The following is a 57,671-nucleotide window of genomic DNA, read 5'->3' as shown; positions in this document are numbered from 1 at the left end:
AACGCGTTCACCGTCCTCGGTGATCCGGGCGGGCACGCCAAAATCCTCATCGACCCGGCCAGCCGTGCGGTCACGCCTTAACGGTTTCTCCCTCCTGAAGGCAGGGGATTTCCAGCTCTCGGCCAGCCACGGCATCCCTACATATGCCCGGTCGCACCCATCGACCGGCGCAGCAACCCCGAACTCACCCGGGCAGTAGACCCAGCGTGCCCTCGGCACTGCGGGCTGCGGTGAGGCAGGCCGAGCGGGTGAACTGGTCGGCCAGCGGATGCCGGGCGCGCTCACGCCACGCGTGCACGGCGGCGACCGCCCGCGCGCGCAGCTGGGCGGGGGACGCGTCGGGCGGCAGGCCGAGGCGCAGATGCGCGGCGATTCCCGAGCCGCCTATCAGTCGCTGCAATTCGGCCAGATCCGCTGGCGGAAGGGTCAATTCATCGGTACGCAGCCGACCGAGCAGCCGTAATTCGGCAAAACCGTGCACATCGGCGAGCAGCGTGGCGACCCGAGGACGCAGCCGATCGGCGGCGGTACCCGGATAGGCGGCGAGCACACCGGACAGCGCCGACAGCGCCGAATGCGCCTTGAGCTGGTCGGCGCGCTGACCGAATTGCACGTCGAGGACCGAACGCAATTCGTCGACACCGCTGCGATCGGTCAATTCGGCGGCGAGAGTGGCCGAATCGCGGACACCGAGCCGAATCAGGGTCACCGCCATACGAATTCCGAACAGGCCGAAACGCTCCGCCAGTTGAGCGCGCGATTCCGGCGGAACGGGAAGCGCGATATCGGGACGGGCGAAACGATCCACCGACAGCATCGCCGCGGTGAGTTCGTCGACAGGAACACCCGCGAGGGCCTCGAATGCCGTGAACTCCTGCTGGCGCAGGGTCGCGGCGGCGAAAGCCAGCAGACCGGCGACCGGAATCACGGCCTGGCACAAGCCGGTTCGCTCCAGCTCCCCCGCGAACCGGACCGCCACATCGCGGGCCGAATGCAGGGCGTCGATGCGGCCCGCGCCGATCTCGTCGGCCCGGGAGACGACGCCGACCACACCGAGCGGACCCCCGCGCCCGGCGCGCGCGCCGATCCGTTCGAGAAAGGTGACGTCGGCGGCGTCCAGCCTGCGCAGCAGATAGACGACCGCGTCGGCGCCGGGCAGGGACAATCCGTCGTCGCGTCCGGAACGTTCGGCCTCCGGGGTGAGCAGGCGCGCGGTCCGCAGCGACACCTCTCTCGACAGCGACGAGGTGCCGGGCGTATCGATGATGGTGGTGGCGGCGAGCGTGGCCGAGGGCCACTCGACCTCGAGATGGTCCACCGCGCGTGGACCGGGAGCATTCCAGGTCAGGCGTTCCAGGTCGAAGGTCAGCCCGTGGGCGCCGCCGCCACGGCGTACAACGACATTCGCGGTGGCGCCGTCCGGGGCATACGCCGTGACGCTCGGGGTCGAACCGTGGCGATACCAGGTGACGACACGTGTGCACTCGGTGGCGTCGGTCGGCGCGATATCCTGCCCGACCAGCGCATTGAGCAGGGTCGATTTACCGGCCTTCAGCGAACCCGCCAACGCCACCCGCAACGGCTGGTCGAGCCGCCGCGCGCAGTCGTCCAGCAGCGCGCGCGGGCGCGGCTCGCGCGCGAACTCCCGCCGTGCGGCGCCGACCAGCCGATGCGCCTCGGCGACGACACCCGGCACGATCCTGGTCTCGCTGTTCACGGGGTTACCGTACCGACGCTACCTTCCGATGGTGCGGCAATCCCGGCTTGCATCGCGTCGGCGTATCGGCGCAACTCCGCGACCGCCCGCAACTGCTGTTCGAGAACCCGGCAGCGTTCGGTGCGCCTGGCCGTCTCCATGGTGGCCGCCTCCTGCGCCGCCCGCAGCGAATCATCGATCGAGCGCAGACTCCGCGCCGCCACGCCGCTGTAGTGATCGCGCAGCGCACGGTGGATGCGATGCAGGCGGTCCTTGGACTCCTTGCCTGCCTGGAACGCGACATCGTCGACGAAGCGACGCACCGCGGTCTTGGCCTCAGTACGCCTGCGTGTCAGCCGCGCCTGTTTATCGTCGCGGAATGCCTTACCGCCCACGATGACACCGGCCCCGAGGGATATCGGATTGAGCATGGCGAGTCCGGCGAAAGTCGTCGCGAGGCCGACCATGAGGACACCGCCGTAGGAACCACGCATCCCGACCAGCAGTTTGCTGGCGAAACCGATATCCGGTTCCAGATCACCGAGTGTGCCCGCGCCGACACGGGATTCGCCGCTGTCGTGCCCGGTGCGCACGTCGGGAAGTTCGACGGCGCCGACATCGGTGAAATGTTCGGCGACCCGCTCGGCCAGTAGGACGGCGCGCCGGTGGGTCCAGAGCAGATTGTCGCCGATCGCGGAGTCGACGGTGCCCGTCAACCATTCGGCGATACTGTCCCAGTTGCGGCCGGGATCGTTCTCGTCGATCCACTCCTCCCCGGTACGGGCGATACCGCGTAACCGATCCCGCAGGTCATGATCGACATCGCCCGCCAGATCGGTGATTCCGTCCGCGAGCGTCAATTGCCACGCCGCGGTACGTCGTTGCAGTTCCTCGGCCGAAGCGCGCGCGGCCTGCAATTCGCCGATCGCGGCGGCGCCCTGACGCGGATCGCGCAACGCGACCAGCTCACTGCCGAGCGCCAACGCCAGATGTTCCGCGGCGGAATGGATATCACGCGCGACCACGTTCCTGGTAGCGGCCTGATCGCGGGCGACCACCTGGTCACGCAGGAACTGATACAGCACACCGAATCCCGATTCGAGGCCGAGCTGCGCGTCCTGCAAGCGCAGCGCGTGCGCGCGCAACAGCGCCGACACCGCGATGATCGGCACATCGAGCTCGGCCGCACCCACATGCCGCAGATCCGCCTCGTGCACGCGCCGCCAATGCGGATACAGATCGGTCTTGGTGAGCAGCAACGCGACCGTCGGGCACAGTTCGCGGACCTGCCGTAAGAACGCGAGTTCCGGCTCGGTCAGTTCGGTGGACGCGTCGGAGAGCACGAGCACCGCGTCGGCGCCCTGGACCATGGCGAGTACCCCCGCCGCACCGGAACCTCCGTGCCCGCCGACTCCGGGGGTGTCGACCAGGACGATGCCATCGGACAGCAGTGGATTCGGTAGCTCCACCTCCCATCGCAGTATCCGGCGGCCCCCCGTGAGCGGCGACCGCGCGGTGACAGCGCCCAGTTCCTCGACAGGAACCTCGACGCGCGTCTCCGGCGCGCCCTGCTGCGGCCCCGCCAGCACGAGTTCGGCCCGCGCCCGCGGTCCGGGGCCGAGCAGCATCGGCGCTGTCGTCGTGGTGTCATCGCCCACCGGGCAGATATCGATATTGAGCAGAGCGTTGACGAACCGGCTCTTACCCTGGTGCGCCTGCCCCACGATGACGATGCGACGCCGCGGATCGCGGACCCGGTCCGCCGCCGCTTCCAGGCGGCCGACCAGATCGTCACGACCCGCGGCCCGCGCCGCAGCGATGGTGTCACCGAGCACCGACAGCAGCGGGACCGCGGGTGCGGCGGGCGAAGTGGTAGCGGGTGTCCCCATCGCGGTATCGACCCCTTCAGTGCAGGAAGGCGTCGGCGGACGGGTCGGCGATCACACCGGCGGAATCGACACCGGCATCGATATCACCGAACAATCCGGCGTCACCGCCGACCGAGGTGTCCAGACCCGAACCGAACGCGCCGGAAACATCCAGCGACGACCAGGTATTCGCGGTCGAAGACAACGCGCCCGAGGCCGACGAGCCGACACCGTCGCCGAAATCGGCCGAACCGTGCGCGCCCGACCCGAGCGAGCCGTACGCCTCCGCTCCGGCCGAACCACCCAGCCCGGCATCGGAATCCACCGCCCCGCCGACCTCGGACGTCAGCCCGCCGCTCAGATCGGCTCCGGTGCTGAGGCCACTGTCCACACCACCGGACAGACCGCCGCCGAAGCCGGTCGACAGACCCGTCTCCAACCCGGTGCCGACCTGCCCGGCCGCGCCGAAGGCTCCCCCGAGACCACTCGACACCGCGGCGCCCATGTCGCCCGCGTCGAGACCTCCGGAGAGTCCGGTATCCACACCGGCTCCGGCCTGCCCCGAGCCGCCGATCGCACCTGTCGCACCGCTCTCCAGACCGGCGCCGATGTCCACGCCTGCGCCGAGGCCCGCACCGATACCTGTCGCCACACTCGACTCCAGCCCCGAGGCAATCTGGGTACCCGCGCCAACGGCCCCACCGAGCCCGGCCTCCAGACCGGTGCCCGCCCCCGCGCCGAGCGCGCCGTTCAGTCCCGCACCCGCTCCCGCAGCGGTATCCAACGCGCCGTCGAGACTTCCGCCCAGGTCGGCAGCCGCGCCGATCGTGCCGTCGAAGGCACCGCCGAGACCGACGCCGAGACCCGCCGCCGCGCCAACCACGCTGTTCATGGCACCGTCGAGACCCGCACCCACCTCGGCCGCCGCTCCCACCGCGCCGTCGAGCGCGCCGTTCAGGCCGCCTCCCAGGTCGCCTCCCAGGTCGGCTGCCGCGCCGAGGGCTCCCTCCACCGCGCCGCTCGCACCCGCGCCCACCTCGGCCGCCGCGCTGTCGATGGCACCGCCGAGACCGACGCCGAGATCTGCGACACCGTCGAGTGCACCACCCGACCCGGTGTCGATATCGGCGTCCGCCGAACCACCGATGCCGAGCGCGCCGCCGAGGCTCGCGGACAGATCGGCGAGTGCGTTCAGACCAGCACCGACGCCAGCGCCGATCCCCCCGCCGATCCCCGCGCCGAGGTCGGCGCCGAGGTCGGCGCCAACCTGCAGACCCGCGCCGATGGCGGAATCGAGGCCGAGGCCGAGATCGAGGCCGGTATTTCCGTTCAGACTGATGTCGGCGCCGCTCTGCGCGTCGGCGCCGAGACCGATTCCCGCGTCGGCGGCGGCGACCGCACCGGCCGTCACGGCGGCGGCCGCGGCGGCATTCCCGCCGGCCGCGACGATCGCCGACAGTTGAGATCCGCCCGCGACCAGCGCGGATTCGGCCACCATCGGGGCGACCGCGGCGATATCCTCCGGTGTCACCGCCGTCAGACCCGCGGCGGCCAGGGCCTGTTCGGGGTTGGCGCAGTAGCCGAGCGCGGCCTCACGGTCGCGCAACAGGCCGAGGATGAACTCGAGAATCGCATTGGGTGTCATCGGAATCGTCTCCTGAGATCGGCGGACCTCTGCCATCCGCAGTAGTTGGAATGCATTTCACGCTAAGGACCGAACTCGTTACTGCGAAACGGGGCTCACCCCTATGACTCGTCGCGACAACCCATTAGGGACCGCCCCCGCATTAGGGGAATTTCCCCAAGGTTCCCCCACCATCGGTAACGGTTCCTCGCCAGCAACCGACAGATCTGATGCGTCGGCAAGGGCACTCGGCTTTCGCACCAGGACTGCACAGCAGCGACCATCGGACCCACTGAATTCTTCGAGCGAGGTTCACGAATGACAGAGCGTCTGGCGCTCGGCATCACTGTCGGGGCGTTGAATTCGGTCGCCGTGGCGACTTCGGAACGTATCGATGACGTCGAGGCGGGCCCCGCGTACGGGGGTACCGTCCTGTCCCGTCCGAGCGTGCCGCGCGCGGGCAAGGACGCCGCCGCGGCATTCGGGACGGGCGCGGGCCCGAGCGACGTGGCTTCGGGTGACATCGTGTTCGAGGGATTCCTCGATCGTGTCGGCGATCCGATCGATATGCTGGCCGAAGACGGTTCCACCCGCTCGGCGGCCGATCTGGTGGCGGCGGCCGTCACCTGCCTGGTGGACGAAACGATCTCCGCGACAACACAAACACCGGATGCGGTGATCGCCTGCCATCCGGCGTGGTGGTCACGCCATACCGTGGAGGTGCAGCGCGCCGCGCTCATCGCCGCCGAGCTGCCCGGGGTGACACTGGTCCCCGAGCCGACCGCCGCGATGCGCTGGCTCGAGATCACGCACGGGCGCCTCGATGAGGGCGCGGTCGTCGTCTACGATCTCGGCGCCACCGGCCTCACCATCTCGGTGATGCGCACGGGAGAGCAGTCCGGCCCGCTCGGGCCCCCGCTGCGAAGTACCGACATAGCCGGTGCCGAATTCGATCTGCTGACGATGCGCTACGTTCTGGCTAACGCACGGCGAGGAAATGACTTCGACCCGTTCGACCCGGCGGTCGAACGCGAATTATCTGATTTACGCGCCCGCTGCCGAAATGCGAAAGAAGCGCTTTCCATAAATACCGCGGCGGTTGTTCCCGTACGACTCGATCCCGCCTTTCCCGGCGGTCAGCAGATCCGTCTCGTCCGCGACGAGCTCGAGGAGCTCCTGCGCGGGCCACTTCTGGCCTCGCTCGATCTGATGCGCGACGCGGTGCATCGCGCTGGACTCGATCTCGCCGATATCGGCCGGGTTCTGCTCACCGGAGGCGGCGGCTCCATTCCCCTGGTCGCCGAGTTGATCTCGACGGAATTCGGACTTCCCGTCGTCGCGGCCCCCGAACCGGCGCAGACCAGCGCCCGTGGGGCCGCAGCACTGGCCGCCGACCTGATCGACACCGACCTGATCGACACCGAACTGATCGACACCGACCTGATCGACGCCCACCTGCTCGACACCCACCTGCTCGACACCGAGGTGGCGACCACACCGCGGCTACTCGTCACCGACGAGGCAACCGACGAGTTGCCCCGCACGACGCGACTCGCCCCGCCGGTCACCGATGTGAAGGCCGACGCGCTGCCCGCGTCGAGTCCGGCCGAGCGGATGACCGCGCGCCGCCGCGCCGCCATCGTCGCCGGCGCCGCACTCGTGATCGGTCTGCTCGGCGCGGGCACCGTCGCCATCGGCACCGGCCTCCCGTCAGGACCGAATCCGCCAGCGTCCCCTCAGCAGCCCGCCGCCACCGGTGAGCAGGCGTCCTCGGGGACTCCCTCTTCCCCCGACGGGACCGCGACGGCCCAACCCGCGGCCGATCCGGCCACCGCCGGTCCGCCACAACCGAATACCGCGGCGGGCAGGCCGGGATCTCCCGCGAGCACTGCCCCCGGCAGCAGCGCGGTCGCGGTGGTGAACGGCCAGAACGTCCCCACGCACGCCGTCACGGGCGAACCCGCCCCCGCGGCGTCTCCGGAGAACGGAGCGCCGCAGCAGCAACCGTCGCCACAACCACCAGCGCCACAACCACCAGCGCCGCAACAACAACCACCGCCGCAACCGGCTCCCCAGCCGCAACCGGCGACCCAGACCCCCGCACCGAATCCACAGCCCGCGCCCAAACCCCAGGCTCCGAGCCTGCCGACGGGTGCGCTGTCGGACGCCATCGACGGAGCAGGCGGCGCGGTAGGCACCATCCTGCAAGCGCCCGGCGAGATCCTCGGAGGCAACGGTGGCTGACATCGCGTTCGACACCATGCCCGATGCGCGAGATATCTTCCGCGAGCTGGATTCGGCGGTGCCGGAAACCGCCGCGGTGCTGATCCGCGGCCGTTCCGGCACCGGAAAGTCGACCCTGCTGTCGGCGGTCCGCGCCCGTTTGCGCGCCAGGGGTATCCCGCTGCGTGACACTATCGGCGCACCGATCCCGCCGCATCTCCCGGTCAGCGCGAGCACGAACGGCAGCGGCCCGCATCCGCACCAGCAGAACGGTTCTCGCCCGCGCCCCGCTCTCATCATCGACGATGCGCATACCCTGAGCCGGGCTGATCTCGAATCCCTGTGCGCGAATATCGAATCCGGCTCCTGCACGGTGGTGGTCGCGGCCCAGCCGCGCCCGCACGACGCCCGCCTACGCGCCCTCGCCGACGCCGTCGCGCGCCGTGGCCGCGTCGTCGATCTGCGCCCGCTGGGGGTTTCGGATATCACCCCCTTCGCCAGGGAACTGGGCATGGCGGTGCCGCGCGCGGTAGCCCAACACATCCATCAGCAGACCGGCGGTATCCGCGGCGGCGTTGTCGCGGCATTGACGGCGGCCTGCTCCGCCCGCCTCGACGCCGGGATACGCACCGTCGACGACGCCGTCTCCCAGTGGGCGCGTTCACTTCTGGACAATCTGGAACCGGATCTACTGGAGACGCTCGCCGTCGCCACCACCGGAACCGGGCTCGACTCGAGCGAACTCACCGAAGTACTCGGCGTCGATCCGCCTGCGGCCAAGCGACTCATCGACCGGGCGCGGGCTACCGCACTGGTCACCGACGCCGACCTGCTGCTCGCCCCCGCCGTCCCCGCGCTGCGCACCATCCTCGGCGATCGCCGATACCTCGCCGTCCAGCGCAAATTACTCGCCGCCCGACTGGACGCGGGACTGCTGCGCGACCAGACCGCGCTCGCGCTCGCCGAATCCGGCGTCCGCGACGAACGCCTGGCCGAATTCCTCTGCGCCGCGGCCGAGAACGCGGGAGCCGACGCCGTCCGCTGCTACGCGGCGGCCGTCGCCTCCGGCGCCGACCCGGACCGGATCGCACTGCGCTGGGCCGAAGCCGCGGCCCGCATCGGCGACGGCGAGACCGCCATGCGGCTGGCCGAGCCGGTGCTCGCCCGCTCCGAGGCGACCGGCGCGGAACTGGCCGCGGCGGTGCGAATCTGCGCCGGGGTGCTGACCCGGCGGGGTCTGGCCGGACGTGCGGCCCAACTGTATGCCTGGCTCGGCGCGCATCGCGTCGGACCCGATTGGGCGATCGGCGCGACCGTGCTCTATCTGACGGGCAATATCCGCGATGCCGAGGACTTGTCCGGATCGGCGGCGCAGTGGCCGCCGACCGAGGCGAATACGCAGGCCAGGTTGATCGCGAAGGCCCTCGGCGAAACCCTCACCAGTCCTGGCGGCGATTCCGCCGCCGCCGTGTCGACGCTGTTGCAGGCCGCCCACCTGGATGTTGTGGGCGCGGATCGATTCCTGCCGTGCACCGCGGTGTCGATCGCGACGCTGCTGTGCTTGAGCACCGGCGAACCCCGCCGGGCCGGCGAATCGCTGCTGCGCGCGACCGATAACGGGCTGCACAGCGAGCAACTCCGTGTACTGGCGGCCTGGGTGGCCATGCTCGGCGGTGACGAACAGAGCGCCGCGACCACCGTCGCCGCGCTGGACTGGGATTCGCTGGATATCCGCGACCGCCTGCTCGCCCACGGCGTCGCGGTCGGGCTGGCCCGCCGCAGCGGCGACCATCTCGCGCTCACCAGGGCGTGGCAGGCGGCTTTCCCACTCTTCGACGACGTGGACGCGGACCTGCTGACCCTGCTGCCCGTCGGCGAACTCTGGCTGGCCGGTATCCGGTTGCGCGACGAGCGGCGGATCGCGCCCATGGTCGACGCGTCGCTGTCACTGCTTCGGTCCGTGGACCAACCGCCGACCTGGGCCAACGCGTTCCACTGGTACGGCGTCCAAGCCGCGATCGCGCACAAGAGCCCTGACGAACTGCTGCCGCACGCCCACCTGCTCAAGGCGGCGGCGCAGGCGGGCGATCGGCACGCGGCGGTGCTGGCCGACGCGGGACGCACCTGGGTTTTCGTCCTGCGTGGCGAAGTCTCGGCCGCGCAGGTGGACACCGCCGTCACCGGATTGCGCGCGATCGGGCTGACCTGGGATGCCGCCCGCCTGGCCAGCGAGGCCGCGCTCGCCGCCGACGACGCGGCGACGGCCACCGCGCTGCTCAAACTCGCGCGCGCGATCCGCGCCGAATCCCGTCCGCAGGAATATTCGCCGCCGCCGCTCGCACCGAACGCGCGTGGACGCGCCGCCGGGAGCTCCGATCCGGCCGCCGACGGCGCCGCCATCCTCAGTGAACGTGAACGGGAGGTAGCCGAGTTGGTCCTGCTCGGGCTGACCTACCGTGAAATCGGAGCCCGCCTGTACATTTCCGCGAAAACCGTGGAACATCACGTCGCCCGCATACGGCGCCGAATCGGTGCCGGGTCACGTTCGGAGTTATTGTCGATGCTCCGCGCCATGGGACACGGATCGCTGCTCGTGTGATCACCGGCGCTGCCGGACGACGTCGAAGCGAGGAATTTGGGATGGCCACTGGGGTGGGCCTGCGGATCGCCGAGGACGAGTGCACGGCGGCGATCGTCACCGACGCCGGTGAGCTGAAGTACGTCGTCCGTACGTCGATCCTGCACATGGCCGATGACGGGGATACCGTCCTCGGCGGTGACGCGCCGCCCGGTTCTCATTCGATCACCGGATTCGTCGCCGCGGTGGGCAACCCCGCCGGACTCTCGGTCGACGACGGCGAGGCGTACCGCGCCGAGGATCTCTTCGCCACCGCGCTGTTCTGCCTCATCAACCAGACCACCGAATTCCTGAGCGGCCCCGCCGAGTTCTACGCGACGCATCCCGGGGCATGGTCCCCGGCCATTGTGCAGTCCTCGCGCGAGGCGCTGGACTATCTCGGTCTGCGTTCGGTGGTGCTGGTCAGCGAGGCCGACTTGCCCGCGATCGACACCGCCGAGCCCGGCAAATCCTTCGCCTACGACGCCGCCCGCGCGGCGCTGGCCGCCGTGCTGGCCACCCCGGCGGGCGCGACGCCGCCCGATCCGGGCAATTCCGAGAACTCGACGGTGAAGACCGACGTGATTCCGGCGGTCGCCACGGCGGGCGCGCAACTGCAGGCCTACTCCCAGGCCATACCGGCCGCCGCGCCGCCTGCCACCGAGGTGCTCACCGGTACCGCGCTCACCGATACCACGCCGCCCGCGGCGCCCCCCGCCCCCGCCACGCCGAATCAACGGCGCACGCCGCTGCTGATCGCGGTGGCCGTGCTGTTCGGCCTGGCACTGGGCGGGCTCGGGGTCGCTGTCCTCTTACGCGGTGAAGCCACGACCGAACCGCCCCCGGTGCGCGACCAGTCCGACCAGTCGACGACCGCCCCGCCGCCTCCTGCGCCGCAATCGGTCGCGCAGTTGCCGCCCGCCGAGCCGTCGATCGTCATCACCAGCTCCCTCGAACCCGAACCGCAGTCGACCCCACCACCGCCGGAACCGACGACGACCACGCCCGAACCGACGACGACCCCATCGAGCACCACCCCCAGTCGCACGACGGCCAGGCGTACGACGACACGCCCGTGGTTCCCGACTCCGCCCGCGTGGATGCCGACCGACTCGGATTGGACGCCACCCACGTTCACCGCAGAGATCCCACCTATCCGTTGATTTAGTGACGCCTGCCAACGGTTTGTGCCCTAAAGTGGTGCGCTGACCGGTGTTGCCGCGACTGCGCGCAACACCGGTGCGATGCTGGACGAGGACTGTGCGCCAACGGAATCTGCCCTGGCCCATAGATTTAGCTGGCACATCAGTGCCGACGAAGGGACTTCATGCGCAAGTTGGTGGCGCGTCGCGCCGCAGTCAAGGCAGCCTCGATCGGAGTCGCCACGACTGTTCTCCTCGCACCCTTGCTCGGTATCGGTACCGCTTCGGCGGAAGCACCGGAACAACTGCCCGCCGACTCATTGCCCGCCGAACTCGTCCAGGCGATCTCGCGCGACCTGAATCTCACGCCCCAGGAATATCTGGATCGTGCCGCCCGGGCGCAGGAGCTCGGACGCTACGCGCGCGATTTCCGTTCCCAGCGACCCGACACGTTCGCGGGCGCGTGGATCGGCGCCGACGGCAAACCCGTCGTCGCGGTCACCTCTCCCGACGCCGCGCGGATCGCCACGGCGGACGGCTACCAGACCAGGCTCGCCGCGGTGTCGGCGAACAACCTGGAACATTCGCTGACCCAGGTGAACCAGTGGATCGCGACGCTGCCGCGCGATCTGTCCGAGGCCATCAACTCGGTGGCCATCGACATCCTCAACAGCCAGCTCGTGCTCAGCATCGCCAACACCCCGGCGGGCCACGTGCTGAATCTGCCGACCCTGATCGCCAATGTGAAGGTCATCCTGTCGCCGGGCGGCGGCGGGCCGGTCGAGCGGCGTCCGATGGGCGGCGACACCTACATCAGCGCGCCGACGTCGCTGCACGACACCTCGCTCAGGGGCGTCGATGTCTGCTCGTTCGGCTTCAACAGCGTCGACGCGTCCGGTAACGCGCTGAATATCAGTGCCGGGCACTGCGATCCGAATCTGAGCAAGGGCAACCAGCGGGCCGCGGTGTACCTGCCGAATGTCAAGGACATTCCGAACAGCCCCGAGGTGGGCACCTTCGTCGCGGCGGAACTGGGCGGCCAGTCCGGGCTGGACTACTCGGTGATCCGGCTGAACGACCGCGCCGTCGGCGCGGGCATGGACCAGCCCTCGGTGCGCGGCGCCAACGGCACCACGCTCGCCATCACCGGCACCGCCGAACCGGTGACCGGCGCGCCCATCTGCAAGTCCGGGCAGTCGTCCACCTTCACCTGTGGTTTCGTGGTGGCGGATCGGGTCGAGACCCAGCTGTACACGTCCGAGGGTGAGAGCAAGACGGTGCGCGGATTCGCCAGCTCCGCCTGCACGCTCGGCGGCGACAGCGGCGGCGCGATCGTCACGGGCACGCTGGCGCTCGGCATCACCAGCGGTTCCAACGCGGCCGACGCCCCCAACTGCACCGAGGCGAACACCCAGCTCGCCCCCTACGGCGGCACCGCCTCGCTCGGCATCCCGATCCGCGCCATTCTCGCCGATATCGACGCGAATGCCGGTGGCGGAGTCGGGAGCGGAATCACCGTACGCACCAAACCGAACAACGAGTGACACAGAACACATGACGATCGCCGGGCCCGGGGTCGACCGAGTCCGTGTCCGGCATAACCGCACCTTGGGATGAGTAGTGATACCAGTCGCGAACCCATATAGTCTGGGCATGCTCTTGCTGCCACGTTTAGGCCAGTTCCGATCTGCTGTGCGACGGACCAGCGTCAAGAAGACAGTCGTCGCGGCCTCCGCGGCGATCATGCTGTTCGGACCGACAGCGGCAGTGGTGAACGCCGAACCGTCCGAAGCGCCGGGTCTGCCCGCGGAGTTGGTCGCTGCGGTCACGCGCGATCTGAAGATCTCCCCCGACGAGTACATGCGCCGCGCCGACCTGGCGCAGCAGATCGCCACCTTCGCCACCACCGCACAGCGTCAGTACCCGCAGGTTTTCGCGGGATCGTGGCTCGATGATTCGGGCAAGGCGATCGTGGCCGTTGCCCAGGGTCCCGGCGCCGACGAAGCCCACAAGGCCGCGCAATCGGCAGGTTTCGAGGTGCGCAACGTGGCCAAGAGCGAGGCCACGCTGCGCGGCGAGAAGACCGCGTTCGAGCGCTGGCTCGACGGCCAGCCCGAGGCGATTTCGACCCTGGTGCGCGGCGCCGTGGTCGACACCGTCAACAACAGCATCGCGGTCAGGGTCGACCAGGCGGGGCTGCCGCTGCCCGGCTTCATCGATCCGGCCCGGGTCATCGTGATGGCCCCTCCGATCGCGGGCGAGGAGCTCCCGCAGGCGAGTGAGATCGCGGGCGAGGTCAACAACGGCGCGCTCGCCGGTGGCGACGGCTTCGCCTCGGTGGCCGGTCGCAGCTCGCTGCGCTGCTCGTTGGGCTTCAACGGCACCGATCGCTCGGGCAATGTCGTCAACATCACCGCGGGCCATTGCAACCCCGATCTCGCCTCCGCGGGCACCGATCACGCCTCGGCCGTGCACGAACTGGTGAACGGCGAACGGATCGGCGGCCAGCTGGGCGTCTTCCAGAAGTCGGTGCTCGGGTCGCAGGACTACTCGATCGTGCGCATCAACGATCAGGTCAAGGATCGCTTCGCCAATAACGGCGTCCGGGTGAGCGGCGCTGCCCCGATCCTGATCGAGGGTGTCGCCACCCCCGTGGTCGGCGCTCCGGTGTGCAAATCGGGTACGCGAACCGGATTCAGCTGCGGTGTGATCAACGCCGTCGACCAGACCGTGCTCGTCGGCGACCGGGAACTCACCCAGAGCTTCTCCGCCAATATCTGCGCTCTGCCGGGTGACAGCGGCGGCGCGGTCGTGACCGGCCGGCTCGCCGTCGGCATCGCCAGCGCCTCGTCGGTGGCCGATTACCCGGTCTGCGCGATCCCGAATCTGATCGGAGCCCTCACCGGCGATGTGCCGCAGCTGTTCGCACAGCCGGTCAGCGTGGTGCTCTCGGACAATCCGGGGCTGCGAATCCGCACCAACTGACCCGTAGACGACAAAGGCCGGTAGCCGCGCTACCGGCCTTTTCGCTGTTCCACGGCAGGATTCCACTGCCCTTACGCGGCCCGAACGGCATGCGATCCGGTGCCGACCCGGCAACGGTGGGGCATTCTGGATCGCATGTGTTTGGTGTTGATCGGTTGGCGTGCGCACCCGGAGTACCGGCTGATCGTCGCGGCCAATCGGGACGAGTACTACACCCGGCCGACCGAGTCCATGCAGCGCTGGACCGAGGTGCCCGGCCTGCTGGCCGGTCGCGATATCGGCGCGCGCGGCAGATCCGAGGGGGACCCGCCCGGCACCTGGCTCGGTCTGAACGAGCGGGACGGCCGGTTCGCCGCGGTCACCAATGTGCGCAATCCGAACGACGAACGCGCCGACGCCCGCTCCCGGGGCGAGCTGCTCATGAACTTTCTGCGCGGCGCCGCCGATCGGAACCTCCCCGGCCCCGAAAAGTACGTTGTCGACGTCGCTGCGGGCCCGGACGACTACAACGGATACAACGTGGTGGTCTCTGATCTGGAACAGCTGTGGTGGCATTCCAACCGCAGCGCGGCCCCGCCCCGCGAACTGACGCCCGGCTTCCACGGCCTGTGCAACGGAACCTTCGCCACCTCGGCCCGCCCCGGCCCCGCGTCCGAACCGGAGGCGCCGCAGGCCATATGGCCGAAAGTGCGCCACGGCCTGGCCGGTCTGCGCAAGGTCGTCGAATCCGCACCGGATTCACTGGACGATTATTTCGACGTGCTGTCCGATCCGGTCCAGGCGCCCGACGAGTTGTTACCGCACACCGGGGTTCCGCTGGAGAACGAACGCGCGCTTTCGGCCAGATTCGTCGCGCATCCGGTGCACGGAACCAGGGCGAGCACGGTGCTACTCGTGCGCGAGAACGGGACATTCGAAATAGCGGAACGCTCCTTCGGCAGATTCGGCAATCCGCAAGGAGAGTCCGCGTTCCGCGGCACCGTGTCGTTCGATTAGCCGGCCATCGACAGACGGCCGGGCACAAATGCCGATCGGCCCGTCCCCAAGGGGGAACGGGCCGATCGGGCGGAGAGTGTTCGAGATTACTTGGGAGCCTCGACCGGAGCGGCAGGCTGAGCAGCAGGCTTCTTGTCGGACCACTGCGTGGTGTCCGCCTCGGCCTGCATGACGTTGATGAGCTCGACGCCCGCGGCGACCAGGGTCGGTCCGCCGATGGCGATGGTGCCGAGGATGCCGCCGACGCCGGCGCCGGTCACCAGACCCGGCACACAGCCCGCGACGATGGTGACGACGCAGCCGATGATCGCGCCGACAGCCGTACCGACGAAGCCGCCGATGGCGGTGCCGATGCCGAACTTGCTGGCGAAGTCGTTCTGCGCGCGCTGGTTCTCGGTGGCCGAGGCGATCGGCTGGGCGGAAACCGGCTTGGCGGCGACCGGAGTGTCGAGCCGCAGACCAGCGGGCTTCTCCGGGGTGACCTCGAGGACGGTGCCGTCCTTCTTGAGTTCCGACTTGACCGGAATCTCGGTACCCGCCGCGTCGAACTCCATCGGCAGGGTGATGACGACGTTGCCCTTGTCGTCCTTGACGTCGACGACGCTGACCTTCGGCGCCTCGGGTGTCGCGCCGTCCTTCTGGGTCAGCGCGAAAGTTCCCCCACGAAGTGTCGCGACGACGGTCTTGTCCACCAACTTGACGGAGTAGTTGATGCCTTGTTCAGCGGCGGGCGCCGGGGCGGGGTCGGCGTGCGATGTGCCGATACCCACGGTCATCGCGCCGATGACCAGCGTGGCCGCCGCGGTGGTCCTGCGGAGGTTCATTCGGTTTTCCAATCCATCATCAGAGTTGTCGCCACTCGTTTCCGCCACGCGAGAGCTCATTCAATCCGACAGGTGGTCGGCCCTATCGAATTCTCCCCGAGCAGTGTGAAAACGAGCACAGCAAACAGAACGAGCTGAGCCTAGTCGAATACGTCCCGAGATGCGAGATCCGTTACCCGCCAGTGATAGTAAGTGTGCCCTTACCGATCGAGGACATGCCCCCACACTTCACGGCGTCACTCCCCTGCGCGCACGCAGCATCCACGCGGCTTCCTGTGAGATTCCACACAGGTAAATTCCGGGTCAAGCCCCAGCGTACGGGGATAACGACTAAATTCCGATCGTACGATAGACCATGTTAGTTACTGGTGAGTAACTTACTGGCGGTTACGATACGACGCAACCGAGTCGGCGACCTCGCCGACCTCGACCACTCGTGTTGCCTCTAGAGAAAGGTCGCGACATGAATGCCCTGACACTGACGCTGGGCACGATTGGGGCGGCGCTCAGCCTCCTGTGTTGGGCGTCGTTCTTCGGCGGCGTCCGCAACATCGCGCGCACCATCATGGTCGGACAGTCGGCGCCGGATCGTTGGCGGCCGTTCTTCCCGCGCCTCAAGCAGATGTTGATCGAGTTCCTCGCCCACACTCGAATGAACAAATTCCGGACCGTCGGCTGGGCGCACTGGCTCGTGATGATCGGCTTCCTCGGCGGCTTCATCCTGTTCTTCGAGGCATACGGCCAGACTTTCGATCCCGAATTCCATTGGCCGATCTTCGGCGACTGGGCGATCTACCACCTGTGGGACGAGATCCTCGGCATCGGAACCGTGGTCGGCATCGTGACGCTGATCGTCATTCGCCAGTTGAACCACCCGCGGGTGCCCGAGCGTCTTTCGCGTTTCAGCGGTTCCAAGTTCGGTCCCGCGTACGTGATCGAGTCGATCGTCCTCATCGAGGGCCTCGGCATGATCCTGGTGAAGGCCGGCAAGATCGCCACCTACCACCACTCGAACGCGGCCACCGACTTCTTCACCATGCAGGTCGCGAAGATCCTGCCGGAGAGTGCGGTACTCGTCGCGGTCTTCGCCTTCGTCAAGCTGATGTCGGGCAGCCTGTTCCTGCTGCTGGTCGGCCGCAACCTCACGTGGGGTGTGGCATGGCACCGGTTCGCGGCGTTCCCGAACATCTACTTCAAGCGCGAGGACACCGGCGGTGTCGCGCTCGGCACCGCCAAGCCGATGATGTCGAACGGCAAGGCGCTCGACATGGAGAATGTCGACCCCGATACCGACACCCTCGGCGCGGGCAAGTTCGAGGATTTCTCCTGGAAGGGCATCCTCGACTTCACCACCTGTACCGAATGCGGTCGCTGCCAGTCGCAGTGCCCGGCCTGGAATACCGGCAAACCGCTTTCGCCGAAACTGCTGATCATGTCGCTGCGCGACCACGGTTACGCCAAGGCCCCGTATCTGCTCGCGGGCGGGCGCAAGGACGCGGGCGGCGACGAGATCGGTCTGGTGGACGCCGAAGGCAAACCCGACGAGGCGAAACTGGCCAAGATCTCCGAGGCCGCCCGCGCCGAGGCCGAGCGCCCGCTGGTCGGCGGCGAGGATATCGGCGGCATCATCGATCCCGAAGTGCTGTGGTCCTGCACCACCTGCGGCGCGTGCGTCGAGCAGTGCCCGGTCGATATCGAACATGTCGACCACATCATCGATATGCGCCGCTACCAGGTGCTGATCGAATCGGAGTTCCCGTCCGAGCTCGCCGGTCTGTTCAAGAACCTGGAGAACAAGGGCAATCCGTGGGGACAGAACTCCAAGGACCGGCTCAACTGGATCAACGAGATGGATTTCCAGATCCCGGTCTTCGGCAAGGACGCTGATTCCTTCGACGGGTACGAGTACCTGTTCTGGGTCGGTTGTGCGGGCGCGTACGAGGACCGGGCCAAGAAGACCACCAAAGCGGTCGCCGAACTCCTCGCCACCGCGGGCACCAAGTTCATGGTGCTCGGCGCGGAGGAGACCTGCACAGGCGACTCCGCGCGCCGCGCCGGTAACGAATTCCTGTTCCAGCAGCTCGCCGCGCAGAACATCGAGGTGCTGAATTCGGTTTTCGAGGGCGTCGAGCAGAGCAGGAAGAAGATCGTCGTCACCTGCGCACACTGCTTCAACGCGCTGAACAACGAATATCCGCAGGTGGGCGGCACCTACGAGGTGGTGCATCACACGCAGCTGCTCAACCGCCTGGTGCGGCAGAAGAAGCTGATTCCGGTCGCCTCGGTCACCCAGAACGTGACCTATCACGACCCGTGCTATCTCGGCCGTCACAACAAGGTCTACAACGCGCCGCGTGAACTGATGGCCGCGTCGGGCTCCACCCTGGTGGAGATGCCGCGCCACGGCGAACGCTCGATGTGCTGTGGTGCGGGCGGCGCGCGCATGTGGATGGAAGAACAACTCGGCAAACGCATCAATATCGACCGCGTCGACGAGGCACTGTCCACCTCGCCCCAGAAGATCGCCACCGGCTGCCCGTTCTGCCGCGTGATGCTCACCGACGGCGTCACCGCGCGCCAGGAGAAGGGCGAAGGCGAAGGCGTCGAGGTCGTCGACGTCGCCCAGCTCATGCTGGATTCGATCGAACGCGTCGAAGCGGCGACGCTCACCGAGAACCTCGTGGTCATCCAGGAGCCCAAGCCCGAAGCCGAGCCGGAACCGGCCGAAGCGGAACCTGTCGCCGAAGCGGTCGAGGCTCCTACGGCGGCGACAGCGACGACAGCGACGACAGCGGCCCCTGCGACGGCGGCCCCTGCGGCCAACGGCCTCGCGATGAAGGGCGGCGGCAAGGCTCCCGGCGGCGGGCTCGGTATGAAGGGCGGCGGCAAGGCCCCCGGCGGGCTCGGCATGAAAGGCGCGGCCAAAGCGCCCGGTGCGAAGGCCGAGGCGGCACCCGCCGAAGCCCCCGCGCCGGCCAAGGGTCTTGGCATGAAGGGCGCCGCGAAGGCGCCCGGCGGTGGGCTCGGGATGAAGGGTGCGGCCAAGGCACCCGGAGCCAAGGCTCCCGCCGCCGAATCCGCACCTGCCGAATCCGCGCAGGCGCCCGAGACTCCCGCCGCTGCGCCCGTCAAGGGTCTCGGGATGAAGGGTGGCGCCAAGGCGCCGGGTGGCGGGCTCGCCATGAAGGGCGCGGCCAAGGCTCCCGGCGCGAAAGCGCCTGCCGCCCCCGCGGAATCGGCTCCTACCGAATCCCCCGCACCGGAACCGGCTGCCGCCGAATCGGCTTCGTCACCCGCCGAGATCAAGCCGACGGTCGCCGCCAAGGGTCTTGCCATGAAGTCCGGGTTCAAGCGTCCCGGTCCGAAAGCACCCGGCGCGGCTGCCCCGGCTCCGGCCGAGCCCACCGCGGCACCGGCCGAACCCGCTCCCGCGGCCGATCCCGAACCGGAGAACTCCGTCGCGACAGCCGAGGCGACTCCAGAACAACCGGAGTCGAGCAACGGCACCCCGCCGGTCGCTCCGCCGACCGCCAAGCCCGGCGGTCTGGGATTCAAGTCCGGAGCCAAGGCGCCGGGTCGCAAGAACTGAGCGACAGATCCTAAGCGGCAGGTAACCAACACGGTTCGGCCCGGATTCGCATTGCGAATCCGGGCCGATCCGTTTTTCCGCCGATCCGTTTTCCCGCCGACCCGCGCCCCGCCCCGCCTCACCGCCCCGACCTGCTCCGTCGACGGCGTCCCGGCGCAGTCGATCTTGGAGTATTGACGTAATGAGAGAATGAAATGTAATATCTCTCATACACTCAAGGCGGGAAGCCGCAGGCTTCTGAATACATCGACACCTACCAGGTGCGTTCCGCCCTGCCGCACAGCGCCCGACGGTGACGCCGACGCACACGCAACGATCGATGAGGATCCGCGAATGACCGAACACGGTCTCGACCCGAATTCGCTGCTCGGCCGCTACCTCGGGGACCGGCGTTTCATCCTGGCGCTACCCCGCGCGGTGGGTTTGCAGATCCTGCACCCATCGATCGCCGCGGGTATCACCGCGCACACGTCGACGAGACTGTGGTACCACAAGCAACGCGCCGTCACGCAGATGATCCACCTCGCCTACGGCTCGAGGAGCCCGCGTGCGACGATTCGGTACGGGCACGAAATCGTCCACGGCCTCGACAGCAGAGGTAGGCGATACCACGCCCTCGACCCCAAATTGTTCTTCTTCCAGCACGCGACCTATGTCGACAGTCTGGTCACCGCGGTGGAGATGTTCGCGCACCCGCTCACAGACGCGGACAAGGAAACTCTCTACGGCCAGTGCCGCGACTGGTATGCGCGATACGGCATCTCGGCCCGTCATATGCCGGATACCTGGCCCGAATTCACCGAATACCTGGCCGATATGTGCGCTAACGAATTGGCGCCGAGCCCGGACAGCGACCGCCTCGCACCGGAACTGCTGCGCCCGGACGCCTGGCTGCCGAAGACCGTCCCGGATTTCGCGGTGCGAACGATGCTGCACGAGCGCACCCGTGAACTGCTCGGAGTTCCGCTTCGCCGGGGAGATCGCGCCGCGACGGCCGCCTACGCGACGATGGTGAAATCGGGGATGCGGGCGCTGCCGCCACGGGCACGCCATATCGCCGTAGCCAGGAACGCGTCCTAGACACGAGCGAGGGCCGCGACCTTTCCGGCCGCGGCCCTTCTCGTATCGGTAGGGATCAGGGCCTGGTCAGCGCCGCGTAGCGCGCGAGATGGTAATCGCTGGAACCGAATTCGCTCTCGATGACGGTCAGCCGCTTGAAATAGTGACCGATCGCCAATTCCTCCGTCATTCCCATCGCGCCGTGCAATTGAACGGCGTTCTGGCCGATGAATCGGGCCGCACGGGCGACGGTGACCTTCGCCGCCGAAATCGACCTCGCCCGGTCGGCCGGGGCCGCGCCGAGCGAGTGGATCGCGAGATAGACGGCCGCGATAGACTGTTCGAGTTCCATGTACATATCGACCATCCGGTGCTGCAACACCTGGAAGCTGCCGATCGGCACCCCGAACTGCTGACGCTGTTTGGCGTAGTCGATGGTGTCGGCGAGAACCTTTCGCATGCAGCCGACCGATTCCGCGGCGATCGCCGCGATGGCCTCGTCGGTCGTCGCGTCGATGACATCCCAGGCCGTGCCTTCGCCGCCGAGCAGCGCGTCGGCGGGCAGCCGCAGACCGGTGAAGGTCAGGTCGGATCCGACGCGGTCGTCGATCGTCCGGTAGGAGTGCGCCTCGACCCCCGCGGGCGGGCGAACCGCGTCGAATTCGGTGAGGAACAGCGAGATTCCGTCCCGGTCACGCCGCTGCCCGGCGGTGCGAGCCGCGATGATGAGATGCGTCGCCAGCGGCGCACTCGTCACCACGATCTTCGCGCCGTCGATCACCCACGAATCGCCGTCGCGACGAGCGGTGGTGCCGATATCGTGCGGGGTCTGGCCCGAGGTCGGTTCGAGTAGGGCGAAGGCGGTCCGCGCGTCGCCCGAAACGATCCGGCGCAGGACCTCCTCGGCCCGGTCGCCGCCGGACCGTTCGAGCAGACCCGCGCCGACGACGACCGTGTCCACGAACGGCTCGACGACCAGCGCCCGGCCGAGTTCCTCGGCGATGACCATCAATTCAACGGGTCCGCCGCCCATCCCGTCGACCCGTTCGGGCAGTGTCGCGCCGAGAATTCCCAGTTCGTCGGCGAAACCGCGCCACACCGACGGCTGCCAGCCCTCGGCGGATTTCGCGGCGGTGCGGCTCTTCTCCAGGTCGTATCGCGCGCCGAGGAATCCGGCGACCGCGTCGCGCAGGAGTTCCTGCTCCTTGGTGAGTGTGAAGTCCATCAGAGCCCCAATGCTGCCTTGGCGAGGATATTTCGCTGAATTTCGTTGCTGCCCGCGTAGATCGAACCCGCGCGATCGTTGAAATAGCGCAGTGGCGCGACCGCCTGCCATTCCGCGCCACTGCGGTAACCATCGGCGGGCGGGGTGAATTCGGTGACGGGGCCGCCGGGCGCGGTGGCGTGCGGCTGGTAGACCCGGCCGCGCGGTCCGGCCGCGATCAGCGCGAGTTCGGTGAGCTGCTGGCTCAATTCGGTCGCGATGACTTTGAGCATCGAGGATGCCGGGCCGGGATCTTTGCCCTGTGCCATCGCGGACACAGTCCGGTACTCCAGGATTTCGAGCACTTCGGTGCGAATCCTGGCGTCGGCCAGTCGCGCGGAGAAGGCCGGGTCGTCGATGAGCGGGTTACCGTCGGGGCCGGTCTGTTCCGCCGCGGCGTCGGCCAGCCCCTTGGCCATCGTCTGCAGCATCGGCGCGACCGCGCCGCCGCGCTCGTGGACGAGCAGATATTTCGCGACGGTCCAGCCGTGGTCGATCTGGCCGAGCACATTGCTCTTGGGCACCCGCACGTTGTCGAAGAAGACCTGGTTCTGTACTTCTTCGCCCGAGGTCATCACCAGCGGCCTGACCTCGATACCCGGCGTGGTCATATCGATGAGCAGGAAGGTGATGCCCTGCTGCTTCTTGCCCTCGCGCGAGGTGCGCACCAGACAGAAGATCCAGTTTGCCTCGGTCGCGTGGGTGGTCCAGATCTTGCTGCCGGTGCAGAGGAAATCGTCGCCGTCATCGACCGCGGCCATCGAGAGCGCGGCAAGGTCGGAACCGGCCTCCGGCTCCGAATATCCCTGGCAGAAGAAGATCTCGCCGGTCAGGATGCGCGGCAGATAGTAGCTCTTCTGCTCCGGCGTCCCGAAGGCGATGATGGCGGGGGCCACCATCTTGATACCCATCGGCGACAGCGTCGGCGCACCGGCGAGGGTCGATTCGCGGCCGAAGATGTAATGCTGGGTGAGGCTCCAGTCGCATCCACCGTGCTCGACCGGCCACGCGGGCGCGGCCCAGCCACGCTCGTGCAGACGGTGCTGCCATTCCATGCTGGCCTCGTGGTCCGGGTAGACGCTCGTCGCCAGCCGCCCCGCCCGCCGCAGCTCCGGCGTCAGCTTCGCGTCGAGGAAGGCGCGAACCTCGTCTCGGAAGGCCAGATCAGCCGCTGACCAGTCGTAATCCATCTGCCCTCCCGGAGGGGTATGCCACAGTGCACCGCTGTTGGCTACTCGCCAACATGACCCAATCTAAGACCGTCTCGCAGCGAAATCAAACTGAAGCCATACGCCCGCAGTTACCTCCGAGCAGCGACGACAGCGACTAACAGTCCTCGAAGAACGCCTTCGCGTAGCCAACGGACTGATAGGCGTAGTCATAGGCCCACCGCGAAATGGACAGACGCGGGGCGGGATCGACGAACAGCAGTTCACCCGACCAGCATTTCCCGAGGACGTAGCGGGCCCGCGAGATATGCGGGGTGAAGGTGACGACGATGACGCGCTGCCAGTTCTGCGCGCGGGCGCGGCGAGCCAATTCCCTGCCTTCGCCGCGGGTGGTACGCGGTGACGGATCGAAGCAGATCACCTCGAAGCTGTAGCCGCCATGGCAGATCCGGTTCATCCTCGTGCTGTACTCGTACGGATCGGAGAACAGCACGCGCGGGGCGTACCCCTCGCGGGCGAGGCGCAGGCCGAGTTGTTCGCGTCCGTCGTGGGCGCCGCCGAGAACAAGAATCGCGTCGGCGGGGGCGGGCCGGTCGGTCCGCGGGCGAACGTAGACCGGCCACAGCGCCGCGACCGCGACCGCGACCGTCACCAGGCCGCCGATGATCGTCACCGCGTACTTGCGCCCACACACCCCGTCGATGCTAGTGGCGATATGTTCGCGCAGGTCACGGCGATGTCCGGACGCACGTCGCCACCTGTACACCTGCTGTTGCGTTGACCCTTGCCTCGCTGACGCGGCGCGGCCACCGACGGGGCTTACCAATCGATTATGCGATGCACAGTCTTCGGAACCGGGTACCTCGGGGCCACGCATGCGGCGTGCATGGCCGAACTCGGACACGACGTTATCGGGGTGGATATCGACCCCGGCAAGGTGGCGAAATTGTCCGACGGAGTGGTGCCGTTCTACGAGCCGGGACTGGAGGGAGTGCTGCGGCGCAATCTGGACGCCGGCCGCCTGCGCTTCACCACTTCCTACGAAGAGGCCGCGGCCCACGCCGAGGTGCATTTCCTCGGCGTCGGCACTCCGCAGAAGAAGGGCGAATACGCCGCCGACCTCAAATACGTGCACGCCGTGGTGGATACACTCGCACCACTGCTCGAGCGCCCTTCGGTGATCGTCGGCAAGTCGACCGTGCCGGTGGGTACAGCCACGGCACTGGGCGAACGGGCCAGGGCGCTGGCATCGACCGAGGTCGAGGTGGCGTGGAATCCGGAATTCCTGCGTGAGGGGTTCGCGGTCAAGGACACCTTGCGCCCGGATCGCCTGGTACTCGGGGTGGATCGGACGCGCGCGGGCGCGGACCGCGTCGAGGAACTCGTGCGCGAGATCTACGCGGAGTTGATCGCCGCCGACGTCGCGTTCCTGCTGACCGATCTCGCCACAGCGGAATTGGTCAAGGTTTCGGCGAATGCCTTTCTGGCGACCAAGATTTCCTTCATCAACGCGGTCTCCGAGGTCTGCGAGGCGACCGGAGCCGACGTCACGATGCTGGCCGACGCGCTCGGCTACGACGAACGCATCGGTCGCCGTTTCCTCAACGCGGGCTTGGGTTTCGGCGGCGGCTGCCTACCGAAGGATATCCGCGCGTTCATGGCCCGCTCGGGCGAACTCGGCGCGAACCACGCCGTCGCCTTCCTGCGCGAGGTCGACAACATCAATATGCGACGCCGGACCAAGGTCGTCGATATGGCGACCCGAGCCTGCGGCGGATCACTGCTCGGCGCGAATGTCGCGGTGCTCGGGGCCGCCTTCAAACCCGAGTCCGACGATGTCCGCGATTCCCCCGCGCTGAATGTGGCGGGCATGATCCAGTTGCACGGCGCGGTCGTCACGGTGTACGACCCGAAGGCGCTGGAAAATTCCCGCCGCGTCTTCCCGACGCTGAACTATGCGACGTCGGTGACGGAGGCGTGCGATCGGGCCGACGCGGTGCTCGTGCTCACCGAATGGGACGAATTCACGGCCCTGCGGCCGCACGACCTGGATCGAGTTGTCCGTACGCGGTCCATCATCGACGGCCGCAACTGTCTCGATCGAGCCACCTGGCGAGATGCGGGATGGGTGTACGCGGGACTCGGCACACCGTAGAGTTGCCGACGACGAGAGCGACCGATCCGAGTCCGCCGAAGCACCCCCAGGCCGGGCCCGGCCACGTTGTGAACGGGCACAGGGAAGCGGGAGTGCCGCGGCAGACCAGGTATCGTCCGGTATGGGCCATCCGCCCTCAGCGGCGCGGGCTCGCTTGTCGTGAAGCGTGAAACGGGATGGGCAACTGATGAGTTCGGTACTGGGGATTTCGGTGGGGGCCGGCGCCATCCGTATGGCGCGACCGCACGCCGGGATTCTCCATGGGCAAGTCGAGCCGCACGCCTTCGATCTGCAGACCGTACCTGTGGTCGGCAACCGGGCCGAGGAGTTGGTCGCCGAGGCGGTCGGCGTCACGCTGGAATCCTCGCGCGATATCACCGCCACGGCGGTCGCCTACCGCAGTGAGCAGCAGGCCCATGCGATCCGCGCCGCGATGGCGAGCCAGCAGATCACCAATTACGAACTCATCCCCGAGGTCTTCGCCGCTCTCGAATTCGCCCAGTCCACGGGTGATATCCGCGGCATCTCCTCCCTGGTCGTCTACGACCTGGGCAGCTCGGGACTTTCGGTGAGCGTGGTCGACACCCAGACCCGTGAGGTGCGTCACACCGAACGCACCAGCGATATCAGCGGCGACTACCTGGATTCGCTGATCCGTGAACAGCAGATCGCGTCGGGGCGTATCGCGCATCCACCGGATCAGGCGGGCCTTGCGGTGCTCGACGCGCTGTGCCGCGAAGCCAAGGAGCAGCTGTCCACCAATACCGCCGTGGCGCTGCCGAGCGAACAGGGCCTGGTGTTACTGGCTCAGGAGAACTTCGAGGCGCTGATCATGCTGGCGATCGAATCGTCGGCCAGGATGGCGCGCGATGTGATCGTGCGTTCGGATCGCCCGGTGCACGGCGTTCTCGCCATCGGCGGCTGCGCCAGGATCCCGCTGATCGCGAAGGTGCTCGAACGCTGGATGGGCGTTCCGGTGATCGTCCCGGAGAGTCCGGAGACGGTCACCGCGCGCGGCGCCGCCCTGCTGGCCCGCCCGGTTCATGTGGCCGCGCCCGTCACGACGGCGATGAACGCGGGCGCGCCCTCGCCCGCCTGGCTGTCCACGCCGCCGAAGAAGGGCAGACAACGCAAGAACAGCCTCGATGACGATCTCGCGCACGATGATTGGGCGGGCCCGAATCAGGTGCAGGACTGGCCGCGCGCCGTGCGTGGCCGTGGACGCGACGAACTGCCTTCTGGCTGGTCGGCGGTGCGGCCCATACACGGTAAGCGCGAGGTGAGCGGCGCCGTGCTGACCGTCAGCGCACTGGCGGTGGTCGCGGCGATCGGACTCGGCCTCGGATACGGCCCGCAGGTGCTCGAACGGGATTCGCAGAGCAGCGAGGGTTCCACGTCCACCTCCCCGTCCAGCGTGCCGCGCACCACCACCCTCGATCCGCAGATCGCGGTCGCCCCGGCCACGACCACCGCGACCGAGGCGACGGTAGTCCAATCGCCGCGTCAACAGGCGACCACCGCCCCCGATACTCCGACGCAGGGCCCGAATACCTTCGTGGTTCCCGGACTCCCGCCGATCGTGGTGCCGACCATTCCCCCGGAACTCATCCCCCAGTCGCCACGCTGAGACGATCCGCCGTACCCCGCGGGATACGGGCCGGATCACCGCCTCGACTCAGTTCCTGGCGTGCCTGGCATGTCGCGAAGGCGGTGCCTGTACCACCGGTTTCGATCCGAACGGGCGCGCGAGCAACACCGCGATACCGGTGGTCAGCGGCACCGAAAGGGCAAGGGCGATACCGCCGACCGCCGATCGGGTGATCTCGATGGCGACCGCGTCGCCGGTCAGCACGTCGCGGATGGACCGTCCGGCGACACTGAACAGCAGCAACAGCGGCAGCGAGCCACCGGCGTAGGCGAGCACGAGGGTGTAGACCGTACTGGCGATATGGTCGCGGCCGACGCGCATCGTCGCGGCGAAAACCTCGCGCCGCGAAGCTGATCGATCGAGTGCGGCCAGTTCGAAGGCGGCCGAGGCCTGCGTGATGGTGACGTCGTTGAGGACACCGAGCGTGCCGATGATGAAGCCCGCCAGCAGCAGACCCGTGATACTGACGTGCTCGATGTAGGTGGCGACGTTGGTGTTCTGCTCTTCGGACAGACCGGTCAGATGCGTCACTTCGATTGCCAGCCAGGACAGTACGGCCGCCAACAGCATCGAAGTGAGCGTGCCGAGCAGTGCCGAACTGGTCCGCAGATTCACCCCGTGCGCCAGATACAGCACCACGTAGAGGATCACCGCGCCCGATACCAGCGCCACCGGAATCGCGGGTTTTCCGTCCAGCAGAGCGGGCAGCAGGAAGACCACGAGAACCGCGAAGGCGAATACGAGTCCGAGCAGCGCGCGCAGACCACGCCAGCGCGCCACCGCGATGATCACCACGATGAACGCGATGACGATCAGGGTCAGCGGCAATCCGCGCGAGTAGTCCTCGAAGGAGTACATGGGTGTGCCGTTCGGATCGGTCTGGCGGACCAGCCGAATCCGATCGCCCGCGCGCAGATCGGGTTGCCCTGGGCCGGGCGCGATTTCGAACAGCGTCTTGTTGCCCTTGTGCGGGCCCGAGTCGATGGTGATGAGGCTGCGCTGACAGATGTAGGCGTTGTTGCGCGGGGTCTCGGGCATATCGGTGAACACCTTGCCGAGCGAGGCGCTGCCGCACGGACCGACGTCCTGCACGACGACCGTGCCCGCTTCGGTCTGCACCGCTCCGCCGCCCGCGTTCTGCATCGGCAGCGGGATGTCGACGTGCTGGGTGCTCGGCCACAACGCGATGGCGGCGAGAACGACGACGACACCGATGACGGTGAGCAGACCGATCACCACGCGGGCGGCGTTGGCGCCTATCGCGAGCGGTTCGGAATGGTCGTGATGATGGTGATGATGATGATGGTGGTCGGTCACCGGGCTCCTACCTCGTCCGTCGTATGCCCTGGGCGCGTCCGCCCGGTGCCGAGCTTAAAGGATTTCATTTTCAAGATCGCCCTACAGCGCAGGGGAGCATACGAACCGGTGCGGAGACCGAGAGATTCGGGAGATCCGGGAGGGGGCGGCGGAGAGCAGGGGGATGTCTCCGCCGCCCGCAGGCCGGCGGCCCAGGGGGGTAGGCGGCCGAACCCGAGGCCAGGTTGTCCAGGGGGGGTAGACAACCCGACCGGGCACTCGAAGTGCCAAGAGCCACTGTACACAAAAGCCGAACTTTTGCGCTAGCCCATCTTCAAAACTCGCCTCTATCCCAACATTTAGTATGTTTCAGCGCCCGAAGCAGGGCGATTCGATTGCCAGGCGGGCGCTACGGGCTATTGCCGGTAGCTGGCGAGGAAGTTGCCGAACCGCTCGATCGCGACCGCGAGATCCCGCGCCCACGGCAAGGTGACGATGCGCAGATGATCGTGATCGGGCCAGTTGAAGCCGGTGCCCTGCACCATCAGGATCTTCTCCTGGAGCAGCAGATCCAGGATCAGCTTCGAATCGTCGTAGATCTCGTACACATTCGGATCCAGCCGGGGAAACGCGTACAGCGCGCCCTTGGGCTTCACACAGGAAACACCCGGGATCATATTCAGCCGTTCCCACGCCACATCGCGCTGCTCGAGCAGCCTGCCACCGGGCAGGATCAGATCCTCGATGCTCTGATGTCCACCGAGCGCCACCTGAATCGCGTGCTGGGCGGGCACATTCGGGCACAGCCGCGAGGAGGCGAGCAGATCGATACCCTCCAGGAACCCGGCCGCGTGATCCTTCGGCCCGGTGATGGCCAGCCATCCGGAACGGTAGCCCGCCACCCGGTACGCCTTGGACAGGCCGTTGAAGGTCAGGCACAGCAGATCCGGCGCCATGGTCGCCAGCGAGATGTGTTTGGCGTCGTCGTAGAGGATCTTGTCGTAGATCTCGTCGGCGAGCAGCAGCAGCTGATGTTTGCGGGCCACGTCCGCGATCTGCTGCAAGATCTCGGCGGAGTAGACCGCGCCGGTGGGGTTGTTCGGATTGATCACCAACAGCGCCTTGGTCTTGTCGGTGATCTTCGATTCGATATCGGCGATATCGGGCTGCCAGCCGCTGGACTCGTCGCACAGGTAGTGCACCGGAGTACCACCTGCCAGACTCGTCATCGCCGTCCACAGCGGGTAGTCCGGCGCCGGGATCAGCACCTCGTCACCATTGTCCAGCAGGGCCTGCATGGTGATGGTGATCAACTCGGAGACGCCGTTGCCCAGGTAGACGTTGTCCACGTCGAGCTCGGGGAAGCCCGGCACCAGTTCGTAGCGGGTGGCGATGGCGCGGCGCGCCGACAGGATGCCCTTCGATTCCGAGTAGCCCTGGGCATACGGAAGCGCGGCGATGATGTCGCGCATGATCACATCGGGCGCGTCGAACCCGAACGGGGCGGGATTGCCGATATTCAGCTTGAGGATGCGATGTCCCTCGGCCTCCAGCCGTGCCGCGTGTGCGTGTACCGGTCCACGGATCTCGTAGACGACGTTCTGCAGCTTCGTGGACTGCTCGAGGACACGCGGCGGGCGATGCGGTAGATGACTGGGGCTCACCCGTCCCATGGTGCCATCCCGCGCAACCGCGTTTTCGCACGCACACGGGGCCGCGGGTGGATCAGGCGAGGGAATTGCCCGGCGGGACGCCCTTCGCGGCGGTCGCGCCGCAGAACTCCTCGATGCGTTCGTCGAGGAAACGCGCCTCGGTCGCGTCGCGGAAATCCGGGGCGGCGATCCGGCGGCGCACGCCGATGAGCCGTTCCTCCAATTGGGCGATGCGTTTGTCCTCGTCCAGGCCGAGGACCGGGTACAGCGCCTCGGAGGCGCCGTCGAGACTGCCGTTGATCAGATGGGCGGCGGCGCAGTCCACCCGAGCCAGCGACTCGGCGCCGTAGGAGCGCTGTTCGGAGGGCCCGTTGGCATAGAGGTCGATGGCACGCCTCGTGGCGGCCAGCGCGGGTTCGGCCAGTCCGAGGTGGATGTAGGTGGCCCCCGCGTAGTACTGCGCCTTGGCGTCGTTGAAACCGAAGACGCCGCCGATCTCGTCGTGCAGATCATCGGTTTCGCAGACCTCGCGCGCGTCGTCGGCGGCCCTGACGCAGCGTTCGGTATCGCCCGCGCTGCCGATCTTGGACCAGATCCTGGCCTCGATATTGTGCAAGCGGACCTTCGCCGTCGCCGATTCGGCGAACTCCTGCCCGCTCTGGGCGAGCAGCACCGCACGCCGCGGTCGCTCGGACCAGTACTCGATGAGCGCGTGCATCCCCCTGGTCCACGCGCGCAGTCCGTTGTGACCGCAGAGTTCGGCATAGGCCCACGCGGCCCGCGCCTGCTCCCCCGCGGCGTCGTAGTAGCCGAGGTCGGTACTCGCGTTGGCGAGCAATCCGGACAGCGTGCCGGCCAGCAGATATAGGTGGCTGGTATCGGCGGGCCGCTGATGCCCCTCGAGCAGTCGGTACACCCGGCGGCGCACTCGCAGCATCTCCACCATCATCGGAACCGGGGGAATGCTCACGTAATCGTTCGCGATACGCAGCACGTCGGCGTCGAGTTGATCCAAAGTGGTGGCACCCACGTTGGTGCTCTCGGCCCGTCCGGCGTGTTCACTTGCCTCGTGGGCAGCGGCCATGATGAGATCCCTCTCCGAAATCGCTGCTAACGCATCGCCTCTCATCGCACCGGCGTCGATGAGAGCCAACAGGTCCGCTTCGCTCGAGTAATTGGCGCGCGCCCCGACGGCGGGACGCGAATCGGCTCCTGGCGCGGCCGTTCGTTCGGCCGACTGCTGATCGATCAGGGCCGCGAAACGTGCTCGCACAACGTCATCGGACCTGGCCAGGGAGGTGTCCAGCGCGGCTTGGTTGATGGGGCGCGGGTGCACCCGGACGCCACCCGCTTCCCATTTCGAGACCAGGCGTTCGTGCACTCCCAGGTGGGCCGCGAACTCCCTGATACTCATCCGCTTGGCATCGCGAAGGGCACGGGTCTCTCTACCTGACCATTGCCGGACCACGATGTCATCCCTTCCGACGAACTCCTCATCCCAGGGTACGAGCCCATTGTGTCTACTGCCACAGGTAATTCGGTGTTGCTATATGCACTGGCCTGTGCAGTAGACACTGGGTCGCGCGGCCGGGCGCGAGAGGCAGTGGAATGGCAGTGGAAGGCGGGCGTGCGGGCGACACCGTGTCACGCTCTCACGGGCGACCCTTGAAACAGGAGGCAAGGAGTTGGCCGTGAATATGGACAGACTCATGACAGTCGACGATTGGGTGGCCTTCTACCGAAACGAATTCGGGTTACCGGTGACCGAACGCGGCGGTTTCGTGATGCTACCCATCAGCGGCCGAGTCTGTGCCGTTCATCTGCCGACCGCCCGCGCCGAAAAGGTCAGGGCGGCACTGGAACAGCAGGGGACGAGGGGCCCTGTGCTGGCCAGGCAGATCCGATGGAGCTTCCTGGCGGAACCGGATTCCCGGCCGGGCGCGCAGGTATTGGAGGTACTGAACCGGCTGGATATCGGGATACCCGCCGTCGGCAGTGCCGTGATGTTGCCGACCGGCCTCGGTCGCCTGACCCGGGAAGGGTGCTCCTGGGTCAGCCCACCTGGCCGCGGTGGCACGCTCCCCCCGCTCTCCGCCGTCATCACGACGGCGCTGGCGGTGGGAGCGGGCGGCGGGGACTGAATGCGTCGTCGGTCCCCGCCACCGTCCGGCACCTCGCACGACCGATTGCGCCTCCGGGTCGATGGGGCGCAATCGGTCGGGTGCTACTGCGCCCCAACCCGACTCACGCTCAGCGCGATTCCACCGTCTGCACGACCTCGTCGGAAAGCGGGAAATTCATATACGACCGCGACGGGGTCGGCCCCCGCTGCCCCTGATATTTCGAGCCCGCCGCTGCGCTGCCATAGGGATGCTCAGCCGGACTGGTCAGCCGGAACAGGCAGAGCTGGCCGATCTTCATCCCCGGCCACAGCGTGATCGGCAGATTCGCCACATTGGACAGCTCCAGCGTGATGTGACCGCTGAACCCGGGATCGATGAACCCGGCGGTCGAATGCGTCAGCAGGCCGAGTCGGCCGAGACTCGACTTACCTTCCAACCGCCCCGCCAGATCATCGGGCAGTGAGCAGATCTCGAGGGTCGATCCGAGCACGAACTCGCCCGGATGCAGCACGAACGGCTCCCCCTCCGAGGGTTCGACCAGGCTGGTCAGCTCGTCCTGGCGCTGCGCCGGATCGATATGGGTGTAGCGGGAATTGTCGAAGACCCGGAACAGGCGGTCGAGGCGCACATCGATGCTCGACGGCTGGATGAGATTCTCCAGCAGCGGCTCGACCCCGAGACGCCCCGCGGCGATCTCCGCACGGATGTCACGATCGGATAGCAGCACGCGACGAGCCTAGCCTTCGCGCGACTCGACGGTTCGGCCACGTGCTGAAACATCGAGAACCTCGCCTCGCGAGCGCCTCGCACACCCCGATGATCGATGACGGGATACGGCACATTCCGAGTTCGGCCCAGCGTCTTCTCGGCATCCCTGATTCACGCCGGTGATCGCCGGGTAGGGACGGTATAGAGGGAACGGTGACCGACACACCCCCATCCACCGACACCACAGCAATTTCTCAGCATGGGGAGGAAAGGTTGGACAGGTGCCGCCCACTCCTGATCACGACCGGTCAACACGCCGCATTCCGACGCTCGCCCCCCTCGCGGTGCTGCTGGCGGCATTCATCACCGTGTTGACCCACGACGTTCAGCACGACAACGGCCTGACCGCCATCGATCCCGAGATCTCGGCATGGGCCATCGAACACCGCACCGCGACGCTCACCGCGACGGCACGCGTGGTGACCACCCTCGGCGACACACTCACCCTGACCATCATCACCGTGCTGGTGTGCGCGGGCCTGATATGGCGCGGGTGTCGACGCGACGCGACTCTCGTCGCACTGACCGCTGTGGGCGCATCGATACTCACGTTCGCCGGAAAACGACTGATCGGCAGATCCCGTCCACCCGCCGTCGACAGAATCGCCTTCGAGTCGAGCCTGTCCTACCCGTCCGGGCACAGTCTCGGCTCGATCGCGGTGATCGGAATCGTCGTCGTCGCGCTGGTGCCGAGGCTGCACCGGACCGCGGCACGACTAGCCGCGATCACGGCTGCCGTGGTTTTCGTTGTCGCGGTGGGGATTTCCCGGGTATACCTCGGGGTGCACTGGCCGACCGACGTACTCGGCGGATGGTCGATCGGTGCGCTCTGGATACTCGTCTGCCTCGGCGCGTACACCTACCTGAATCACCGATGGAGAGACCATCCGGTGAGAATTTCAGCGCCTCGCGATGGGGCGCTCACCAATGCGGGACCGCGCGAACCGAGTGCACGCGACGCCGAATCCTCTGATACCTGACCCTCGGCGACGACCACGGTGATTCACCCGTTCACGTCGCCGAAGCGTCGAACGCCTATGCGTCGCCGTCGACCGCCTGCGCGTGGAACGACCCGTCCTCCGCCCCGCTGAAAACGGGGTAGTGCATCGCGTTGTTATCCGCCGAGGCGTACACCTCGGGGGCGGCGGTTTCGTGACTGAACAGTCCGGGCACACGCCCATCTTCTTGACTCATCCTGAGCCTCCTTTGATCTGCGGCGAATAGCCGATCACGGCGTCCGCACCTGACCACCGGCCTGGGATATGCCCAAGCGCCGATGCTTCCTTCGCATGGTACGTCCACCGGGTGACACGAGTGTGGATCACTCGGCCCCCAAGGCCGAACCATACACCTCATTCTCCCAGCTAGAACCCCAGGGCGAATACTGTTTCCCGCCCACCGCTACTTCCGCGGGCACCCGAGCACGGTTCGGGATCTCGAAGCCGGACTGCTGTTCGGCCGCGTCGAGGGCCGATCGGCTGCCACTCACGCGTTGTTCTCCGACGTCGCGGCACGCACCGCACAGCGTACGGGACAGGGCGGGTCCGCGTCGGCTTCGGATGTATCGAGGGCACTATTCGAACCAGGTGGACCGAGAACACGCCGAACCTCCACCTACTTCGGGGCAAGGTAGGCGACCACCGCCAGAACTCGGCTCGGCACCGTCGACAACCACACTGAGACAGGCCGCGAAAAAGTGACCACAACCGAAAATAACGGAGCAGCAACCGAAGTCGGCGACGGTTACCAGATGTCGGCTCCGACGGCCCTTCACCAGCAGCGATCCCACATCACGGTCACGCACCGGCGCCAACACTTCACGCCCACCCATGTGGCACGACGCCGATGACCGACGGGTTTCACGAGGCACATACCCGCCGCAACCCGCGAGGCGATTATCTACGCCCGGCCACAACTGCCGGAGTGCGCGCGCGATCGGATGGTCCCCGCCTAAAACTGGGACGCGAAGTCGGCGGCCGCGAGCGGTGAAGTCGAATGATCTTGTCCACGTGTGCGCGGTCGAGTCGGTTCTGGCGCGCATCGTGGCGTTGCCGTGCAGTCGTCGGCGGGGAAAACACCCTGGCTCGATAGCCGGGTGATCTCGTCATCGGGACCGGCCGATCACGCTCACCCGGTGCAGAACTACTTTACCGATCAGAAGGCTGTTGCCGCCGGTGAGCCTCGCCGATCCGGGCTATTTGCTCGCTTTATCCAGCGGGCTTACAAACCCCGCTGACCGGAGGCGAACAGTGTGCCCTTTCCATCGGTCTCGAGCGGATTACTCGGGGCAGGTCGAATGGTAGTCGGATTCGTGTTCTGCTGGCGGCCGGCGGCCGAGCCGATACGGCAGCCGGGGTTATCGAACCAGCCGACCCCGGCTACACGAACTGAAACCAGCGCAATCGGTAGATATGCGGCGAAGAGGGGCACCTCGGCGATCAGTCGCGCACATCTTTATTCCGTTTTCCGGTAGCCGAACTCGATTCGGTTACCGGAAAACGGCGAACGCTGATCCCGGAGGGATCAGGGCAGGACCTGCGGAATGACATTCGGGGCGACCGCGCCGACGATCAAGCCGACCAGGGCACCCTGGAGCGCGGGGCCGAGGGCGCAGAGCGGGACGAGCGGAAGGCCGACGAGGGTGACGGCACAAACAACAACCCCGAGCGCGCCCCCGACAATCGCACCCGCCACAGCGCCATTAGCCAGCGGATCATGGTTGGCCGCATTCGGATCTGTGGCTATATCCTGCAGATCCGCAGCCGCGACCGACTGCTCGACATCCGAGGCGGTGGGCTGCGCGACGACCGGAGCCACCTGCGGAACCGCGACCGGCACCTCCGTAGCAGCAGCGATCTGCACGGCCGTGGCCGACTGCGGGGCGATGGCCGAGGTGTCGGCAGAAGCTGTTCCCGCGCCCACGAAGGTCACCGCGACCGCCAGCGGCAACGCCGCGATGAGTGCTTTACGACCGAATTTCCCGATAGTCCGACGCATGATTTTCCTATCCTCCCGACCCCCGCAGCACGCTGACTGATCAAGCGTGCGCAATGTTTTCGCGTTACGAATTGCAACGATCAAGTTCTATCCCATCCCGGTCGGCGAATCAACTCCCGGTGCCGCTATGCGCACACGGCGAGTCTTGTTCGACGACAACGTGATCGACTACACCGCGTGATTGCGCGAGCAGTTCCCGGCTCTCGTGGCAAACCCTCCACCAGACTGGGTGCCGACGAAGTGGTCGGAAGTTCCGGAATTCCCGCACAAGCGCAGCAACGAGGTCCTCCTACAGCACGGTCCGCGGCATCGAATCGGTGCTCGAATCAGTTGGCGCAGAACTTCATAGAGCAGTCCCATAGTGGTGCCATGTCCTGCGTAGCGCCGACTGTGTCGCCACGGTCGGCGTATTCCGGGGATGAACGCTGGTGCGCGGGGACGACCGAATCCTGATTGTGGCCGAACGAGACCCGAGCCTGCGGATTTCGGTGATTTGCCATGCCGCTGCGGTGGTTTCGCTGTACGCCGGGATCGTGACCCGCAATCGCACACCCGGATATCGCGCCCCTATCGGGTGATCATCGAGTAGTGCGGTGGAATCAGCGGCCCGCGCCACGTTGCGCCGGGAGACCGCTCGCGTGAAGATAAGCGCACGCATACGCCGGCCCGAACCGTCCCGGCTCGGTCACCGAAATCCGCTGCCAAGGCACTACAGCTGGGTAATCCGCTTCTGACCACCGAAGAACCGCAGGTCATCACCATCACCATGTTCGACGTGCCCTGCCGAGGGCCGGTGCAGCAATGGATCACCGAAAACCACATCACCACAACTGATTCGACCTGCGCAGACAGCGCGACCTTTCAACTGCGTCGGTTCGTGACAACGTTCGGAATTGCGAAACGAACCCTCGCATCTGCCCGGCGCCGGCACAGTGAATCATTCTCCGCGATGCCACATCAGTCAACATCGGCCTTCTGGTGCACCTCGACATCCGGCGCACCATTCGCAGCGAACCACCCCTGTAGCTCTGGCCCGTCCATCAAGTGTGGCGAATCGACACCGACATCGATCGGCCCGATGACCAGGCCAGCTGCCCCACGAACATCGCAATCCGCTAAACGCGCATCCGAGAATCTCGTTGTCTGGAAGCTGCAGTCGCGGAGGCTGGCCTGCCTCAGATCCGATCCGGAGAACGGTACTCGCTGCAACCGGGCGCCGCTGAGGTCTGCGCCCAGAAAGTCTGAATCGCTGATATCTGCTTTTTGCAGGTCAGCGCCGCACAACTTCGCGTGCCGAGCGCGACAATACTGGCCTTGAACCTTTCGGAGATCGGCACCACTCAGATCCGCCCCAGACAGTTGCGCCAGGCGGAGCCACGCGATGTCCAATTTCACCTGGCCTCGGTCGTCGTCATTCACAGAATCGTCGCGCGAGTTCAGGCAGATGACGCGACGCGGTGGCCATGTCTTCGGCATACGCCTTGAATTCCGCGCACCCGTCTGCGATCGACCGGCCGAGTGCCGATTCCACGAATCCGCGGTTACCGCCGATCAGGATGAACTCATCGACGGAGAACAGAACGGCGACCGCGAGATCGGGGGAGGCCACGACGACATCGAGGGGTGCGTGGTCCCATCGCCAGTCGTTCACGTCGGCCAGCGGCGTGAGCACCGCCTGATCCGAGTGCGCCGAGCCGAGGTCGGATGTTGTCGAGCAGTACACCTCGGGATATCCGTGCGCCGCGAACGCGGACAGGATCCGGGCTCCGGACGGATCAGTGATCAGGTCGGAGACCTCCTCGGCGGGCACCACGAATCGCCCCGGTACCGATGACCAGGTGTCGCTGAACTGCTGTTCGGACTCCAGCAGGTCGCTTCGAATACGGTCGGATTCCGTCGCGCTCAATTTCCGCACAGCTGTTATGTCTCCGCTCATGGGTTGTATCTGTACTTGCTCGCTTCGGTCCCCTTCTCCTGGATGGAAATAGTCGTTCTCCCATCCGACGAGCTACGCAGCGAGATATCGCTGCCATCGGGAAGACGTCCGACTTTGGTGCCGTTGGGGTACGTCGTGACTTCCCGCCCCTGCGTGAGGTGCTCGAAGTCCTTCTGCGCCTGTTCGGCTCCGCCGTCCTTGGATTTTATGATCGACTTCTTGTCCTTTTCCAGTGTGGAGCCCTCGTCGAGGTATTTTTCGCCGTCGGCGCGCGAGGACGCAGCGGGCTTGGGCGCGGGCTTGTCCTTGGGAGTGTTGGGCTTGTCCTTTTTCTTGAGGTCCCTGATTCGTTGAAGCTCTGTCTTGACACGCTTCAGGTCCTTGGAGGCCTTGACGCCCTCGGAGAGCTTCTTGGCGATCTGAGGTGCCGGAACTTTCTCGGACAGTGACCCAAAGTAGAATTTGGGTAACTGAACGGAGTTCCGGGAAACAGCGGCACGTGAGGTGGTCGAGAAGTCTCGAACGGTCGCCGATGTCGCACGCGATTGCGGGGTAACTGATCAGACGATCCGGAACTGGGTGAAAAAATTTCAGCGCACTCATTCGACGGGCACGGGCTTGTCGTTGCCGGAACGTGCCCGGTTGAAGGAAAGCCAACGTCAGCGGGACATTCTGATTCCGCTGCTCCTGCTCTCGGCGGCCGGAGCCGCGCTACGCGCGTTCGGGAACTTCACCGACACAACCACACTCGGGATGGCACCGCTGTTCGCGGGGCTCGCCGCTGGGCTACTTCTCCAGTGCCATCTGCTCCGCCGAGCCGCTCGCGCATGAGGGTGTTCGCGGCGCACAGCCTCGGAACGCCGCAGCGCCCTGCTGGGCGGTGTATTTAGTCCGATTCGGGTGAAAGAGTTTGTCCGCTTTCCGCCGATGGTGGTGTCGCCGAGCAGATTGGCCGCCGCGGCGTTTGTGCTGTCGCGGACGGGGCACCGCGGCTTGCACGTTACGGCGAGTGATGTCGGGTTCGATCACCGCAACCCTCGGGCTCGTGGGTCAGGGGTGTGCGAGGTTGCGCTCTGGTCATGCTGGGTGATCGCTTTGTTGGGCATGAGCTTTGCCGCGTTGACAGTCTCAACGATCCCAACGGTGTTAATCTCCTTCGATCTCTGCCCTGAACTGGTTTGTCAGACTGTCCGGATCGTCGAGGACTGTATCTAGATTGCCACGAAGTTCTGTGCGGAGATCGGGTAGCTCCGGCGCTTGGTACGCGGGGCAGTCCATGAATTCTGTGACTTCTTTGACGGTCGCTGTCCACCATTTCAACGTGCCTTTGGCTTGTTTCTGCTCTTGGCGGTCGGAGAGCGCATCCTTCCAGACGCGCCGCACCCAGATCACCGAGGCGCGCAACCGCGTCGGCCTGACCGACCTGCCGATGAACCCGCACACCTACCGCAAGACAGTCGGCACCGAGATGGGCCGCAAGGACATCGAGAAGGCCGCGGCACAGCTGGGCCACGCCAGCAGCACCACGACCCGGCGCCACTACGTCGAGCCCGCCCACGAAGGCCCCGACACTCGCGAGTACCTGGAGGACTTCGCCGAGGTCTGATGAATTTAGAGAGTAAATTGAGACCTGGGCCTGATTCAGGCCCAGGTCTGACCTCGGACCAGCGGACTTGCCCCGCATAGTGCCTGGCCTGCTAGGCTGACGGTCGCGCTCACGCGCATGCCGATGTAGTTCAATGGTAGAACTTCTGCTTCTGCCCCAACATGATTCGGCTCTCTGCGGGCATATCCGATTAGCTACTCCTGCCAGCAAGTATGCTTGAGAGCTATCAGAGATTGAATGACTCTGAATCGCATCTGATTCAGGTAGATTCGCCTGAAAATATAGAGTAAATAAGGACCTCCGGGTCTGCGGCGCTGCGCGCCCAGGTGGGCACCGAGAGGCACACCTCTTGACTGCGACACTAGAGACAGGTGGGTTGCCAAATGACCTTCACGTTGGAGTGGCAATGCGATCTCGAGAGGGGTTTCAAGTCCGACCGATCCGTGATCGGACTTGCCCTCAAGAGCGAGATCATGGGGCGGCCGGTCCAAGTGCTGTTTCCCGCCACTCCCGAAGGCGAGCGGACAGGAGCGTTGCGGCCTCCGCAGGATAAGCGCGGCAGGACATACGACGAGCCCGGCCTGTGGGGCGTCTTCGAGAGTGACATCGGCACCCAACCCGCAACTGCCGTCGTCCGCCGTGTGCTGCTCCAAGGCCAAGCGGAAAGCGAAGCCGAGACCGCCATCGAGGAAATTCTCGCCGCAACTGCGGAATGGGCGGAACGCTTCCTGACTTGGATTGAGATCTATACCGGCCAGTGCGTATCCGACATCGGCCATCGCCCGCCAAACATCATTCACAACCGGTGGATGCCTTTCAACATCAGCGATGAGCCTCCGACACACCTCCATGCTTTCAGCCCGATGAAGCTGGTGTGTGCGAACACTAGCGGCCCTGCATCGAAGGAACTGGTGGGTGCCGCTCTGGATGAGGCGGCCTCACAGCACGATCCAGAGCTAGCATGGATTCTGATCCGGGATGCCCGCTCGTTGCGCTTCGTCAACCAACATCGCCGGTCGGTTGTAGACGCTGGCGCGGCAGCCGAAATCGCGATCAAGAACATCTTGATGAAGGCGATCCCTGCCGCCCCGCCCGATATCACACTCGGTTCAGCCGCGGGCAGACTTGAAAAAGCCGGTTATCAGCTTCCGCTGGACTTCTGGACCGCCCTCCATCAGGTACGGAACGACGTTGTGCACATGAACCCGGCTGCTTCTACGGTCGGTGCACCGGAAAGCAATCAGGCGATCGAGATCGCGACTGCTCTCGTGGAAACTGCGTGGCCGCTTCGGCAGCCCCACCTGAAACTCTGGTGAATTGCGAATTAGGATTTGAGCCTGTGAACTCTGGGGTATCGCATACCACGATGCAGCCACCTTCGCCTAGCTTCGGATCTATACCGCTACCAGGGATGATGCCTCTCGTCGTGATGCGTGGGTATTCGTCTGCATTCGGGTGCTTTCGGGACAAAGAGGAGATTTAAGGCCCCCTAGATATGTTGTCTCCGTTGCCCTTCCGTCCAGAGAGTAGCAAACCACACATGTCGGGATGCAGCGGTGGCGAGGTCGCCGGGTGTTTGGGTAGGCGGTGGTGCAGGGATGAGACGAGCGGCGGCGCAGGACCGTTGCTCAGACGACGCAGCTAGGGAGAGCTTCGGTCATTGTGTTTCGCCCAGAGGGTGAGTGCAGTTTCCCGCCCCGAACCGGTCTGGGCGAGAGGAATCTTCACGAAAATATGATGCTCCTCTCCGTTGGCGTCGGTCAGCACGAGATCAGGTCGCTCGGGGAGATCCACTCCTACGGAGAGCTCGGCTGACTGGAGGATGCGTGCACGAGACGATTTTTCTATGGATTCTCCGAATGCGTCACCTTCACGGGGTGTGGCACCAGCGATCCGTTTGATAACCCGAACGATCGCTGTCGACGACCTCAAGTAGACCTTCAGGCGTGTTGAGAGAGCAGGTGTCGCTCGGACGATACGTGCGGTGCGCGCTGCACCCCAAAGCAGCAGTGGCATGGAGAAGCGTAGGGGCCAGACCAGTCGGGTGATCGGCCGGTCCTTGTGGCGCTCAAGGATGTCGTCCATCTCCGGAAGCCATTCATCGTCGTGGAGGCTCTCTCTGAGGTCGGCGGGCAGGCGCCGCCGGGCAAGACGAAGGATCGTGTAACCCGCGTGGTCTATCCGGCCTTCGACCTCTTTGCTCAGCAACGAGACCAGCACCTTGCCCATGACCAGAGCTGTCAGCGAGCCGCTGACCAGCAGTGTCGCACCAAGGACGCTCACCAAGCTCCTCCCGTCGCGGGCTTCGAGCCGAAATCCCACACCGGCGGCTTGAACCGCTCACTGAGGAGGTCGAGTTCGCACACCGCGGCACGCGCACCCGCGGCGGTGAGTGTGTAGTACTTGCGGGGTCGCCGTCCCTCCTTCGAGGGGTCGATCTCCTCGAACCGGCCGACGATCCATTCCGCCTTTTCCAGGCGGGCCAGGATCGGGTACAGCGAGCCACTGGAGAGTCCGCACCGCTGCATCAGGTCGAAACCGTACTGATGTTCGGTCGGAGCTTCCAGGAACTCGCGAAGCACGCTGGCGACCGAAGTCGTCATCCGTATCTTGTCGGGCATGACGGAAGTCTACATAGGGGGAGTGGCGGATATCTATATAGGGTGGTGGCTGTCGCAGTCCCCTCGACGACCCTGAGCGATGATTGCCGCCGCGCGCATTCGCGAGAACCCGTCGGGTCAACTCGCGTACGACAGCCTCCTGTCTGGGCCACCGAGCCTTAAGTTCGGTCAACCAGCCGTGGGATCGATTGAACCTGAACAAATCACGACGGACTCAGTTCCGAGGTCTTGTCATGGGGGCGCTTACTGCGACACTGCCCGCGACAACACGACAATGTCATTTCCGATCCCGAGAACAAGTTTGTCTTGAAAGACGCCAATCGCTGGCGTCGGCGACACAGGACATTCGATCATTGCCATCAGCGATTGCGTCGCAAGGTCCCAGATCCGCACTGTCGTTTCTAGGCCAGTTACGACTGCGACGGCTCGACCTTCGATGCTGGTACAAGCCACCGCAGACACCGGGTCGGCTCGGCCGGGGAGGACGGCGAATTGGGTGCCCGTCGTCAGGTCCCACACCCGCACCGTCGCGTCCTCGCTGCCAGTAACCGCGACAGGGCGACCATCAACATTGGTGCACGCCAACGCAAACACCCGGTTGGTCGACCCGACGAAGTTGGTGAGTTGGGTGCCCGTCGTCAGGTCCCACACCCGCACCGTCGCGTCCTCGCTACCAGTGGCCGCGACAGGGCGACCGTCGATACTGGTGCACGCCACCCCAGACACCGCATCGGTGTGGCCGGTCAGGACGGCGAGTTGGGCTCCGGACGTCAGGTCCCACACCCGCGCCGTCCCATCCCGACTGCCTGTGACGGCCACGGGGCTACCGTCAATGCTGGTACACGCCACCGCAGACACCCGGTTAGCGTGGCCGTTTAGGGTGGCTCTATGGGTGCCGGTCGTCAGGTCCCACACCCGCGCCGTCCCATCCCAACTGCCTGTGACGGCCACGGGGCTACCGTCAATGCTGGTACACGCCACCGCAGACACCCGGTTAGCGCGGTTGGTGAGGGTGGCTCTATGGGTGCCGGTGGTCAGGTCCCACACGCGTAATGTCTCGTCGTAAGCGGCTGTGACCGCGACTGGGCGGGCATCACCGCGAGTGCACGCCACCGCAGAGACCCGGTGGCTGTGGCCAACTAGGGCGGCACGGTGAGCGGGGTGGGCTTGGCCGCCGGTGGCCCACCTGACCTGCCATTCCAGTCCATGATTGAGATCACGCAGTTGGTCGGTGGCTGCAAAGCGTGCGGCGTCGATGGCCAGGATCTGGCGGCGCTGTGTAGGTGGCAGGGCCTGGTGCTGGCGGGCGGAGTGACGGTAGATCGCTTGGGTCATTCGCGCGGTGTCGGAACGTGCCTGATTTAGCGTGTCGAGCAGTGAGGTGGGTTCGGCGTTGACGAGGTAGTCCATGTCGGCGACCAGTTCGTCTACGAGTCCGGCGTGGATGGCGTGAGCGGCCAAGTGGTGCAGAGTATATGGGTGGGAGCGGGACCAGTCGCGACCGCCGTTGGCCTTCACCGGGACACGCTCGGAAAGTACCCGACAAATAGTCGTGTGAACGTCTTGATCATCAAGATCCCTGGTGAGGAATGCAGCGAGGGCGGGGTGATATAGGCGGTAGGCGGAGCGGCCGTTCTCGGTGGCCTCGACGACGTATGAGCCCGCAGTCCGGCGCAGCCACATAATGTCGTCGTCGCTGCACGCCTCACCTGCGATGCGCGCCGCTAGTGGTGCCCACAGGTCTTCCCAGGGCAGGCCCTGGCCTTGGGCGAAAGCCAACGGACGCAGAAGATCACAGGCACGATCGGCGTCGTTACCAAGACGGGAGCGCAGGTCAAGGTGCATGGCGTCGCCGGGGATTTTCGGCAGCCTCGCGCGCCATGCGGGGTCGTTCGGGTCGGGGATGGTGGTCTCGGTGGCGACGGTCGCGGCGACTATGCGGGCGACCAGGAACGACGGGTCAGCCTTCTCGGCGATGGCCTTAGCGATATCGCGGATCAGGTCCGGTGGGGCCTTGGTGTAGATGTCGCCTTCGAGTAGGCCGCGTGCGGCGTAGGCGGCCAACGCGGCAGGGTCGGCGTAGCGGGTGGCGTCGAGATCGATCGAACGGGCGCGGTCGGTGCCGAGCAGGGGCAGCAGGTACGGGCGGGTTCCGATGAGCAGGCGCAGGTGTCGGTTGGCGTGGTCGAGTAAGGGGCGCAGCAGTTTCCGGCACAGCTGTTCGGGGTCGTCTGCCTCGTCGAGGCCGTCGATCAACACCGTGAGCGTGCGGTCACGGGTCGCGAGGGCTGCGGCGAGTCCACCGGTAGTGGTGGCGGTCAGCTTCGCGGCGGCGGCGATTCCGCCGCGCACCTGGTCGACGGTGAGGTTCTGGGCGTAGATCGCGACATCGACCGCACCGCGCGCGGGGATCGCGGCGGACGGCAAGCCGAGCGCGTCGAGGGGGACGATGCGGCGGTACTCGGGGTGGGTGAGCGTCCTGATCAGCCCGAGGACAGCGGTCTTTCCCGAACCGGGGTCACCTGTCACCGCGAGCAGCGGCCGGGTGGTGTCAGGGTGGGTGAGCCAGGTGGTGATATCGCTGAGCGCGGTGCGCCTGCCGCAGAACCACCAGCCCCTGTCGCCCTGATTTCCCATGGCGCGCACCAACAGTCGTTTACGGAATTCGGTGTCGCGGCGTTCGGAGTGGACCGCCCACTCGTCGGCCCGTTGAATCGCCAGATCCACCTCGATCAGGCGCGGATCCCATCGTGGGTTCGGCAGGAACGGCGGTGTCGCTCCGCTCACCCGCACGCGGGTCTGTTCGATGTCCTGGCCATAGATGCGGTCGGAGTTCTCGCTGATCGCGGTGATCACGGCGTCCAAGGCCAGGGTCTCGGGGCCGTAGCCCGCTGTCGCGAGGGAATCGACGGCGTCGACCAGCTGGCGCGGAAACTCTCCGGCCTGCGCCCACTGCGTCGGCTGCGCGGAACTGATCACAATGATGCCGGTGCCGGTGTCCGCACCCCAATGCCTCGTATAACGCCGCAGCGCCTCCTCGGCGAAATCGACAGCACCCTGACCGGAGAAGCAGGTATCGAGAATGAGCAACAACCGTCGCACCTTGGTGCCGAGTAGCATCTGCCGGGCCAGCTCGGCTGTCGGGACTGCCGCCGCGATATCGGTCGGATCGATGTCGGAGGCTATCAGCATGTGATCGCCCCTGTCGCCGACGCGTTCGGCGTGGCCGGTGAAATACACGGTGATCAGATCGTCGGGACGACGGTCGGGAGATATACAAAATTTGCGTAGTTCTCGAAGTAGTTGGGTGGAGGTCGGGTTCGCGCCGATCGTATCCACGAGGGTGTAGCCGAAGCGGCCGGTGAACAACTCGATCATCGCGGCGCGCGCCCGCTCGAGGCCAGGGCGGTCCCAGTGTGGTGCCTCGGTGTGAGACTCGACTGCCACGGCGATAAGAAACCGCCGCGGGTCATTCGTGTCAGATTCTAGTGGTTGCGGCGGTCGTGCATCCGGTCTCTTCAATTCGTTGGCTCGCTGCGCCGCCAGATCCGGCTCTTGGATGTCGGACACGGCCTTTGAGGCTTCACTGTGTAGAGGTAGCTGCGGCCGTGGGTTGACCGACGTGTGGCGCTGTTCGGGTCGGTCGACTGTTCTGCCGATGGTTTCCGCGAGTTCTTGGTAGGGGCCGCCGAGGCCGCTCAGGACCGCGACGACTACCTGGGCGAAGGGATGCCGGTCAGGTGAGGGCGCGTGTTGGCGCGTCTCTGGCACGAGAGTGCGAAAGTCGAGGTCGCCTCCGAACGGTTCGGCTTCGGTGGTGGTGTGGTGGGCCAGTAGGTCCAGGACGCGGAAGGCGTCGGCGCGTGGCAGGTTCGCGAGTAGCTCTTCGCGGACGGTGGGTTCGTCTGGTGATCCTGTGGCGAAGTCGTAGATGATCTGATCGGGTTCATCGTGCGCCATACCGGGGACTGTGATCAGCAGGCCAGACAGGAATACTTCGGCGAGGTCCGCTGGGGTGGAGTCCGGGACCAGTTCTTGCTGGACCAGTCGCATCACGGGGACCGTGAGCGGAGCGGCGGATAGGAACGCCGCGAGCGTGTATGCCGTGGGTGAGGCGGTGAGGCGGAACCGTTTGACGAGTTCTACAGCTGACGTGGGTTTTGGTCCAGCTGCGGGGTGGCGTGTGTCAAGTGCCTGTGGTCTGGGCAGGGGTACGGCCAGCATCGATTGCCCTGCCGTCCGGTCCCCGGCGACCGCGGCTGCCCATTGGTTGACCCGTATCGGATCGAGGCCGACCATCGGGATCAGGTGCTGTCCGTTGTCATTCGCTCGCAGGCGTGGGTGTTTGGCTCGTCCGTGGAGCAGTCCACTGTGTTGTGGTGAGGCGTGCATCGAGACGGGTACGGCTAACAAGCCGGTGCGATGCCAAAGCCGTTCCGGCAGGACGTTCAGCACCATGAGTGGGCTGACGTTCGCCCACCCGAGCATCGTGTTCCCCATTGCCGTGCTCTGCCAGAGCCTTCCGACGCCATCGGTGACGATCAGGATGAGTCGGCGGCCGGTCGGGTCTGTGAGTTCGGAGCTGCTCCGGTCGCCGACGGCGCGGCCTGGGGCTGAGCCGATTTGTAGGCGGGTTCGGTCGGCGTCTCCGTCGATACTCCATATGCGCACATCGCGGAATGCCCGGTGTGAGCGCAGCATCCGGGTCAGCTCTTTGAGAGTAGGTCGCCATAGTGCCATCGAGGTGCTGGTATCGATGACGATGGCGAGGTCGAGCCAGTGTTCGGTGACCGAGGTGGAGATCGGGACGAGTGTTCTGGTTTCGCCGTAGGCGTGGACGGTAGCGGCTTCGTCGAGAATGCCCGGGCCGGGTGCCGGTATTTCGCGGTGCAGAGGGTGCATTGCCCGGCTGAGTTCGGCCGATTCGGACAGCGCGTATGAAGCCGATGGTCGGGGGCGCGCCGTGCCACGCGACGGTCCGTCGTGTGCCTTCACGATCTGTATGCCCGGTTGCTGGGTTGGGGCCGCGGAATCGTTGGACTCATGCTCGGTTTGGGGTGCCTCCGGTGCCGTGGGCTCTGGCTCAGCGACGGGTTCGGAGGACTGCGCCGGATCGTCGACCTGCCGTGTCTCGGACGCGGTGACCAGATCTGGGTACAGGCGGTCGAGCAGCCAGATCGCCTCGGCCAAGGTTTGCGGTGTCAGCGTGCCCTGGGCGTACGCCGATGCCAGCAGCTCCTCCACCGGCGCACGGTGGGATCCGGTCATCCCAGGCCACGGTCGTTGAGTGGCCGCAGCAGCGCTTCGAGGACGTCGGCCCAGCCGGTATCGCCGCTGTGGTCGGTGTGGGTTTCCATTCTGATCGCGTTGAGTAGCTGGTCGATGGCGAGTTGAGCTTCTGGTCGCTGTCGGCGAATCTCGTCGACCCGGTCGATGAGGGCCTGTGCGGTTGGTGACACCGTCTCGAGGTGGGCTCCGACGATCCGCTTGAGCTTCGCGGAATCCGGTGGGTCGAGTTCGAGTCGTATGCAGCGCCGCAGGAACGCCGGAGGGAAGTCGCGGTCACCGTTGCTGGTCATTACCACGATCGGGAATTCGTTGCAGGTGACCTTGCCGCCGAGGATCGGAACGCGTTCGGTGTCGTCGTCGGTGAACACGTACTCGGGTGTGCTCGAGTTGGGGAGGCGGAGCAGCTCCGGGACGCGGTAGCTGCCTTCCTCGAAGGCGTTGAGCAGGTCGTTGGGCAGATCGACGTCGCCCTTGTCGATCTCGTCGATGAGCAGGACCCGGGGTTTGGCTGTCGGGAGTAGTGCGGTGCCGAGCGGGCCGAGCCGGATGTAGGTGCCGATGTCCACCGGCATCCCTTTCGCCCCGGTCTCGTCGGCTTGAAGGATGTTGACCGCCTGCAATCGCCCGATCGCATCGTATTGGTAGAGGCCGTCTTCGAGGGTGGAGCGGCTGGTGATCGACCAGTGCAGCACTCGCCCGAGGCCGAGTTCGTAGGCGATGCTGTGGGCCAGCATCGATTTGCCGGTTCCGGGGCGACCCGATACCAGGAGTGGCCGACGCAGGTGGATCGCGGTGTTTACCAGCCGCACTTCCTTGGCCTCGGCCCGGTACGCGGCCGCCAACCGGGTGAGCCGCGCCGAACGCCCACTGGTCTCAATGGCACTGGAAGCGGTGGTTTCAGGCACGGCACCGTCGAAGGTCCGCCATGGCGGGCTCTCGGGTCGGACCCACGGGTGGGGTTGTCCGTCGCCGCGATACAGCCACCATGCTGGTCGTGGCGATTCTTCGGTGTCCGGTGTGGTCTCGGTGTCGTCGTTGTCGGTGGCTGTCATGCGATCGGATCCCCCGATGCGATTGGCGAGGCGAGTGGCGTGGTCAGTTCCGGTATCCGGTAGGGGTCGTCCCACAGGAGAATCATGTCTCTGCTGTAGTGGTCTGTGTCCGTAGTGTTCGCCTCACGCCGTTCCCGATAGACGCGTTCCGGCAGGCGAGCCAGTCCGCGCTCGCTGCCCAGTTCTTCGACAATGGTTTTGAGCGGCGTGGAGTCGCAGCCGGTTCCGCACCACACCGCCACCGGCATGCCGGCTGCGACAGCGACCTTGAGGCCATCCACTGAAGACCCGCCATGTCGGTACGGGTAGGACAACATGACGCACACGGCGTCCCCGGCGAGAAGGAACCGGTCGGCGAGGGTGTCCGCGTCGTGCTGTTCGACCACGACGTGCGCGGTACCGGCGGAGTCGTAGTACTGCGGAAGCGCCGAGCCGAGGTGCAGGAACAGGATCTGAGATCCCTCGGCGTCGAGCCGGTCCCAACGGTCCTGCCAGTCACGCCGCAGTATGCCGTCGGAACGCAGCCGATCCAGCGAGCGAACCACCACCTTGCCGCGTAGTCCGAGCCGACCGCCCGAGGCCGGCCGCCAGTGGTGGACGGCCTCGTTCAACAGGGACCAGGGTAGGAGGAACTCGAAGGTGAGCGTGTCGCCTCGTACTGTCGGTAGGAAGTTCGCGACTCGGGACACCATCGCCTCACACCGTTCACGTACCTCGGCCGCCGGGCAGGGACGTGGATCGTCCAAACGTATTGTGAGAGAGGCCCCGTCGCGTTCGAGCGCGGCGTTCAACGTGAAATTGTCGTTTTTCCCCGCCACCGGCTCGACCTTCACGGTGACGAAGGTGGCCGCGTCCGAGGAGTCGCGCATGGCGTCGGAGCGGGCCTGGCTGACCGCCGCGACGTCGACGCCCAATTCCTGGCCGGTGTCGTCCACCCACGACCGCAGTAACCTGGGATCGGGTAATCGGGCAGCAAGGTACTCGACGAACGACAGAACCGGCGGAATCCTCCGAGGTCCGCGTGGCAGCTGGTCGAGGCGGTCGATGATCGTTTCCACATCGATCGCGTCATCCACCGATATCGGCGATACAGTCCGCAGCGACCGCCACAGTGTGTCCACGATCGCGGATGGAGCGACCGTCGTCGTCTCGGCGAGCACCGCGGACAGCTCGGCGCGGGAGTAGGCCGGAAGTGTGGTGGACGCGGGTGGCGGCGCAATCGTGACCGGGTGACGGCTGCCGTCGGTATCTCCGTAGACCACTTCGATCGGCTGAGGTAGGTCCAGGCCATTCGTCGCCAAGCACTCGATGTGGCTCTTCACCGCTTTGAGCAGATCTCGTAGTTCGGGCGGCCATGTCGTTCCGGCTGCCTCGGCAAGGCAGTCCAGTAATGCCGCGGAGAAGACCCCACCACCCAGCCGATGGAGGTACACCGCCTTCGTGCCGTACGGCGACGCGTAGAGGATCTGCTGGTTCGCCCCGAACACAGGCGGATTGCCGCCTGGTACCGGAATGCCGTCGGGTGGGCGCGGAGCTTTCGCGTGGGGAAACCGCTGGCACGCGTCGATCGTGACGATCTGCCGCCCCAACCGGCGGGCGCTTGCGGATCGCAGCAGGGCGAGTAGACGATCGAGATTGATGTTGCGGAGATCGTTCTCGGTGGCATCCTCGAGAATCAGTCGCCGTTGGCCGGCCTCGTCGACCATGCCGTGCCCACCCCAATGTAGCCAGAACACGTCGCCTTCGACGGCGAGAACATCGCGGTGTAGCTGGTCCTGCACGTTGGCGACATTCGCGAGAAGATTGCGAAAGCCGTCGTTGTCGTCCAACAACGGCGACGTCAGCAGGAGGATGTTGTCGGCTGGTACTCCCCGGCCACGTAGCCACTTGGCGAAGGCGAGGGCCTGTGCCGCCATGCCGGCGCGGGGGTTACCGAAACCGTAGTCGTCCAGGCCGACCACCACGGCGTTGGTTCGTTCCGGCGTCACTGCGGTAACCGCTCCCGCAATTTCGTGTAGAACTCGTCGAACGCGAAGTACGCGCTATGTGCCCGTGGAAATGGTGCGCCGCTACGGATCTCCAGATCTTCGGCAGCCTCTCCGAAGACCGGCTCGGCGAGGTAGGCGAGCAGGTCCCGAGGATCGTAGACGTTTACCCAAGGCGGCATCACGATGTCACCGACACTGCCACCGGGCGCGCTCGGCAGAGCACCGAGACTGCATAGGTACGACCCCTGCGAGCCGACAGTGACCAGCAAATCCACCTGCGCCATCCCGAGCCGCACCGTGTCCAGACTCGCGATCCCGCCGAGGCTGTGCGCGACCAGCACGATCGGCCCGGTGATCGATCTGACCGTCTCGGCGATGAACCGACGGACCGGGTCGCCGTGCGCCAGGTACCGCAGCACATCGCCGCCGAACGGCGTCACACGATCCATGATCATGCCGCGCCGACGTTCGATCGTCCTAGCCCCACCCATCCGTAACGCCAGGCCGGCACTGACCTTCAGAAGTGTCTGACCGACACCGAGATCAGCACCATGGAGGCCGTCGAGGACCACCGCACAGATAGCGTCTCGTCCGATGGCATCGATCGGGAACGACCCGGCTACACCGGCATCCGCGCCGACCAACGCAGCGGCCGTAACCGCGCGGGACAGAGCCTCCCGCAACTCACCCTCACTGTCACCACCGGCAAGCAACTCGATCGCGTCCCTGGCAGCCGAAGAACCGAAAACCTCCCGAACCGCCCCGGTGAACACATCGGAGGGCATGCCCTGCTGCTCAACCAACCCGGCGAGATCCGCCAGATCGTTCGACCACTTCAGGTAGTTGTTGAGCCGATCCTCGGCGGTGACCTCCGCACCGGGCAGTGCGAACTCGACGTCCTCCGTGTGAGCCACTGTCAGGAGCCGTAACTCGTACAGCGGATCGGCCTCGAGAAGCACCCAGCGTTCGTCACGCCACTCATCCACCGGCATTTCACTGCCACGGGTGATGTCGTAGTCCGGGACAGTCGCGGCGGCAGCGTCGAGGGGAACACCCAAGACATCTCCCCAGAAACAGGGAACGATAGTCACTCCGGGCCAGTGTTGTGCCGCTTTCTCCCGTACGAGGTCGAAGGAGTTAGCGTAGCTCTTTTCGCGCACACCGGTACCGTGTACGAAGATCACCGTGGTCAATGCGCAAGCCCACCTTGCCAACTCGAAGAAGACCAACCTGGATACGCTGCAGCAGACGCCACGTCCACGATCGACACCATGCTCAACTTGCCCAAGCCAAATAGTGACATCGTCAACCTCCCCTGTGGTCGCGCACATCCATCTGCGTTGTGGTGATCGTCTTGATCGTGATGGATGTTTCGCCTCAGCGATGCCGACGCCAGTTTGGGTGCATGCGAGCGAAATTCTAGCTCGGGGAGGCGAATGACGGCGAACATGAACGAAAACGGTCGACCGGGGCAACCACTCTGGTTCGGACACAACGCCCGGTGGAGTCGCGGCGGTTGAGCGGAGATGCCGCGCCCAATTGACTGATCATCGTCGCCTTGGCAGGCTTTCGAGCGGAGTATCGAGTGCGCCGTTGGGTATTCGGGGCTGCTGCACGGACGAATGTAACCTGACATCCGAGGGCAGCGGCGAGGAACAGTAGTGGGCGGGCACGGTTGGCGGGACTGGCAGATGCAGCCGTTGGTAGTGATCGGAGTGCGGCTTGCCGGGCGGTCTCGCCGCTGAGATGAGGCGGTGGACGGTGCTTGCACCGCCAGCCGGGCAGTGGCGACGAGTGCCCGTCGTCGGACGGGTTCGAACAGCGCTTTCACTGCCATCACCAGGTGCTCGATCTCATCGATAAACAGGTGGTGAGTTCGTGGCCCTCGGGCGCCCACGCGAATGCGGCATGTGCGTTGAGGCGTTACACGGTCTCGAGTTGGTCGTCGTCGGGCCCAGGATCGAGACACCAAGCAGTGAACGTGGCGTCGATGGTGATGAGCCGGTCGAGTCCTTCGATCCTGAGCGCTACTCGGTTGCTGGGCTGCGTAAAGTTCGGCGTAAGAGATTTCGACGTACATGCGGAGCCGGTTGGTTTGGCCGGCACGGTAGTCGGATGCCCGGAAGAGGTCAATATGCGTTTGGGGTGGCGTGCTGTGCGGTGAAATTGGTGTTCGCATCGCGAGTTGGCGTTGAACCTCGTACGTTTCGTAGATGGTGCGGTTCACAAGTGATCCGATGCAGACCGGTCAGCGAATCGCTGAGCTCGACGACTACATGACCCGGTCGGTGTTCGGCGAGGAGGGGTTCGTGTGCCGATCCGCCGATCGGTGCCGGTCCGCGACGGAGGCGAAGGGCGCGGATTTCTACGAGGGTCAGCTCTCGCACGTCGGTCTGCACTACGACCTGTTCGAGGACGGCAAACCGATGCGCGTGCTCGCGTTGGGCATGGAGATCGGGCGCCCGGACAGGCATATCTCGTTAAAAGCGCGGCGATTGCAGCAGGACGAGGCGATCGAGAAATCGTTTCGCGAGCGGCATGCCCACATGCTCGGCACTACGACGGCGCTGCGTGTAGCGTTCGGCTGCGGCCGGGGTGACGACCAGCGGGGAGAGCGGTTGCCGTTGACGAACCACCCGGTCCCGCAACATGTGATGCAGTGCTACGCGCTGGTGAACAAACGGTTGTGCTCGGCGGTGAAGCCGGCCGAGGCCGCGAGTGGTCGCAGATTCAGCGCCGCGGGTGTGCCTGCGATGGATCGGGCGTGCCTTCCGCACCTCGCTGCGACCATCAGGATTCTCGAGCCGAACCTGGTGATATTGCAGAGCAAGCCGCTGCGGAAGCTGATTGCCCGACACCTCATGCACATCGAGCGGATCGACCCGGCAAACGAGCGACTCGAGTTCGCAGAGTTCGCTGGAGTGGGCACCGTGATCGCCAGCTTCAGCCACCCCGCCGCACACGCCCCGGACAACTGGGGCAGCTCGTACCGGAACCGGTATGCGATCGACGTCGTCGAACCGACGTTGGCGGCAGCTCGCAAGTTCCTCCTCGCCTGAGTCTAGGACAATGGATCTCCTGGATCGGCCGGTGTCGCGGGGCTATTCCAGCAACGCCCACACCTGGGATTTCGCAGCCGAGAACGGCTGCGAGGAGGCGGTAGTGGGTGGGTGCCCAGCTTGTGTGGCATGACTGGCAGACTGTCCGCAGTTTCCGCGTGCTCTACAAATTTTGCCCGATAACCGGACCTGTGATCTCTGGGTTATGACAGACCGCGATGCGGGCGGCTTCGGGGAGCTTCGGATCTATACCTCTGCCAGCCTCGTTGGCCCTCACGGTGATGCGTTGGGATGCTTCGGTATTCGGGTGTATTCGGGCTATACCGTCGAATAAGGGTCGAGCAGAGGATTGTGTTATTCCCTCGCTGTCACCGGCTCGGCAAACTCACCGGCCGCCCTCCTGCCGTGGCGGAGGGGTGAATGAGCCGGTGGGCAGCCGAGGGGCCGCGACGGCGGTCCGTGGCGGTGAGAGGCCGGGGCGCGGGCGGTGCGGTAGGTCCCCGTTGGTTGGGTCATTGTCTGGTCTGCGTGGTGGGGGATGTCGCCGTTTCGGTGAGGCGGCGACCGGTGAGTGGGATATTGGACGGTACGGGAAGCTGGCGAGAGGTTCAGCCGGGCACTGGCGAAATGTCTCTCGGGCACGGTGCATCGGGCGGTCGACAGGGCCTCGATGGAAGTTCACGTTGTGAGGAAAAATGCGTGGTCGCCCCTTCAATTGGGGCACTACCATCAGCTTTCATGCTTGATCAGCATGAAAGCATCCGTCGTCGGTTACTCACCGAGCTGAGCCAACTTCCCGCACAGGGCAATGTCATGGACTGGCAAGGTAGCCTCGCCGCGGCAATCATCGCCGCCGAAGCGGCGGGGGTCGACGACGATCGCGAGGAACGCAAGTATCACCGGCACCTGCTGCGCGTTCTCGGAGACGGTCTGGTCCACAATCTGATTCCGCCCCATACGATTCGTGCTCTCGAGCCGCAAGTCCGTCGGCCACCGTCCCTCTCGGCCCAGCATGAGGACTTCGAGTTCGTCATGGAGACGGCGGCTACGGTCTACTCGTATGGCTTGGTTCCGATCGTCGCCGACCTGACCACCTTGCTCGGAACTGGTGACCTCGTGTGTACCGATGGTCGGCAGATCGTTGTGTTCGAGTGCAAGAACCGGTTGGCTCCAACGCTGGTCAGCGGATCGGGGCGGGTTGCGCGGCAACGCGAACGCGGCGAGCGGATCGAGAGATACCTGTCGACCAGCAGTCTCCGCGATGAGAACGGCGTGTTGCGGGTTGCTCTGAACATGGGCGGAGAGCATCCACAGCCGAATTGGCCAGAGGTTGAGGCGTTGCTGCGCAGGTGTCAATCGGCTCCATCGGGCGTCGGGCTGCTTACATTCGCCCGCGGTGACTACCTGCTGGCGACCAGGCCGACTGACGCCTCGGTCGCCGAACAGTTGGACCCGGTGATGCCCTCTGCCGAGTCGATGACTCTGCCCGCCGCCGCGCACTACGCCAGCCTTATCGACGCTGCGACTCACGATTCCCCCGCGCCCTGCAACTATCCGATTTCCGCCGACTTGAGGGTCGAGTTGTTGGAGCGGCGGATACTGCTGACGCGGGTCGCGGATATGAGCCTGCTGGACGCGCAGTTCGAGCATGAGGGGGTCGAGATACACCTGGTCACCGAGCGACGACGGGAAGGGTTCACGGTCGGCTACGGCGCCGAAGGTCAAGGCGATAGTGAGTTCTTGCCGTCGCTCGTGGAATACGGTCTATGGAACCCGATCGCGCTGTCGGAGATGCGTGAGTTCCTGATCGCCAGTGCGAGGTTGATGGCGGGTTACCACCGCGGTGGTATCGATCCGACCGTAGCGGCGCTCGCATCGGGTGATCGGTTCAGCTATGCGACGGTTTACACCGACGGCTCGATGACTTCGATCAACAACCTGCGCGACCTCGGGGTGCGGATGGACGTGCCGCACGATAATTCCTGAAACTGCTCTTTTGAGGCGTCTGAAGGGTGATTACATCTCGTGTGCAGGGTGTTCCCGTGATGAGCTCAGTCAGGTACGACCGGAAGACCAAGGTCTGGTATTTCAGCAGTCGCCGTAGGTTCGATGACGGACTCGACTCCATCGTGATCAAGCGCAGCGACCTCACGGCCACGAGGGCTACCGATCTTGCTCGGGCTCTCAGGGTAGCCCGGCGAGATAGGACCGTCGATCAGATCATCATCGATTCCGCGCCGGATGAGGAGTACTCACCCGAGGAAGCGTTCGTGGACCCGGTCCAGTTCATCCTGCTCGATGACGGTCGGCTCGCACTTCGGATCGAAGTGACCAGCAACACCTACTACGACCTCGATGAAGGGCATTTATTCGCCGCACGAGTGAGGCCCCTCATCGAGCCACTACTACAACGAGTCAAGGCCAACCTACAGACCATTCAGGCCGATGAGCGCCGGTCGACGGCACCGTATACCCACGAAGTTGTGATCACCGCACCCACGCGGAACAAGACCCTGCAAGAACTGTACGACCTCGCTGACGGAGTCCGCCGACTGATCGAGGCGGCCGACAGCGGAACCCTGACCCGGGAAACCGTTGTCGATTTGATCCTCGGCGGCCGAGCCGATCTCCTTATCGGCCTACCCGAAGGCGCGTGGCTGGACGTCAAAGCCCAGCACTACGACATGAGCGGTGACCGGGGAAGAATCTCGCTGGCCGAGGCGGTCAGCCGGTTCTGCAATGCCGAAGAGGGCGGTGTGGTCGTTGTCGGCATGGACACCAAACGTGTCCCTGGCGGGGAGATCATCCGGTCGATCAAACCCGTACCTGTCGACACCGCAACCATCCGCCGCTACCGCCAAGCGATCGAGAACCGCATCTTCCCATTCCCAGCGGGCCTGAGCATCCGATCGGTGGACACCAGCGCTCACCACGGGCTCGTCGTGATCTCCGTTCCCCCTCAAGAAGAAGAGCTGAAACCGTTCCTGGTTCACGGCGCAATCGTCAACGGCAAGATCGAAGGCGCCTACATCAGTATCGTCCGACGCAGTGGGGAGGATTCCATTCCGATCACCGCACAGCAGATCCACAGCACGCTCGCCGCGGGGCGAGCGCTTCTACGGCGAGGCCAACTGCCTCGCAACGCCATTGAATAGTCGGCTCCCTCAACCGACAGCACGGCCCGGTACGAGCTACCAGGTGCCCGCCTTGCATACCTGAACCGAGGAACGATGCCGGTGGAGGTCGACTGCACGCTGAGAGCTGATACGGCGAGCGCACTTTAGAGTTGTTCCATGTCTCACAGCTACTCGGAGAAGTCGATCAAGCTGTTGTTCGGCGGAGCCCGCAAGTGCGCTTTCCCTGGCTGCAATGCTGGATTGATTCTCGAGGATCGCGGCTTGTTGACAGTGGTGGTGGAGATCGCTCACATCCGGTCGGAGAAGCCCAACGGACCCAGATACGACCCGACCTACCCTCGCCAGCTGATCGACCTGCCCGCAAATCTGCTGCTGCTTTGCGGAACACACCACAAGCCGGTCGATGAGCACCCCGAGCGCTATCCGGTGGCAGAGCTGGAGCGATGGAAGGCCCACCAGGTGTCCGACGGCATGGTTCGTGACCTGACTGACCAGCAGGTGGCGCGGATCTTTCAGCACTACAGACTGAATGCACTCGGCTACGAGGGGTTCCTGAAGGCATGTCAGGCCCTTGCGGTTCACGTGCTCGGTCCCGGCACTGAAGTGAAACGAAATCTGGGTCCCGGTCAGTACGACGCGGCATTCGACGGACGTGCAATTGGGTTCCCGAACCAGGAGACCCCATGGGAGGGCTACATCGTCTTGGAGGCCATATACCATAGCCGTCCCGACGAGTCGACACGTGCGCTAATTTACTTACGCCAGCGAATCAAAACCCACTTTGAGAAGTGGTTTGGCGGTGATGCAAAGACTCGCAAGTGCCCGGAGTACGTCATTTTTGCCACGAATATCTCGCTGGCAACGACCTCCGATCGGCGTACGCGGGCGGTGGGCGAAGTGCATCACCTGCTTGACATGCTCGTCGATCAGTTCGGTGTGAGGGAAGCCATCATCTGGGATGAGGCGCAAATCGTCGACCTCATCGAGCTGTACCCGGATGTTCGGGACGCAGTCAGCGCCCTTACGACCTCCAACGAGCAGCTCGACGGTGTGCTGGACCGGAGCACCGCAGCGGTGCCCTCGGTACAGAGTCTGCCCTCCGCATTCCGTCCTGGGCAGCCCGGTAACGAAGCACAGTTTCAAGCCTGCTACGACCTGGCCGGCGGAGCCTCCCGCTTGGGTCGCGCAGTGGGCGCGGAAGCTGTCAATCCGGATGAGACATCAGGCTGCGTAGGGGGTTTGTGGCGGGTGGTCGGTTCGGAGGGTGGCTGGCGGTTCGTTGATCCAG

The 57,671-nt window shown here is 65.7% G+C and carries 39 protein-coding genes and 2 pseudogenes (1 of these 41 running past the window's edge); 20 read left to right on the top strand and 21 right to left on the bottom strand.

Annotated elements, in window-relative coordinates; genetic code table 11:
- On the top strand, window positions 1-81 hold the end of the coding sequence (locus tag ABZS43_RS30735) for a zinc-binding dehydrogenase (RefSeq protein ID WP_355039483.1). Its footprint begins 1,080 nt before the window's first position; only the last 81 of its 1,161 coding nucleotides appear in the window; the start codon falls outside the window, past its left edge; it ends in the stop codon at window positions 79-81.
- 103 nt (window positions 82-184) lie between these two features.
- Here ABZS43_RS30735 and ABZS43_RS30730 read toward each other — a convergent pair whose 3' ends face one another.
- The 3 genes from ABZS43_RS30730 to ABZS43_RS30720 are packed head-to-tail and all read right to left on the bottom strand — an operon-like array spanning window position 185 to window position 5,209.
- A complete protein-coding gene (locus tag ABZS43_RS30730; RefSeq protein ID WP_355039482.1) occupies window positions 185-1,717 on the bottom strand; it encodes a dynamin family protein in 1,533 nt (510 codons plus the stop codon).
- Window positions 1,714-3,585 (bottom strand): dynamin family protein, encoded by a 1,872-nt coding sequence (locus ABZS43_RS30725; RefSeq protein WP_355039481.1) that lies wholly within the window; start codon window positions 3,583-3,585, stop codon window positions 1,714-1,716. The genes ABZS43_RS30730 and ABZS43_RS30725 overlap by 4 nt, the downstream gene beginning before the upstream one ends.
- 16 nt (window positions 3,586-3,601) lie before the next feature.
- Window positions 3,602-5,209: an IniB N-terminal domain-containing protein gene (locus ABZS43_RS30720; protein ID WP_355039480.1), complete on the bottom strand. Its 1,608-nt coding sequence runs from the start codon at window positions 5,207-5,209 to the stop codon at window positions 3,602-3,604.
- 297 nt (window positions 5,210-5,506) lie between these two features.
- Between ABZS43_RS30720 and ABZS43_RS30715 the strand changes: the two genes are divergently transcribed.
- The 6 genes from ABZS43_RS30715 to ABZS43_RS30690 all read left to right on the top strand — a co-directional run bounded on the left by ABZS43_RS30715 (window position 5,507) and on the right by ABZS43_RS30690 (window position 15,151).
- Window positions 5,507-7,432 carry an Hsp70 family protein gene (locus tag ABZS43_RS30715; RefSeq protein WP_355039479.1) on the top strand — a complete coding sequence of 642 codons (1,926 nt, stop codon included), beginning with the start codon at window positions 5,507-5,509 and terminating at the stop codon, window positions 7,430-7,432.
- Window positions 7,425-10,010, top strand: a complete 2,586-nt coding sequence (locus ABZS43_RS30710; protein ID WP_355039478.1) for a LuxR C-terminal-related transcriptional regulator — start codon at window positions 7,425-7,427, stop codon at window positions 10,008-10,010. Before ABZS43_RS30715 ends, ABZS43_RS30710 begins: the two co-directional genes overlap by 8 nt.
- 41 nt (window positions 10,011-10,051) lie before the next feature.
- Window positions 10,052-11,191 carry a hypothetical protein gene (locus ABZS43_RS30705; RefSeq protein ID WP_355039477.1) on the top strand — a complete coding sequence of 380 codons (1,140 nt, stop codon included), beginning with the start codon at window positions 10,052-10,054 and terminating at the stop codon, window positions 11,189-11,191.
- Window positions 11,192-11,355: 164 nt separating this feature from the next.
- Window positions 11,356-12,714, top strand: a complete 1,359-nt coding sequence (locus tag ABZS43_RS30700) for a S1 family peptidase (RefSeq protein WP_355039476.1) — start codon at window positions 11,356-11,358, stop codon at window positions 12,712-12,714.
- A gap of 199 nt (window positions 12,715-12,913) precedes the next feature.
- Window positions 12,914-14,155 (top strand): S1 family peptidase, encoded by a 1,242-nt coding sequence (locus ABZS43_RS30695; protein ID WP_355039496.1) that lies wholly within the window; start codon window positions 12,914-12,916, stop codon window positions 14,153-14,155.
- Between the two features lie 135 nt (window positions 14,156-14,290).
- A complete protein-coding gene (locus tag ABZS43_RS30690) occupies window positions 14,291-15,151 on the top strand; it encodes an NRDE family protein (protein ID WP_355039475.1) in 861 nt (286 codons plus the stop codon).
- Window positions 15,152-15,237: 86 nt separating this feature from the next.
- On the opposite strand, the gene ABZS43_RS30685 is transcribed toward ABZS43_RS30690, so the two are convergent.
- Window positions 15,238-15,975: a hypothetical protein gene (locus ABZS43_RS30685; RefSeq protein ID WP_355039474.1), complete on the bottom strand. Its 738-nt coding sequence runs from the start codon at window positions 15,973-15,975 to the stop codon at window positions 15,238-15,240.
- Between the two features lie 463 nt (window positions 15,976-16,438).
- Between ABZS43_RS30685 and ABZS43_RS30680 the strand changes: the two genes are divergently transcribed.
- A complete protein-coding gene (locus ABZS43_RS30680; RefSeq protein WP_355039473.1) occupies window positions 16,439-19,564 on the top strand; it encodes a (Fe-S)-binding protein in 3,126 nt (1,041 codons plus the stop codon).
- A gap of 333 nt (window positions 19,565-19,897) precedes the next feature.
- Window positions 19,898-20,644, top strand: coding sequence for an oxygenase MpaB family protein (locus ABZS43_RS30675; RefSeq protein ID WP_355039472.1), 747 nt, complete (start codon window positions 19,898-19,900; stop codon window positions 20,642-20,644).
- Between the two features lie 55 nt (window positions 20,645-20,699).
- On the opposite strand, the gene ABZS43_RS30670 is transcribed toward ABZS43_RS30675, so the two are convergent.
- The 3 genes from ABZS43_RS30670 to ABZS43_RS30660 form a co-directional block, all read right to left on the bottom strand.
- A complete protein-coding gene (locus tag ABZS43_RS30670; protein ID WP_355039471.1) occupies window positions 20,700-21,848 on the bottom strand; it encodes an acyl-CoA dehydrogenase family protein in 1,149 nt (382 codons plus the stop codon).
- A complete protein-coding gene (locus ABZS43_RS30665; RefSeq protein WP_355039470.1) occupies window positions 21,848-23,077 on the bottom strand; it encodes an acyl-CoA dehydrogenase family protein in 1,230 nt (409 codons plus the stop codon). The genes ABZS43_RS30670 and ABZS43_RS30665 overlap by 1 nt, the downstream gene beginning before the upstream one ends.
- Window positions 23,078-23,213: 136 nt before the next feature.
- Window positions 23,214-23,750, bottom strand: a complete 537-nt coding sequence (locus ABZS43_RS30660) for a YdcF family protein (RefSeq protein ID WP_355039469.1) — start codon at window positions 23,748-23,750, stop codon at window positions 23,214-23,216.
- A 138-nt stretch (window positions 23,751-23,888) separates the two neighbouring features.
- Between ABZS43_RS30660 and ABZS43_RS30655 the strand changes: the two genes are divergently transcribed.
- On the top strand, window positions 23,889-25,211 hold the full coding sequence (locus ABZS43_RS30655) for a UDP-glucose/GDP-mannose dehydrogenase family protein (RefSeq protein ID WP_355039468.1): 1,323 nt from the start codon (window positions 23,889-23,891) through the stop codon (window positions 25,209-25,211).
- Window positions 25,212-25,398: 187 nt separating this feature from the next.
- On the top strand, window positions 25,399-26,838 hold the full coding sequence (locus tag ABZS43_RS30650; protein ID WP_355039467.1) for an Hsp70 family protein: 1,440 nt from the start codon (window positions 25,399-25,401) through the stop codon (window positions 26,836-26,838).
- Window positions 26,839-26,886: 48 nt separating this feature from the next.
- On the opposite strand, the gene ABZS43_RS30645 is transcribed toward ABZS43_RS30650, so the two are convergent.
- From ABZS43_RS30645 to ABZS43_RS30635, 3 genes are all read right to left on the bottom strand, one after another.
- On the bottom strand, window positions 26,887-28,176 hold the full coding sequence (locus ABZS43_RS30645; RefSeq protein ID WP_355039466.1) for a YibE/F family protein: 1,290 nt from the start codon (window positions 28,174-28,176) through the stop codon (window positions 26,887-26,889).
- Window positions 28,177-28,571: 395 nt separating this feature from the next.
- Window positions 28,572-29,828, bottom strand: a complete 1,257-nt coding sequence (locus ABZS43_RS30640; RefSeq protein ID WP_355039465.1) for a pyridoxal phosphate-dependent aminotransferase — start codon at window positions 29,826-29,828, stop codon at window positions 28,572-28,574.
- A gap of 52 nt (window positions 29,829-29,880) precedes the next feature.
- Window positions 29,881-31,221, bottom strand: a complete 1,341-nt coding sequence (locus tag ABZS43_RS30635; protein ID WP_355039464.1) for an XRE family transcriptional regulator — start codon at window positions 31,219-31,221, stop codon at window positions 29,881-29,883.
- A gap of 283 nt (window positions 31,222-31,504) precedes the next feature.
- On the opposite strand from ABZS43_RS30635, the gene ABZS43_RS30630 reads away from it, so the two are divergent.
- On the top strand, window positions 31,505-31,948 hold the full coding sequence (locus ABZS43_RS30630) for a hypothetical protein (RefSeq protein ID WP_355039495.1): 444 nt from the start codon (window positions 31,505-31,507) through the stop codon (window positions 31,946-31,948).
- Window positions 31,949-32,057: 109 nt separating this feature from the next.
- On the opposite strand, the gene dcd is transcribed toward ABZS43_RS30630, so the two are convergent.
- The gene (dcd, locus tag ABZS43_RS30625; RefSeq protein WP_355039463.1) at window positions 32,058-32,657 is read right to left on the bottom strand and encodes a dCTP deaminase; all 600 of its coding nucleotides are present in this window, start codon (window positions 32,655-32,657) and stop codon (window positions 32,058-32,060) included.
- Between the two features lie 262 nt (window positions 32,658-32,919).
- Between dcd and ABZS43_RS30620 the strand changes: the two genes are divergently transcribed.
- Window positions 32,920-33,678, top strand: a complete 759-nt coding sequence (locus tag ABZS43_RS30620) for a phosphatase PAP2 family protein (protein ID WP_355039462.1) — start codon at window positions 32,920-32,922, stop codon at window positions 33,676-33,678.
- A gap of 55 nt (window positions 33,679-33,733) precedes the next feature.
- Here the strand turns inward: ABZS43_RS30620 and ABZS43_RS30615 are convergent, their stop codons facing one another.
- The 4 genes from ABZS43_RS30615 to ABZS43_RS30600 all read right to left on the bottom strand — a co-directional run bounded on the left by ABZS43_RS30615 (window position 33,734) and on the right by ABZS43_RS30600 (window position 37,631).
- Window positions 33,734-33,892: a hypothetical protein gene (locus ABZS43_RS30615; RefSeq protein ID WP_355039461.1), complete on the bottom strand. Its 159-nt coding sequence runs from the start codon at window positions 33,890-33,892 to the stop codon at window positions 33,734-33,736.
- Between the two features lie 1,329 nt (window positions 33,893-35,221).
- On the bottom strand, window positions 35,222-35,695 hold the full coding sequence (locus ABZS43_RS30610; protein WP_355039460.1) for a hypothetical protein: 474 nt from the start codon (window positions 35,693-35,695) through the stop codon (window positions 35,222-35,224).
- 957 nt (window positions 35,696-36,652) lie between these two features.
- A complete protein-coding gene (locus ABZS43_RS30605; protein WP_355039459.1) occupies window positions 36,653-37,090 on the bottom strand; it encodes a pentapeptide repeat-containing protein in 438 nt (145 codons plus the stop codon).
- Window positions 37,091-37,106: 16 nt separating this feature from the next.
- Window positions 37,107-37,631, bottom strand: a complete 525-nt coding sequence (locus ABZS43_RS30600) for a hypothetical protein (RefSeq protein WP_355039458.1) — start codon at window positions 37,629-37,631, stop codon at window positions 37,107-37,109.
- Between the two features lie 486 nt (window positions 37,632-38,117).
- Here ABZS43_RS30600 and ABZS43_RS30595 point away from each other — a divergent pair.
- The 3 genes and pseudogenes from ABZS43_RS30595 to ABZS43_RS30585 form a co-directional block, all read left to right on the top strand.
- Window positions 38,118-38,462, top strand: a pseudogene (locus ABZS43_RS30595) (transposase); the annotation flags it as partial.
- A gap of 463 nt (window positions 38,463-38,925) precedes the next feature.
- Complete coding sequence (locus ABZS43_RS30590) at window positions 38,926-39,237, top strand: tyrosine-type recombinase/integrase (protein ID WP_355039457.1); 312 nt, start codon at window positions 38,926-38,928, stop codon at window positions 39,235-39,237.
- A gap of 383 nt (window positions 39,238-39,620) precedes the next feature.
- Complete coding sequence (locus ABZS43_RS30585) at window positions 39,621-40,553, top strand: hypothetical protein (protein WP_355039456.1); 933 nt, start codon at window positions 39,621-39,623, stop codon at window positions 40,551-40,553.
- Window positions 40,554-40,878: 325 nt separating this feature from the next.
- On the opposite strand, the gene ABZS43_RS30580 is transcribed toward ABZS43_RS30585, so the two are convergent.
- The 6 genes from ABZS43_RS30580 to ABZS43_RS30555 form a co-directional block, all read right to left on the bottom strand.
- Window positions 40,879-41,520 carry a hypothetical protein gene (locus ABZS43_RS30580; protein WP_355039455.1) on the bottom strand — a complete coding sequence of 214 codons (642 nt, stop codon included), beginning with the start codon at window positions 41,518-41,520 and terminating at the stop codon, window positions 40,879-40,881.
- Window positions 41,517-41,858 (bottom strand): PadR family transcriptional regulator, encoded by a 342-nt coding sequence (locus ABZS43_RS30575; protein ID WP_355039454.1) that lies wholly within the window; start codon window positions 41,856-41,858, stop codon window positions 41,517-41,519. The genes ABZS43_RS30580 and ABZS43_RS30575 overlap by 4 nt, the downstream gene beginning before the upstream one ends.
- A 243-nt stretch (window positions 41,859-42,101) precedes the next feature.
- Window positions 42,102-47,126, bottom strand: a complete 5,025-nt coding sequence (locus ABZS43_RS30570) for an SAV_2336 N-terminal domain-related protein (RefSeq protein ID WP_355039453.1) — start codon at window positions 47,124-47,126, stop codon at window positions 42,102-42,104.
- Window positions 47,123-48,199 carry a MoxR family ATPase gene (locus tag ABZS43_RS30565; RefSeq protein WP_355039452.1) on the bottom strand — a complete coding sequence of 359 codons (1,077 nt, stop codon included), beginning with the start codon at window positions 48,197-48,199 and terminating at the stop codon, window positions 47,123-47,125. Before ABZS43_RS30565 ends, ABZS43_RS30570 begins: the two co-directional genes overlap by 4 nt.
- Complete coding sequence (locus ABZS43_RS30560) at window positions 48,196-50,187, bottom strand: hypothetical protein (RefSeq protein ID WP_355039451.1); 1,992 nt, start codon at window positions 50,185-50,187, stop codon at window positions 48,196-48,198. The genes ABZS43_RS30565 and ABZS43_RS30560 overlap by 4 nt, the downstream gene beginning before the upstream one ends.
- Window positions 50,184-51,518 (bottom strand): hypothetical protein, encoded by a 1,335-nt coding sequence (locus ABZS43_RS30555; RefSeq protein WP_355039450.1) that lies wholly within the window; start codon window positions 51,516-51,518, stop codon window positions 50,184-50,186. The genes ABZS43_RS30560 and ABZS43_RS30555 overlap by 4 nt, the downstream gene beginning before the upstream one ends.
- Before the next feature lie 1,095 nt (window positions 51,519-52,613).
- On the opposite strand from ABZS43_RS30555, the gene ABZS43_RS30550 reads away from it, so the two are divergent.
- The 4 genes and pseudogenes from ABZS43_RS30550 to ABZS43_RS30535 form a co-directional block, all read left to right on the top strand.
- Window positions 52,614-53,246 (top strand): hypothetical protein, encoded by a 633-nt coding sequence (locus ABZS43_RS30550; protein ID WP_355039449.1) that lies wholly within the window; start codon window positions 52,614-52,616, stop codon window positions 53,244-53,246.
- A gap of 699 nt (window positions 53,247-53,945) precedes the next feature.
- On the top strand, window positions 53,946-55,232 hold the full coding sequence (locus ABZS43_RS30545) for a hypothetical protein (RefSeq protein ID WP_355039448.1): 1,287 nt from the start codon (window positions 53,946-53,948) through the stop codon (window positions 55,230-55,232).
- 143 nt (window positions 55,233-55,375) lie between these two features.
- The gene (locus ABZS43_RS30540) at window positions 55,376-56,401 is read left to right on the top strand and encodes a hypothetical protein (RefSeq protein WP_355039447.1); all 1,026 of its coding nucleotides are present in this window, start codon (window positions 55,376-55,378) and stop codon (window positions 56,399-56,401) included.
- A 138-nt stretch (window positions 56,402-56,539) separates the two neighbouring features.
- A pseudogene (locus ABZS43_RS30535) lies at window positions 56,540-57,671 on the top strand (hypothetical protein); the annotation flags it as partial.

This window comes from Nocardia sp. NPDC005366 (genome assembly GCF_040606855.1).
Taxonomy (GTDB): domain Bacteria; phylum Actinomycetota; class Actinomycetes; order Mycobacteriales; family Mycobacteriaceae; genus Nocardia.
The sequence above is the reverse complement of the archived record's forward strand: the minus strand, read 5'-3'. Positions and strand labels throughout refer to the sequence as shown.

What these genes read in the sequence shown, in the direction of transcription:
- ABZS43_RS30725 (WP_355039481.1), bottom strand. Translation starts at nt 3,585, where the DNA reads ATGGGGACACCCGCTACCACTTCGCCCGCCGCACCCGCGGTCCCGCTG.
- ABZS43_RS30720 (WP_355039480.1), bottom strand. Translation starts at nt 5,209, where the DNA reads ATGACACCCAATGCGATTCTCGAGTTCATCCTCGGCCTGTTGCGCGAC.
- ABZS43_RS30715 (WP_355039479.1), top strand. Translation starts at nt 5,507, where the DNA reads ATGACAGAGCGTCTGGCGCTCGGCATCACTGTCGGGGCGTTGAATTCG.
- ABZS43_RS30705 (WP_355039477.1), top strand. Translation starts at nt 10,052, where the DNA reads ATGGCCACTGGGGTGGGCCTGCGGATCGCCGAGGACGAGTGCACGGCG.
- ABZS43_RS30700 (WP_355039476.1), top strand. Translation starts at nt 11,356, where the DNA reads ATGCGCAAGTTGGTGGCGCGTCGCGCCGCAGTCAAGGCAGCCTCGATC.
- ABZS43_RS30695 (WP_355039496.1), top strand. Translation starts at nt 12,914, where the DNA reads ATGCTGTTCGGACCGACAGCGGCAGTGGTGAACGCCGAACCGTCCGAA.
- ABZS43_RS30690 (WP_355039475.1), top strand. Translation starts at nt 14,291, where the DNA reads ATGTGTTTGGTGTTGATCGGTTGGCGTGCGCACCCGGAGTACCGGCTG.
- ABZS43_RS30685 (WP_355039474.1), bottom strand. Translation starts at nt 15,975, where the DNA reads ATGAACCTCCGCAGGACCACCGCGGCGGCCACGCTGGTCATCGGCGCG.
- ABZS43_RS30680 (WP_355039473.1), top strand. Translation starts at nt 16,439, where the DNA reads ATGAATGCCCTGACACTGACGCTGGGCACGATTGGGGCGGCGCTCAGC.
- ABZS43_RS30675 (WP_355039472.1), top strand. Translation starts at nt 19,898, where the DNA reads ATGACCGAACACGGTCTCGACCCGAATTCGCTGCTCGGCCGCTACCTC.
- ABZS43_RS30670 (WP_355039471.1), bottom strand. Translation starts at nt 21,848, where the DNA reads ATGGACTTCACACTCACCAAGGAGCAGGAACTCCTGCGCGACGCGGTC.
- ABZS43_RS30665 (WP_355039470.1), bottom strand. Translation starts at nt 23,077, where the DNA reads ATGGATTACGACTGGTCAGCGGCTGATCTGGCCTTCCGAGACGAGGTT.
- ABZS43_RS30655 (WP_355039468.1), top strand. Translation starts at nt 23,889, where the DNA reads ATGCGATGCACAGTCTTCGGAACCGGGTACCTCGGGGCCACGCATGCG.
- ABZS43_RS30650 (WP_355039467.1), top strand. Translation starts at nt 25,399, where the DNA reads ATGAGTTCGGTACTGGGGATTTCGGTGGGGGCCGGCGCCATCCGTATG.
- ABZS43_RS30640 (WP_355039465.1), bottom strand. Translation starts at nt 29,828, where the DNA reads ATGGGACGGGTGAGCCCCAGTCATCTACCGCATCGCCCGCCGCGTGTC.
- ABZS43_RS30635 (WP_355039464.1), bottom strand. Translation starts at nt 31,221, where the DNA reads ATGAGTATCAGGGAGTTCGCGGCCCACCTGGGAGTGCACGAACGCCTG.
- ABZS43_RS30630 (WP_355039495.1), top strand. Translation starts at nt 31,505, where the DNA reads ATGGACAGACTCATGACAGTCGACGATTGGGTGGCCTTCTACCGAAAC.
- ABZS43_RS30615 (WP_355039461.1), bottom strand. Translation starts at nt 33,892, where the DNA reads ATGAGTCAAGAAGATGGGCGTGTGCCCGGACTGTTCAGTCACGAAACC.
- ABZS43_RS30610 (WP_355039460.1), bottom strand. Translation starts at nt 35,695, where the DNA reads ATGCGTCGGACTATCGGGAAATTCGGTCGTAAAGCACTCATCGCGGCG.
- ABZS43_RS30600 (WP_355039458.1), bottom strand. Translation starts at nt 37,631, where the DNA reads ATGAGCGGAGACATAACAGCTGTGCGGAAATTGAGCGCGACGGAATCC.
- ABZS43_RS30585 (WP_355039456.1), top strand. Translation starts at nt 39,621, where the DNA reads ATGACCTTCACGTTGGAGTGGCAATGCGATCTCGAGAGGGGTTTCAAG.
- ABZS43_RS30575 (WP_355039454.1), bottom strand. Translation starts at nt 41,858, where the DNA reads ATGCCCGACAAGATACGGATGACGACTTCGGTCGCCAGCGTGCTTCGC.
- ABZS43_RS30570 (WP_355039453.1), bottom strand. Translation starts at nt 47,126, where the DNA reads ATGACCGGATCCCACCGTGCGCCGGTGGAGGAGCTGCTGGCATCGGCG.
- ABZS43_RS30565 (WP_355039452.1), bottom strand. Translation starts at nt 48,199, where the DNA reads ATGACAGCCACCGACAACGACGACACCGAGACCACACCGGACACCGAA.
- ABZS43_RS30555 (WP_355039450.1), bottom strand. Translation starts at nt 51,518, where the DNA reads ATGTGCGCGACCACAGGGGAGGTTGACGATGTCACTATTTGGCTTGGG.
- ABZS43_RS30550 (WP_355039449.1), top strand. Translation starts at nt 52,614, where the DNA reads ATGCGCGTGCTCGCGTTGGGCATGGAGATCGGGCGCCCGGACAGGCAT.